At 74.1% G+C, this 57671-nt stretch carries 50 protein-coding genes and 2 tRNA genes (1 of these 52 running past the window's edge); 21 read left to right on the top strand and 31 right to left on the bottom strand.

The genetic code is table 11. The features are described from left to right. Positions 1 to 511 carry the 3' portion of a sensor histidine kinase gene (locus tag OMK64_RS08365; protein WP_272727621.1) on the top strand. Its footprint begins 1478 nt before the window's first position, so only the last 511 of its 1989 coding nucleotides appear in the window; its start codon lies off the left edge, out of view; the stop codon is at positions 509 to 511. Beyond that, a complete protein-coding gene (locus tag OMK64_RS21075) occupies positions 508 to 1155 on the top strand; it encodes a response regulator (RefSeq protein WP_272727620.1) in 648 nt (215 codons plus the stop codon). Before OMK64_RS08365 ends, OMK64_RS21075 begins: the two co-directional genes overlap by 4 nt. 7 nt (positions 1156 to 1162) lie before the next feature. Here the strand turns inward: OMK64_RS21075 and OMK64_RS08355 are convergent, their stop codons facing one another. From OMK64_RS08355 to OMK64_RS08300, 12 genes are all read right to left on the bottom strand, one after another. Then, a complete protein-coding gene (locus tag OMK64_RS08355) occupies positions 1163 to 1678 on the bottom strand; it encodes a phosphoribosyltransferase (RefSeq protein WP_272727619.1) in 516 nt (171 codons plus the stop codon). A 100-nt stretch (positions 1679 to 1778) separates the two neighbouring features. Then, a complete protein-coding gene (locus OMK64_RS08350; protein ID WP_272727618.1) occupies positions 1779 to 3587 on the bottom strand; it encodes an ABC transporter ATP-binding protein in 1809 nt (602 codons plus the stop codon). Beyond that, positions 3584 to 5350: an ABC transporter ATP-binding protein gene (locus OMK64_RS08345; protein WP_272727617.1), complete on the bottom strand. Its 1767-nt coding sequence runs from the start codon at positions 5348 to 5350 to the stop codon at positions 3584 to 3586. Before OMK64_RS08345 ends, OMK64_RS08350 begins: the two co-directional genes overlap by 4 nt. Positions 5351 to 5484: 134 nt before the next feature. Further along, a complete protein-coding gene (locus OMK64_RS08340; protein WP_272727616.1) occupies positions 5485 to 6249 on the bottom strand; it encodes an SDR family oxidoreductase in 765 nt (254 codons plus the stop codon). 58 nt (positions 6250 to 6307) lie between these two features. Further along, complete coding sequence (locus OMK64_RS08335) at positions 6308 to 7645, bottom strand: aspartate aminotransferase family protein (RefSeq protein WP_272727615.1); 1338 nt, start codon at positions 7643 to 7645, stop codon at positions 6308 to 6310. 69 nt (positions 7646 to 7714) lie between these two features. Further along, positions 7715 to 8872: an ABC transporter substrate-binding protein gene (locus OMK64_RS08330; RefSeq protein ID WP_272727614.1), complete on the bottom strand. Its 1158-nt coding sequence runs from the start codon at positions 8870 to 8872 to the stop codon at positions 7715 to 7717. A 107-nt stretch (positions 8873 to 8979) separates the two neighbouring features. Continuing rightward, a complete protein-coding gene (locus tag OMK64_RS08325; RefSeq protein WP_272727613.1) occupies positions 8980 to 9756 on the bottom strand; it encodes an ABC transporter permease in 777 nt (258 codons plus the stop codon). Continuing rightward, positions 9753 to 10640, bottom strand: a complete 888-nt coding sequence (locus OMK64_RS08320; protein WP_272727612.1) for an ABC transporter ATP-binding protein — start codon at positions 10638 to 10640, stop codon at positions 9753 to 9755. Before OMK64_RS08320 ends, OMK64_RS08325 begins: the two co-directional genes overlap by 4 nt. Then, the gene (locus OMK64_RS08315; RefSeq protein ID WP_272727611.1) at positions 10637 to 11515 is read right to left on the bottom strand and encodes an ABC transporter permease; all 879 of its coding nucleotides are present in this window, start codon (positions 11513 to 11515) and stop codon (positions 10637 to 10639) included. The genes OMK64_RS08320 and OMK64_RS08315 overlap by 4 nt, the downstream gene beginning before the upstream one ends. Then, on the bottom strand, positions 11512 to 12543 hold the full coding sequence (locus OMK64_RS08310; protein ID WP_272727610.1) for a TIGR03842 family LLM class F420-dependent oxidoreductase: 1032 nt from the start codon (positions 12541 to 12543) through the stop codon (positions 11512 to 11514). Before OMK64_RS08310 ends, OMK64_RS08315 begins: the two co-directional genes overlap by 4 nt. A 34-nt stretch (positions 12544 to 12577) precedes the next feature. Next, positions 12578 to 14002, bottom strand: a complete 1425-nt coding sequence (hydA, locus tag OMK64_RS08305; protein ID WP_272727609.1) for a dihydropyrimidinase — start codon at positions 14000 to 14002, stop codon at positions 12578 to 12580. A gap of 28 nt (positions 14003 to 14030) precedes the next feature. Next, on the bottom strand, positions 14031 to 14879 hold the full coding sequence (locus OMK64_RS08300) for a nitrilase-related carbon-nitrogen hydrolase (RefSeq protein ID WP_168677799.1): 849 nt from the start codon (positions 14877 to 14879) through the stop codon (positions 14031 to 14033). A 257-nt stretch (positions 14880 to 15136) separates the two neighbouring features. Between OMK64_RS08300 and OMK64_RS08295 the strand changes: the two genes are divergently transcribed. The 7 genes from OMK64_RS08295 to OMK64_RS08265 all read left to right on the top strand — a co-directional run bounded on the left by OMK64_RS08295 (position 15137) and on the right by OMK64_RS08265 (position 21765). Further along, on the top strand, positions 15137 to 16474 hold the full coding sequence (locus tag OMK64_RS08295; RefSeq protein ID WP_272727608.1) for an aminotransferase class I/II-fold pyridoxal phosphate-dependent enzyme: 1338 nt from the start codon (positions 15137 to 15139) through the stop codon (positions 16472 to 16474). Positions 16475 to 16682: 208 nt separating this feature from the next. Beyond that, complete coding sequence (locus OMK64_RS08290; RefSeq protein ID WP_272727607.1) at positions 16683 to 17705, top strand: putative F420-0 ABC transporter substrate-binding protein; 1023 nt, start codon at positions 16683 to 16685, stop codon at positions 17703 to 17705. Further along, complete coding sequence (locus OMK64_RS08285) at positions 17702 to 18781, top strand: putative F420-0 ABC transporter permease subunit (RefSeq protein ID WP_272727606.1); 1080 nt, start codon at positions 17702 to 17704, stop codon at positions 18779 to 18781. Before OMK64_RS08290 ends, OMK64_RS08285 begins: the two co-directional genes overlap by 4 nt. After that, positions 18772 to 19584, top strand: a complete 813-nt coding sequence (locus tag OMK64_RS08280; RefSeq protein WP_272727605.1) for a putative F420-0 ABC transporter ATP-binding protein — start codon at positions 18772 to 18774, stop codon at positions 19582 to 19584. The genes OMK64_RS08285 and OMK64_RS08280 overlap by 10 nt, the downstream gene beginning before the upstream one ends. After that, positions 19581 to 20567, top strand: a complete 987-nt coding sequence (cofD, locus tag OMK64_RS08275; protein WP_272727604.1) for a 2-phospho-L-lactate transferase — start codon at positions 19581 to 19583, stop codon at positions 20565 to 20567. Before OMK64_RS08280 ends, cofD begins: the two co-directional genes overlap by 4 nt. After that, positions 20564 to 21193: a 2-phospho-L-lactate guanylyltransferase gene (cofC, locus tag OMK64_RS08270; protein ID WP_272727603.1), complete on the top strand. Its 630-nt coding sequence runs from the start codon at positions 20564 to 20566 to the stop codon at positions 21191 to 21193. Before cofD ends, cofC begins: the two co-directional genes overlap by 4 nt. Further along, positions 21190 to 21765 carry an HhH-GPD-type base excision DNA repair protein gene (locus OMK64_RS08265; RefSeq protein WP_272727602.1) on the top strand — a complete coding sequence of 192 codons (576 nt, stop codon included), beginning with the start codon at positions 21190 to 21192 and terminating at the stop codon, positions 21763 to 21765. The genes cofC and OMK64_RS08265 overlap by 4 nt, the downstream gene beginning before the upstream one ends. A 158-nt stretch (positions 21766 to 21923) precedes the next feature. Here OMK64_RS08265 and OMK64_RS08260 read toward each other — a convergent pair whose 3' ends face one another. Continuing rightward, positions 21924 to 24026, bottom strand: a complete 2103-nt coding sequence (locus tag OMK64_RS08260) for a carbohydrate-binding module family 20 domain-containing protein (protein ID WP_272727601.1) — start codon at positions 24024 to 24026, stop codon at positions 21924 to 21926. Positions 24027 to 24285: 259 nt separating this feature from the next. Here OMK64_RS08260 and OMK64_RS08255 point away from each other — a divergent pair, with 259 nt between their 5' ends. After that, positions 24286 to 24693: a YbjQ family protein gene (locus OMK64_RS08255; protein WP_272727600.1), complete on the top strand. Its 408-nt coding sequence runs from the start codon at positions 24286 to 24288 to the stop codon at positions 24691 to 24693. Between the two features lie 70 nt (positions 24694 to 24763). Beyond that, the gene (locus OMK64_RS08250; RefSeq protein WP_272727599.1) at positions 24764 to 25561 is read left to right on the top strand and encodes a TspO-related membrane protein; all 798 of its coding nucleotides are present in this window, start codon (positions 24764 to 24766) and stop codon (positions 25559 to 25561) included. 309 nt (positions 25562 to 25870) lie between these two features. Here OMK64_RS08250 and OMK64_RS08245 read toward each other — a convergent pair whose 3' ends face one another. From OMK64_RS08245 to OMK64_RS08220, 6 genes are all read right to left on the bottom strand, one after another. Beyond that, positions 25871 to 26632 (bottom strand): ABC transporter permease, encoded by a 762-nt coding sequence (locus tag OMK64_RS08245; RefSeq protein ID WP_272727598.1) that lies wholly within the window; start codon positions 26630 to 26632, stop codon positions 25871 to 25873. Further along, positions 26629 to 27417, bottom strand: a complete 789-nt coding sequence (locus tag OMK64_RS08240) for an ABC transporter ATP-binding protein (protein ID WP_272727597.1) — start codon at positions 27415 to 27417, stop codon at positions 26629 to 26631. The genes OMK64_RS08245 and OMK64_RS08240 overlap by 4 nt, the downstream gene beginning before the upstream one ends. 38 nt (positions 27418 to 27455) lie before the next feature. Then, complete coding sequence (locus tag OMK64_RS08235; RefSeq protein ID WP_272727596.1) at positions 27456 to 28301, bottom strand: DUF4097 family beta strand repeat-containing protein; 846 nt, start codon at positions 28299 to 28301, stop codon at positions 27456 to 27458. 83 nt (positions 28302 to 28384) lie between these two features. Beyond that, a complete protein-coding gene (locus tag OMK64_RS08230) occupies positions 28385 to 28882 on the bottom strand; it encodes a type II toxin-antitoxin system HicB family antitoxin (RefSeq protein WP_272727595.1) in 498 nt (165 codons plus the stop codon). A gap of 180 nt (positions 28883 to 29062) precedes the next feature. After that, positions 29063 to 29860, bottom strand: a complete 798-nt coding sequence (locus OMK64_RS08225; protein ID WP_272727594.1) for a coenzyme F420-0:L-glutamate ligase — start codon at positions 29858 to 29860, stop codon at positions 29063 to 29065. After that, complete coding sequence (locus OMK64_RS08220) at positions 29857 to 30828, bottom strand: TIGR03557 family F420-dependent LLM class oxidoreductase (RefSeq protein WP_162354191.1); 972 nt, start codon at positions 30826 to 30828, stop codon at positions 29857 to 29859. Before OMK64_RS08220 ends, OMK64_RS08225 begins: the two co-directional genes overlap by 4 nt. A 209-nt stretch (positions 30829 to 31037) precedes the next feature. On the opposite strand from OMK64_RS08220, the gene valS reads away from it, so the two are divergent. Together valS and OMK64_RS08210 are read left to right on the top strand one after the other, a co-directional pair. Next, complete coding sequence (gene valS / locus OMK64_RS08215; RefSeq protein WP_272727592.1) at positions 31038 to 33695, top strand: valine--tRNA ligase; 2658 nt, start codon at positions 31038 to 31040, stop codon at positions 33693 to 33695. Between the two features lie 53 nt (positions 33696 to 33748). After that, complete coding sequence (locus tag OMK64_RS08210; protein WP_272727591.1) at positions 33749 to 35566, top strand: AMP-dependent synthetase/ligase; 1818 nt, start codon at positions 33749 to 33751, stop codon at positions 35564 to 35566. A 63-nt stretch (positions 35567 to 35629) separates the two neighbouring features. On the opposite strand, the gene OMK64_RS08205 is transcribed toward OMK64_RS08210, so the two are convergent. Together OMK64_RS08205 and OMK64_RS08200 are read right to left on the bottom strand one after the other, a co-directional pair. Next, a complete protein-coding gene (locus OMK64_RS08205; protein ID WP_272727590.1) occupies positions 35630 to 36829 on the bottom strand; it encodes a baeRF2 domain-containing protein in 1200 nt (399 codons plus the stop codon). Positions 36830 to 36969: 140 nt separating this feature from the next. Further along, positions 36970 to 37296 (bottom strand): chorismate mutase, encoded by a 327-nt coding sequence (locus tag OMK64_RS08200; protein ID WP_272727589.1) that lies wholly within the window; start codon positions 37294 to 37296, stop codon positions 36970 to 36972. A gap of 356 nt (positions 37297 to 37652) precedes the next feature. On the opposite strand from OMK64_RS08200, the gene OMK64_RS08195 reads away from it, so the two are divergent. Further along, a complete protein-coding gene (locus OMK64_RS08195; protein ID WP_272727588.1) occupies positions 37653 to 38669 on the top strand; it encodes an ABC transporter substrate-binding protein in 1017 nt (338 codons plus the stop codon). 88 nt (positions 38670 to 38757) lie between these two features. Then, on the top strand, positions 38758 to 41472 hold the full coding sequence (locus tag OMK64_RS08190; RefSeq protein ID WP_272727587.1) for a cation-translocating P-type ATPase: 2715 nt from the start codon (positions 38758 to 38760) through the stop codon (positions 41470 to 41472). Between the two features lie 129 nt (positions 41473 to 41601). Here OMK64_RS08190 and clpX read toward each other — a convergent pair whose 3' ends face one another. The 7 genes from clpX to OMK64_RS08155 form a co-directional block, all read right to left on the bottom strand. After that, positions 41602 to 42879 (bottom strand): ATP-dependent Clp protease ATP-binding subunit ClpX, encoded by a 1278-nt coding sequence (gene clpX / locus OMK64_RS08185; RefSeq protein ID WP_272727586.1) that lies wholly within the window; start codon positions 42877 to 42879, stop codon positions 41602 to 41604. Positions 42880 to 43115: 236 nt separating this feature from the next. Next, positions 43116 to 43817, bottom strand: a complete 702-nt coding sequence (locus OMK64_RS08180) for an ATP-dependent Clp protease proteolytic subunit (protein WP_272727585.1) — start codon at positions 43815 to 43817, stop codon at positions 43116 to 43118. Positions 43818 to 43866: 49 nt separating this feature from the next. Then, a complete protein-coding gene (locus OMK64_RS08175; protein ID WP_374694074.1) occupies positions 43867 to 44484 on the bottom strand; it encodes an ATP-dependent Clp protease proteolytic subunit in 618 nt (205 codons plus the stop codon). Between the two features lie 240 nt (positions 44485 to 44724). After that, positions 44725 to 46125, bottom strand: a complete 1401-nt coding sequence (gene tig / locus OMK64_RS08170) for a trigger factor (protein ID WP_272727651.1) — start codon at positions 46123 to 46125, stop codon at positions 44725 to 44727. Between the two features lie 202 nt (positions 46126 to 46327). Continuing rightward, complete coding sequence (locus OMK64_RS08165; protein WP_272727584.1) at positions 46328 to 47665, bottom strand: glycosyltransferase; 1338 nt, start codon at positions 47663 to 47665, stop codon at positions 46328 to 46330. A 137-nt stretch (positions 47666 to 47802) separates the two neighbouring features. Then, complete coding sequence (locus tag OMK64_RS08160) at positions 47803 to 48558, bottom strand: class I SAM-dependent methyltransferase (protein WP_272727583.1); 756 nt, start codon at positions 48556 to 48558, stop codon at positions 47803 to 47805. Positions 48559 to 48625: 67 nt separating this feature from the next. Beyond that, positions 48626 to 48699 (bottom strand) — tRNA-Pro (locus OMK64_RS08155). A 97-nt stretch (positions 48700 to 48796) separates the two neighbouring features. Here OMK64_RS08155 and OMK64_RS08150 point away from each other — a divergent pair. From OMK64_RS08150 to OMK64_RS08140, 3 genes are all read left to right on the top strand, one after another. Further along, positions 48797 to 48867 (top strand) — tRNA-Gly (locus tag OMK64_RS08150). A gap of 143 nt (positions 48868 to 49010) precedes the next feature. Next, positions 49011 to 49799 (top strand): hypothetical protein, encoded by a 789-nt coding sequence (locus OMK64_RS08145; RefSeq protein WP_272727582.1) that lies wholly within the window; start codon positions 49011 to 49013, stop codon positions 49797 to 49799. Between the two features lie 52 nt (positions 49800 to 49851). Further along, positions 49852 to 50988 (top strand): epoxide hydrolase family protein, encoded by a 1137-nt coding sequence (locus OMK64_RS08140; protein ID WP_272727581.1) that lies wholly within the window; start codon positions 49852 to 49854, stop codon positions 50986 to 50988. 7 nt (positions 50989 to 50995) lie between these two features. On the opposite strand, the gene OMK64_RS08135 is transcribed toward OMK64_RS08140, so the two are convergent. Then, positions 50996 to 53311: a glycoside hydrolase family 43 protein gene (locus OMK64_RS08135; protein WP_272727580.1), complete on the bottom strand. Its 2316-nt coding sequence runs from the start codon at positions 53309 to 53311 to the stop codon at positions 50996 to 50998. A gap of 248 nt (positions 53312 to 53559) precedes the next feature. Here OMK64_RS08135 and OMK64_RS08130 point away from each other — a divergent pair, with 248 nt between their 5' ends. Beyond that, positions 53560 to 53976: a CBS domain-containing protein gene (locus OMK64_RS08130; protein WP_272727579.1), complete on the top strand. Its 417-nt coding sequence runs from the start codon at positions 53560 to 53562 to the stop codon at positions 53974 to 53976. Positions 53977 to 54061: 85 nt separating this feature from the next. On the opposite strand, the gene OMK64_RS08125 is transcribed toward OMK64_RS08130, so the two are convergent. Next, on the bottom strand, positions 54062 to 55435 hold the full coding sequence (locus OMK64_RS08125) for a GntT/GntP/DsdX family permease (protein ID WP_272727578.1): 1374 nt from the start codon (positions 55433 to 55435) through the stop codon (positions 54062 to 54064). A gap of 15 nt (positions 55436 to 55450) precedes the next feature. Beyond that, positions 55451 to 55966: a gluconokinase gene (locus OMK64_RS08120; protein WP_272727577.1), complete on the bottom strand. Its 516-nt coding sequence runs from the start codon at positions 55964 to 55966 to the stop codon at positions 55451 to 55453. A 137-nt stretch (positions 55967 to 56103) separates the two neighbouring features. On the opposite strand from OMK64_RS08120, the gene OMK64_RS08115 reads away from it, so the two are divergent. Both OMK64_RS08115 and OMK64_RS08110 read left to right on the top strand, forming a co-directional pair. After that, positions 56104 to 56538, top strand: coding sequence for a YdeI/OmpD-associated family protein (locus OMK64_RS08115; RefSeq protein ID WP_272727576.1), 435 nt, complete (start codon positions 56104 to 56106; stop codon positions 56536 to 56538). Between the two features lie 271 nt (positions 56539 to 56809). Next, a complete protein-coding gene (locus tag OMK64_RS08110) occupies positions 56810 to 57202 on the top strand; it encodes a PASTA domain-containing protein (RefSeq protein ID WP_272727575.1) in 393 nt (130 codons plus the stop codon). Positions 57203 to 57671: the final 469 nt, after the last annotated feature.

The raw sequence follows: 57671 nt of genomic DNA, 5'->3' as shown, positions 1-57671 counted from the left end.
GCTCGACGCGCTGCAGGCCGAGGTCACGCAGCGCGTCGAGGACGTCCGGCTCCTGTCCCGCAGCCTGCTCCCGCCCGTGCTCGACGAGCAGGGGCTCGCCGCGGCCCTCGACGACCTCGCCCGGCGGACCGCCGCGACCGGGTTCACCGTGACGCTCGACGTCGACGCGGACGCGCTCGACGGGCTCGACCCGCGGGTCGCCGCCGCGGCGTACGGCATCGTGAGCGAGGCCGTCACCAACGCGTCCCGGCACAGCGGTGCCGCCGGGTGCGCCGTGACCGCCGCGGTGCACGGGGCGGCGCTCGTGGTGACCTGCGACGACGACGGGCACGGCCTGGACCCCGCCCGCACGCCCGGCGTGGGCACGCGGTCGATGCGCGAACGTGCCGTGGAGCTCGGCGGGACCGTCGAGTGGGCCGACCGTGAGCGCGGCGGGGTGCGCGTGCGGGCTGTCGTGCCCCTCGTGCCGCAGGCGTCCGACGCGTGCGCCGCCCCGGGGGTGCTCGCGTGACCGTCCGCGTCGTCCTCGTCGACGACCACCCCGTCTTCCGGATCGGCATGGCCGCGCTGCTCGACTCGTTGCCCGGCATCGAGGTCACCGCTCAGGCCGCGACCGCCGCCGAGGCACGCGCGCTGTTCGGTGGTGCCGTCGAGGCGGACGTCGTGCTCATGGACCTCGACCTCGGCGACGGCTCGGGCGTCGACCTGACCCGCGACCTCCTGCGCGACCGTCCCGGGCTCGCGGTGCTCGTCGTCACGATGCACGAGGACGACGACGCGGTCGTCGCGTCCGTGCGTGCCGGCGCGCGCGGCTACCTCGTGAAGTCGGCGCCGCCCGACGCCGTCGAGCGGGCCGTCCGTGCCGTCGCCGCCGGGGAGATGATCCTGTCCCCCGCCGTCGCGCAGCGGGCCATGGCGTACGTGCTGGGCGGCCGGACCGCGACGCGCGTGCCGTTCCCGCAGCTCACCGACCGCGAGCGCGAGGTGCTCGACCTCGTCGCCGCCGGGCTCGACAATGCGGTCATCTCGAAGCGCCTGTCGCTCAGCCCGAAGACCGTCCGCAACCACGTCGCGAACGTGCTCACCAAGCTCGCGGTGCCCGACCGGTCCGCGGCGATCGTGCGGGCGCGCGAGGAAGGGCTCGGCGGGGCGTAGTGCGCCGTCAGGTGGTCGCCGCGGTGACCGGCGGCTCCGCCGACCACGGGAACGTGATCCAGCGGTCGGTGCGCCGCCACACGTAGTCGGGGTCGACGACCGACCGGGGCTTCGCGTAGAGGACGGCCGTCCGCGCCTCCGTGCAGTGCCCGGCCACGAGCCGCTGCACGAGCGCGAGCGTCTCCCCCGTGTCGGCGACGTCGTCGACGACGAGCGCGGTCAGGCCGTGCAGCGCGTCGGTGTCGAGCAGCGGGGGCAGCACCTGCGGCTCGTCGAGCCGCTCGTCGACCCCGGTGTAGAACTCGACGTTGAGCGTCCCGACGGACTTCGTGCCGAGCGCGTAGGCGATCGCGCCGCCCGGCGGGAGGCCGCCGCGCGCGACGGACACGACGAGGTCGGGCGTGAAGCCCGAGTCGACGACGGCCTGCGCGAGCTCGCGGACGGCCACGCCGAACAGCGCCCAGTCGAGCACCTCCCGGTCCGCGGGGAGGTCCTGGCCGGGTGCTGCCTCGGTGGTCGCCATGCGGTCAGGGTAGGTCGCCCGCGTTGCGGGGACGTTGCCCGCCGGTCCCAGGTGAAGGACGGTCGGACGGCCCCCCGCGCGCCGACGACGCGGGCGGGTGTCACGCGCGGTCGAGCGAGCGCTGCCAGTCCTCGTGCAGCGCGGCGAAGCGTCCGCCCCCGGCCACCAGGTCCCCGGGCGACCCGTCCTCGACGACGCGCCCGTCCTCGACGACGAGCACGCGGTCGGCGCCCATCACGGTCGACAGCCGGTGCGCGATGACGACGGCCGTGCGATCGGCGAGCAGCGTCCCGAGCCCTTCCTGCACGAGCAGCTCACCGGGCACGTCGAGCGAGCTCGTCGCCTCGTCGAGCACGAGAAGCGCGGGGTCGGCGAGGAACGCGCGCGCGAACGACACGAGCTGCCGCTGCCCGGCGGACAGGCGCACACCGCGCTTGTCGACCTCGGTGTCGTACCCGTCGGGCAGGGACGCGACGAGGTCGTGCACACCCACGGCCCGCGCCGCGGCCTCGACCTCGCCACGCGTGGCGCCGGGCTTCCCGAGCGCGATGTTCGCCGCGACCGAGCCGGAGAACAGGTACGCCTCCTGGGTCACCATGACGACCGCACGTCGCAGGTCCACGGGGTCGAGGCCGCGCACGTCGACCCCGTCGATCGTCACCGCGCCGGTCCGCACGTCGTAGAAGCGCGTGAGCAGCTTCGCGACGGTCGACTTGCCCGCACCGGTCGCCCCGACGAGCGCGACCGTCTGGCCGGCCGGGACGTGCAGGTCGAGCCGCTGCAGGACCGTCGGGCCGTCGCCGTAGCCGAACGTCACGCCGTCGAACCGCACGTCACCGCGCGCGTGCGGCAACCGGACCGGGCGCTCGGGGTCGGGCACCGACGGCTCCTCGGCGAGCAGGTCGGCGACCTTCTCGAGCGCCGCCGTCGCGGACTGGAACGAGTTGTAGAACATGGCCATCTGCTGCAACGGGCTGAAGAACCGCCGCGCGTACAGCACCGCCGCGGCGAGCACGCCGACCGCGAGGTCGCCCTCGAGCGCGCGCAGCCCGCCGACCAGCAGCACCGTCGCGACCGTGACGTTGCCGATGAGGACGAGGCCCGAGTCGAACCAGCCGTTGAGGCGGATCGACCCGGCGCTCGACTCCCGGTACTGCTCGGACAGCTCGTCGTACGCGGCCTGGACCTGCGGCTCACGGCGGAACGCCTGCACCGCGCGGATGCCCGTCATGGTCTCGACGAACCGCACGATGACGCGCGCGGCCGCGGTGCGGTTGCGCCGGTACTGCGCCTGGGAGCGGCGCTGGAACCAGCGGCTCAGCAGGACGCCGGGCACCACCGCGACGAGCAGGACCAGGCCGCTGCGCCAGTCGAGGATCGCGAGCGACACCGCCGTGAGCACCATCGACAGGCCGCCCGCGGCGAGCGTCGTGACGCCCCCGTCGAGCAGCTCGCGCACCGCGTCGAGGTCGGACGTCTGGCGGCTGATGATGCGCCCCGACGTGTACCGCTCGTGGAACTCGAGGCTGAGCCGCTGCGTGTGCCGGAAGACGCGGCGACGCAGGTCGAGCAGGATCGCCTGCGACACGCGCGCCGACGCGCGGACCGTGGCGGCGACGAGGACGCCGCCCAGCACGGCGATCACGAGGTACGCACCTGCCACCGCGAGCACCGGCCCGCCGTCGCCGTCGACGAGCGCGGGCAGCGCGTGGTCGATCCCGTACGCGACGAGCGCCGGCCCCGACACGGCCGCGACCTGCGACCCGACGACGAGCGCCACCGTGAGCCACACCGGCCGCCGCACCGGGTGCAGCAGCGACCGCAGGAGCACGAGCGACCGCCGTCGCGCCTCGCGCGAGCGTGTCCGGGCGTCGTCGACGGCCGGGTGGTCGAGCGTGGTCGCGCTCATCGGGCCGCCTCCACCTCGTCGTCGACCGCCGCGTGCTCGGTCGCCGCGAGCGCGGTCAGCACGAACCGGTAGTGCGGGTGGTGCGCCAGCAGGTCGCGGTGCGTGCCGACGCCCGTGATCCGGCCGTCCTCGAGCACCGCGACGCGGTCGGCGAGCGCGACCGTCGACGAGCGGTGCGCGACGACGAGCGTCGTCGTCCCCGTGAGCTCCGCGCGCAGCCGCCGCGTCACCTCGCCCTCGGTGGTGACGTCGAGCGCCGACAGCGGGTCGTCGAGCAGCAGGACGCGCGGGCGGACGGCGATCGCGCGGGCGAGCGAGATCCGCTGCCGCTGGCCGCCGGACAGGCTCAGGCCCTCCTCGCCGATCACCGTGTCGACGCCGTCGGGCAGGTCGTGCACGAAGCCCGCGCGGGCGACGTCGAGCGCGCGCGCCAGCCGCTCGTCGGTCGCGTCGGCCGGGCCGACGCCGAGCAGGACGTTCTCCCGGACCGTCGTCGAGAAGAGGATCGGGTCCTCGAACGCGACCGCGACGGCCGCACGCAGCTCGGCGCGCGTGAGGTCGCGGACGTCGACGCCGTCGACCGTGACCCGCCCGGCCGTCACGTCGAACAGGCGCGGCACGAGCTGCAGCAGCGTCGTCTTGCCGCTTCCGGTGAGGCCGACGAGCGCGACCGTCTCCCCCGGCTCGACGACCAGGTCGACACCTGCGAGGACGTCGGGACCGTCGCCGTGCCCGAACCGCACGCCGTCCAGCACGAGGCGAGCGCCGTGCGGGCTGGGCGGCGGCAGGTGGGACGGCCGTGCCGGGTCGGTGACCGTCGAGGGGGTGTCGATGACCTGAAGGTAGCGGTCGGTCGCGGCGCGGGCGTCGAGCGTCATCGCGAGCAGCGCGCCCAGGCGCTCGACGGGCTGGTTGACGACGGCCGCGGTGGCGAAGAACGCGACGAGCGCGCCGACGGTGATGTCCCCTCGGGCCGTGAGCGTGACGCCGACCGCGAGCGACACCGCGAGCACCGCCTCCGGGATCGCCCCGAGCGCGAAGGACACGCGCGACAGCGTGCGCGCCTTGTGGATCTCGGTCTCGCGCAGCTCGTCGGCCTGCCGGACGAAGTCGTCGAGCGCGTCGTCGCCCCGGCCGAACGCCTTGAGCACGCGGATGCCGTGCACCGACTCCTCGACGGTCGTCGCGAGGTCGCCCGCCTGGTCGCGGGCGCGCCGCGCGACGTCGCGGTACCCGGTGCGGAACCGGAAGCTCAGCCACACCATCGGGATCGCGCCCGCGAGGTAGACGAGCCCGAGCTGCCAGCTCGTCGCCACCATGAGCACCACGCCGACGACGAGCGTCGTCGCGCTGACGATCAGCATGACCAGCCCGAAGACCATCCAGCGGCGGATCGTGCCGAGGTCCGACATCGCCCGGGACAGCAGCTGCCCACCGGACCACCGGTCGTGGAACGCGACCGGCAGGTCGAGCAGGTGGCGGAACAGCGACGTGCGCATCTCGCGCTCGACGGTCGTGCCGGGCGTGAGGATCAGCGCGCGTCGGCTCCACACGAGCACGGCCTCGAGCACGCCGAGCCCCAGCACGAGCAGCGCGCCGAGCACGACGCCCCGGCGCGACGAGTCCGTCAGCAGCGGCCCGTTGACGATCGCGCGCAGCACCTGCGGGACAGCCAGCGCGAGCATGCTCGCCCCGAGGGCGGTGCAGCCGCCGAGCAGCACCCGCGGGACCGCCGGGCGCGCCCAGGTGAGCAGTCGGAGCAACGCGCGGGGGGTGGCCCGACCAGCGGTGGTCGGCGGGGACGGTGGCACTCGTCCACCCTACGAACCGGCTCCCACCTCCGCCCGGGGCGCCACACCCGTCCTGCATCCCGAGACGGGCAGGGCGGCGACCGTCGTCAGACGCCCGTGCGGGCGGTCTTGGTGTTGTGCGCCTGCGCGCGGGGGCGGACGACGAGGAGGTCGACGTTGACGTGCGGCGGGCGGGTCAGCGCCCACGTGATCGTGTCGGCGATGTCGTCGGCGACGAGCGGCTGGTACCCCTCGTAGACGGCGGCGGCGCGGGCCTCGTCGCCGTCGAACCGCACGAGCGAGAACTCCTCAGTCGCCACGGCGCCGGGCGCGATCTCGATCACGCGGATCGGCTCGCCGACGATCTCCCAGCGCAGCGTCGTCGCGAGCATGCGCTCGGCGTGCTTGGCACCCGTGTACCCGGCGCCGCCCTCGTAGGCGCCGTGCGCGGCGGTCGACGTGACCACGACGACGTCACCCGACTCGCGCTCGCGCAGCAGCGGCAGGAACGCCTGGGTGACGCGGAGCGTGCCGAGGACGTTGAGGTCGTACATCGTGCGCCACTGCTCCAGGTCGGCGGTCTCGACGGGGTCGAGGCCGAGCGCACCGCCGGCGTTGTTGACCAGCGCGTCGACGCCGCCGGTCGCGGCGACGTGCGCGGCGAGGCGGGCGACGTCGTCCTCGGACGTGACGTCGGCGACGAACGCGTCGGCGCCCGTCTCGGCGGCAAGCGCCTCCAGGCGGTCGGCCCGACGTGCCGTCGCGACGACGTCCCAGCCCTCGGCGCGCAGGCGGCGCACGGTCGCGGCGCCGATCCCGGACGAGGCCCCCGTGACGACGGCGCGGCGCGGACGGGCGGGGGCGGTGCTCATGGGGTCTCCCTGGGATGGTTCGCGGTGGTGCGGGTGGCGGTGGGGCTGCCGTCGCGCATCACAGCACGTCGGCGGCGACGGCGTCGAGCACGTCGCCGAGGATCTCGAGACCGTGCGCGGCCTCGTCGGGCGTCACGATGCACGGGGGCACGACGTGCACGCGGTTGTCGGCGGTGAACGGCAGCAGGCCGCGCTCCAGCGCGCCCGCCCGGACCCGGCCCATCACGGACGTGTCGACGGGTTCGCGGGTCGCACGGTCACGGACGAGCTCGACCGCCCAGAAGACGCCGAGCCCCCGGACCTCGCCGACGAGCGGGTTGCGGGCGGCGAGCGCGGCCAGGCCGGGGCCGATCAGGTCGCGCCCGACGGCGGCCGCGTTGTCGACGACGCCCTCGTCGGCCATCGCGTCGAGCGTCGCGACGATCGCCGCCATCGCGAGCGGGTGGCCCGAGTACGTGAGGCCGCCCGGGAAGACGCGCACGTCGAAGGTCCGCGCGATCGGGTCGGAGATCATGACGCCGCCCGCCGGCACGTACCCGGAGTTCACGCCCTTCGCGAAGGTGACGAGGTCGGGCACGACGTCGAAGCCGTCGAGCGCGAGCCACCGCCCCGTCCGGCCGAAGCCGGCCATGACCTCGTCGAGGATCAGCACGATCCCGTACCGGTCGGCGACCTCGCGGACACCCCGCAGGTAGCCGGGCGGCGGCACGAGGACGCCCGCGGTGCCGGGGATCGTCTCGAGCAGGATCGCGGCGACGGACGTCGGCCCCTCCGCCTGGATCACGCGCTCGAGGTGGTGCAGCGCGCGCTCGGCCTCCTGCTCGGGGGTCGTCGACCAGAACTCCGACCGGTACGGGTAGGGCCCGAAGACGTGCACGTGACCGCGCGCGTACTCGTTCGGCACGCGCCGCCAGTCGCCCGTCGCGACGACGGCCGCGCCGGTGTTGCCGTGGTACGAGCGGTAGTGCGACACGACCTTGTCCCGGCCGGTGTGCAGGCGTGCCATGCGGATCGCGTTCTCGTTCGCGTCGGCGCCGCCGTTGGTGAAGAAGACCTTGGAGAAGCCCGCGGGCGCGTGCGCCAGGACCCGCTCGGCCGCCTCGCCACGGACGAGCGCGGCGGTGGACGGCGCGATCGTCGTCAGCGTGGACGCCTGCGCGCGGATCGCCTCGACCACGCGCGGGTGCTGGTGCCCGATGTTTGTGTTGACGAGCTGGCTCGAGAAGTCGAGGTAGCGGCGGCCCGACGCGTCCCACACGTGCGAGCCGGAGCCGCCGGACAGGACGAGCGGGTCGAGGGCCGCCTGCGCGGACCAGGAGTGGAAGACGTGCTCACGGTCGAGCCGCACCGCGGCGGCGTCGTCGGGATGGATGGTCGTGCTGGTCGGGACGCTCACGTCTCCCCCTCGTTCGGTCGTGCGGGCCGTGCGGCGCGGGCAGGGTGCGCTCGCGCCGCACGGTGGACGTCAGTTGCCGCCCGGCTCGAGCGTGACCTCGGCCGCCTGGAAGTCGGCGCCGTCGACGTCGACGCCCTCGGCACGCAGCTCCTCGAGCGCCTTGTCGACGTACTCGTTGGTGTACGCGTCGGCGCTCGGCTCGGCCGTGATGACCGTCGCGCCCTGGTCGTTCTTGGTGTTGAGGGCGATGTCGACGGTCCGCTCCCAGGCCGACTCGTCGATGATCCCGATGCCGCCCGGCGACGGCCAGACGAGCTTGTTGACCTCGTTGACCTGCCAGAGCTGGTGGCTCGCGCCGAGCTGCGAGCCCGCGGCCACGACGAGGTCGCGCGCCTCCTCCGGGTTGTCGCGGACCCAGATCCAGCCCTCGAGGCTCGCCTTGAGGAACTTGACCGTCGTCTCCTGGTACTCCTCGTCGGACGCGAGCCGCTCGGAGTTCGCCCAGATCGCGTCCTGGAGCATCGCCGTGCCCTCGTCGTTCCAGTCGACGACCGTGAAGTCCTCGGGCTGGTAGAGCTCGCCGGTCTCGGGGTTCACGGCCTCGAGCACCTGCGCGTACTCGTTGTACGTCATGGCCTGGGCGGCGTCGATCTCACCCGACAGCAGCGCGTTCATGTCGAACTGCTGCTGCACGAGCGTGACGTCCGTCGCGGGGTCGAGGCCCGCCTCCGTCATGCCCGCGAAGAGCTCGAACTCGTTGCCGAAGCCCCAGTTGCCGACCTTCTTGCCGCGCAGGTCGGCCGCGGACGAGATGCCCGAGTCCGCGAACGCGACCTGGAGCGTGCCCGACCGCTGGAAGATCTGCGCGACGTCGGTGATGCCCGCGCCCTGCTCGCGCGACGCGAGCGCCTTGGGCACCCACGCGATCGCGTAGTCGACGGAGCCGTCCGCCAGCACGGACTGCGGGACGATGTCGACGCCGCCCTCGATGATCTCGACGTCGAGGCCCTCGTCCTCGTAGAAGCCCTGCTCGACGGCCGCGATGTAGCCGGCGAACTGGGCCTGGGTGAACCACTGCAGCTGGAGCGTGACGGGGGTCAGCCCGTCCGAGTCGCCCGACGCCTCGGGCTCGGGGTCGCCGCTGCCGCTGCTGCACGCCGACAGCACGAGCGCGGTGGCGACGCCGACAGCCGTCGCGGTCCACGCGGAACGCCTGGTGGGGGTCATCTCGGGTCCTTCCTGGGGGGCGGCACTGGCGGGGCGCGCTCGCCGGAGGGGGCGAGTCGCGGTCGACCGCACCTGGCGTCGTCGGCAGGCGGGACGGGTGGGCGGCGTCAGGTCCCGTCGGGGACCGTGCCGTTGCGGTGGGCGACGGCACGTTCGAGCGCGGCCGTCGCGAGGTACAGGACGAGACCGAGCAGGATCGCGCCGAGCACGAACGCCCACGCTCGGGCGTACGCGCTGTTCGCGGCTGCGGCCGTGATGCGCGACCCGAGGCCGTTCTGCAGCCCGCCGAAGTACTCCGCGACGACGGCCGCGATGACGCCCGTCGACGACGCGATCCGCAGCCCGGTGAACAGGTACGGCAGCGCACCCGGCACCGTGACCGTGCGCGTGACCTGCCACGACGACGCCGCGTACGCGCGCATCAGGTCGCGGTGCACGGGCTGCACCTGCCGCAGACCGCGCAGCGTGTTGACGAAGACCGGCGCGAAGACGACCACCGCGACGACGAGCCGGCGCGGGGTCGTGGACGTCGTGCCGAACAGCGTGTTGAGCGCGGGCGCGAGCGCGACGATCGGCATCACCGACAGCGCGGCGGCCGTGGGTGACATGAGCCCGTCGACGATCCGGCTGCGCGCCGCGACGACCGCCGCGAGCACCGCCGTCACCGCACCGACCAGGAGCCCCACCAGCACGTTCGCGCCGGTCGCGAGCGCCGCCGACCACACGAGCGGCACCACCTGGCGGAGCTGCTCGACGATCGCCGTCGGGCTCGGCAGCAGGTACGGCGGCAGGTCCGCCGTCACGACGACGACCTGCCACACGACGAGCGCGAGGACGCCGACGAGCACGGGTGCGACCCACCGGGTCACCCGGGTGGCGCTCATCGGACGTCCACGCCGCGCGTCGGGACGTCCGCGCCGTGACCGCCGTGCAGCGCCTCCCGCACCGCGGTGACCGCCGCGAAGAACGCCGTGTCCTCCCGCAGGTCGTCGGTGCGCTCGTCGGCCCGGGCGAGGTCCACGGGCACGATCTGCGCGATCCGGCCGGGGCGCGGCGACATGACGACGACCCGCTGGGACAGGAACACCGCCTCGGGGATCGAGTGCGTGACGAACACGACGGCCGCCCCGGACTCGGCGCACAGCCGCACGAGCTCGGTCTGCATGCGTTCGCGCGTCATCTCGTCGAGCGCGCCGAACGGCTCGTCCATGAGGAGCAGGCTCGGGCTCTCGGCGAGCGACCGGGCGATCGCGACGCGCTGCTGCATGCCGCCCGAGAGCTGGTGCGGGAAGTGCCCGGCGAACTCGGTGAGCCCGACGAGCGCCAGCAGCTCGGCGGCGCGCGCGGCCCGCTCGCGCCGGCCGACGCCGTGCAGCTCGAGCGGCAGCTCGACGTTGGCCGTCACCGTGCGCCACGGCAGGAGGCCCGCCTGCTGGAACGCGATGCCGTAGTACTGCGCCTCGCGGGCGACGCGCGGCGAGCGCCCGAACACCTCGAGCTCGCCCGACGTGGGCTGGTCGAGGTCCGCGATCAGCCGCAGCAGCGTCGACTTGCCGCAGCCTGACGGGCCGATGAGCGAGACGAACTCGCCCGCGGCGACGGTCAGGTGGATGTCGTCGAGCGCGGTGACCGTGCCGGCCTTCGTGGTGAACACCTTGGACACGCCGCGCACGTCGACGGCGGTCGCGGGTCCGGCAGGCGTGGGCCCGGCCGACACGGCGGACGGCGACGAGCCGGTGGCGTCCGGGGCGGTGGTGACGTCGCTCATGAGACCTCCGCGTGGCGGTAGCGGCCCAGGCCGAGCCCGAGCAGGGTGACGAGGCCGGCGGCGACGAGGCCGAGCACGGCGGCGGCGAGGATGGCCGCCCACGGCTTGGCGGGGTCCCCGCTCGCGGCCTGGGCGTAGGCGATGACGAGCCGGCCGATGCCGCCCTTGGTGCCGGTCGACACCTCGGCGACGATCGCGCCGACGACGGCCGTGGCCGCGGCGAGCCGCAGCGCGGGCAGCAGGTACGGGACGGACGCGGGCAGCCGCAGCGAGACCAGCGTCCGGCTCCACGACGCGGCCTGCGCCCGGAACAGCTCGACCTGCGCGGTCGTGGGCGACTGCAGGCCGCGCAGCATGCCGACCGCGACGGGGAAGAACGCGAGGTAGGACGCGATGAGCGCGACCGACATCCACTTCTGCCACTCGAGCGCGCCGAGTTGGATGCGTCCGCCCCACCCCACGACGAGCGGCGCCAGCGCGACGAGCGGCACGGTCTGCGACAGCACGACCCACGGCAGCAGCGCCGACTCCGCGATCCGCGAGCGCTGCATGACGACCGCGACCGCCACGCCGCCGACGACGCCCAGCACCCACCCCGCGGCCGCGACGCGCAGCGTGAACCAGCACGCCTGCAGCATCGCGACGAGCACGGTCGGCGCACCGGTCGCGGACGTCTCGGGCTCACCGATCCGGGTGACGATCTCCCACACGTGCGGCATCGCGACGTCGTCGGTGCGCGGCAGGACGCTCGCCTCGCCGACGTGCCACCCGGTGTCGGGGACGACGACCTTGACGACCTCCCACAGCACCACGAGCAGCACGAGCGCCGCGGCGCCCCAGAGCGCCGACCGCGCGGCGCGCCGGCCCGTCGTCATGCGGTCGCCACGACGGTGTCCGCGAGCGCGGGGATGACCCGCTCGCCGTAGAGCCGCATCGTCTCCTCCTTGTTGTCGTGCTGGAGGTAGGCGGCGAACTGCGTCACGCCGAGGTCGCGCAGCGCCTCGAGCTTCTCGACGTGCTCGCGCGGGCTGCCGAGCAGGCAGAACCGCTCGACGATCTCGTCGGGCACGAAGGACGTGTGCGAGTTCCCGGCGCGGCCGTGCTCGTTGTAGTCGTAGCCCTCGCGCGCCTTGATGTAGTCGGTGAGCGCCTTCGGCACGGTGCTGTCGGTGCCGTAGCGCGCGACGATGTCGGCCACGTGGTTGCCGACCATGCCGCCGAACCAGCGGCACTGCTCGCGCATGTGCGCGCGGGCGGCGGGCGAGTCGCCGTCGCCGACGTACGCGGGTGCGGCGACGCAGAACTGGATCGCGTCGGGGTCGCGCCCGGCGGCCTCGGCGGCGTCGCGGACGACCTTGATCGTCCAGGCGGCGATGTCGGGGTCGGCGAGCTGGAGGATGAAGCCGTCGCCGACCTCGCCCGTGAGCTTGAGCGCGAGCGGCCCGTACGCGGCGACCCAGACGTCGAGCGCGGAGCCCTTGGCCCACGGGAATCGAACGGTCCGGCCGTTGACCTCGACGGCCCGGTCGTTCGCGAGCTCGCGGATCACGTGGATCGACTCGCGCAGCGTCGCGAGGTTCGACGGTCGGCCGTTGAGCGTGCGGACCGCGGAGTCGCCGCGGCCGATGCCGCACACCGTCCGGTTGCCGAACATCTCGTTGAGCGTCGCGAAGAGCGACGCCGTGACGGTCCAGTCCCGGGTCGCGGGGTTGGTGACCATCGGCCCGACGATCACCTTGCGCGTCGCGGCGAGGATCGCCGAGTACACGACGAACGGCTCCTGCCACAGCAGGTGCGAGTCGAACGTCCACACGTAGTCGAAGCCGTGCGTCTCGGCCTGGCGGGCGAGCTCGACGGTCCGCCAGGCGGGCGGGTTGGTCTGCAGGACGACACCGAAGTCCACGGGCGGTCCTCCTTCCGGGGCGTGGGGACGCGGGTCAGACGAGGTACTGCGACAGGTCGCGCTTGAGGTAGCGCCCGTGGCCGGCCCGGCCGTGGTACCCCGCGTCGTCGACGACCACCGACCCGCGGGACAGGACGACGTCGACGTGCCCGTCGACCTCGAAGCCCTCCCACGCGGAGTGGTCCATGTTCATGTGGTGGGTCCTGCCCTCGCCGACGCCGATGGACGTGTGGCCCGCGGGGTCGTAGACGACGACGTCCGCGTCGGCCCCGGGCGCGATGACGCCCTTGCGGCCGTACAGCCCGAACATCCGCGCGGGCGTCGTCGACGTGAGCTCGACCCACCGCTCGAGCGTGATCTCGCCCGTGACGACGCCCTGGTACATGAGGTCCATGCGGTGCTCGACGGACCCGATGCCGTTAGGGATCGCCCGGAAGTCGCTCAGCCCGAGCTCCTTCTGTCCCTTCATGCAGAACGGGCAGTGGTCGGTCGAGACCATCTGCAGGTCGTTGGTGCGCAGCGCCTGCCACATGTGGTCCTGGTGCCCCTCGGCGCGTGAGCGCAGGGGCGTCGAGCACACCCACTTCGCACCCTCGAACCCGGGCGCCCCGAGCTGCTCCTCGAGCGAGAGGTAGAGGTACTGCGGGCACGTCTCGCCGAACACGTTCTTGCCGTTGTCGCGGGCCCACGCGAGCTGCTGGACGGCCTGCTTGGCGCTCACGTGCACGACGTACAGCGGCGCGTTCGTGAGGTCGGCGAGCATGATCGCGCGGTGCGTCGCCTCCTCCTCGAGCTGCCAGGCGCGCGCGATCCCGTGGAAGTAGGGGCCGGTCCTGCCCTGCTCGACGAGCTGTGCCGCGAGGACGTCGATCGCCGGCCCGTTCTCCGCGTGCATCATCGTGAGCAGCCCGAGGTCGGCGGCCTTCTGCATGGCCCGCACGATCTGCGCGTCGTCGGCGTAGAAGACGCCCGGGTACGCCATGAAGAGCTTGTAGCTCGTGACGCCCTCCGCGACGAGGCCCTCCATGGCCTTGAGGCTGTCGTCGTCGACGCCGCCGACGATCTGGTGGAACGCGTAGTCGACCGCGCACCGCCCGGCCGCCTTCTCGTGCCAGGCCGCGAGGCCGTCCATGACCCGCTCCCCCGCGCGCTGCACCGCGAAGTCGACGATCGTCGTCGTGCCGCCCCACGCCGCGGCGCGCGTGCCCGTCTCGAACGTGTCGGACGCCGCGGTGCCGCCGAACGGCAGCTCCATGTGCGTGTGCGCGTCGACGCCGCCGGGGATGACGTACTTGCCGGTCGCGTCGATCACGCGGTCGACGTGCGCCGCGAGGTCGAAGCCGAGCAGCGTCGAGCCGGGTGCGAGCACCGCGGCGATGGTCTCGCCGTCGACGAGCACGTCGGCCGGGGTGCGGCCCGTCGCGCTGACGACGGTCCCGCCGGTGATGAGGGTCTTCACTCGGACGTCCTCTCCGCTGGGTGCCGGGTCAGGGGGCGACGATCGCGCCGTAGGCGTCGGGCCGGCGGTCGCGGAAGAACTGCCAGCGCTCGCGGACCTGCCGGATCTGGTCGAGGTCGAGGTCGCGGATCAGCAGCTGGTCCTCGGTGCTCGACCCGACCTCGCCGACGTAGTTGCCGTCGGGCCCGACCGCGTACGACGAGCCGTAGAACGCGACCGCCTCGTCGCCGTACTCGTTGTCCTCGAGCCCGACCCGGTTGTTCGCGACGACGAAGTAGCCGTTCGCGACCGCGGCCGCGGGCTGCTCGATCTCCCAGAGCTTGTTGGAGATGCCGGGCGCGGTCGCGTTCGGGTTGAAGACGATCTCGGCGCCGTTGAGCGCGAGCACGCGCCAGCCCTCGGGGAAGTGCCGGTCGTAGCAGATGTTGACGCCGATCTTCCCGACGGCCGTCTCGAACACCGGGTACCCGAGGTTGCCGGGGCGGAAGTAGAACTTCTCCCAGAACTTGGGCAGGTGCGGGATGTGGTGCTTGCGGTACTTGCCGAGGTAGGAGCCGTCCGCGTCGATCACCGCGGCCGTGTTGTAGAGCACGCCCGGCTGGTCCTCCTCGTACACCGGCAGGACGATCACGATGCCCAGCTCGGCCGCGAGCGCCGCGAACCGCTCCGTCGTCGGGCCTGGGACGGACTCCGCGTAGTCGTAGTAGGCGGTGTCCTGCGTGATGCCGAAGTACGGCCCGTAGAACAGCTCCTGGAAGCAGATCACCTGCGCACCGGCCGACGCGGCCTCGCGCGTCCACGCCTCGTGCAGCGCGATCATCGACTCCTTGTCGCCCGTCCAGGTGGCCTGGGTGAATGCGACGCGTACGACGGTCATGGGGTCCTCCGGTCCTCGGTCGGCCGGCGGCGGGTCCCGGCCGCGGTGCCGCGGTCCCACGTCGTGCGACGGGTCCTGCCTGCCGGGCCGGGCCCCGTCGCCTGGAATGTGACTGTCGGCGTTGAACATTTCTGCGGGGTTACCCCTCGTTTCCGCCGCGCGAACAACGACGGGCCGCGTGTAAACACCTGCGACCGGCGTCCGGATCGTCCGGTGCTTCGCCGGGTCGGCGTCGTCGCCCCGGGCATGCTGCGGCCATGGACCTGGCCACCCACGTCGACGACCGGTCGCCGCGCGGCATCGCGGCCGCGGTGGCCCGGCTGGTGCACGGCGGCGAGCTCGTCCCCGGCGACCGGCTGCCGACCGTCCGGGCGCTCGCCGTCGACCTGGGCGTGAGCCCCGCGACGGTGAGCGGCGCGTTCCAGGCCCTCGCGACCGTCGGGCTCGTCGCGTCGCGCGGGCGTGCCGGCACGTTCGTCCTCCCGCCGCCCGCGGCCTGGCTCCCGCCGCGCTACCGCGACCTCGCGGAGGGCGCACCGGCCCGGCTCGACCTGTCGACCGGCACGCCCGACCCCGACCTGCTCCCCTCGCTCGGTCCCGCGCTCGCGCGCGTCGCCGCCCGCACACCCGCGGCCGAGGCCGGCACCTACCTGTCGGCGCCGCTCGTGCCCGAGCTCGAGTCCCTGCTGCGCGAGTCGTGGCCGTTCGTGCCGCAGCGGCTCACGGTCGTCGACGGCGCGGTCGACGCGATCAGCCGCACGCTCGAGCAGGTCGCGTCGTTCGGCGACCGGGTGGCCGTCGAGGACCCCGGCTTCCCGCCGCTGTTCGACCTGCTCGACCAGCTCGGCCTCCAGCGCGTGCCCGTCGCGCTCGACCGCAACGGCATGCGCCCCGACTCCCTGGCCCGTGCGCTGGCGGCCGGCGCGAGCGTCGTCGTGCTGCAGCCGCGCGCGCAGAACCCGACGGGGGTGTCGCTGACCCCGACGCGTGCCCGTGAGCTCGCCGCCGTCGTCCGCCGCGTGCCCGCGGCGACCGCCGTGACCGTGATCGAGGACGACCACTGCGGGCAGATCTCGTCCGCGCGCGACGTCTCGCTCGGGACCTGGCTGCCCGACGCGACCGTGCACGTCCGCTCGTACTCGAAGTCGCACGGACCCGACCTGCGGCTCGCGGCCGTCGGCGGGCCCGCCCGCGTGCTCGACGCGCTCGTCGCACGCCGCATGCTCGGCCCCGGCTGGACCAGCCGCCTGCTGCAGCACGTGCTCGTCGACCTGCTCACCGACCCCGCCGCGATCGACGCCGTCGCGCACGCCCGCCGCGTCTACTTCGCACGCCGCCGCGCGCTCACGACCGCGCTCGCGACGCTCGACGTGCACGTCGACGGCGGCGACGGCATCAACCTGTGGCTGCCGGTGCACGACGAGCGCACCGCGCTCCTGCGGCTCGAGGCCGCGGGGATCCGCGCGGCGCCCGGCACGCCGTTCGTCGCGAACGGCGCCGACGACCAGGCCCCGCACCTGCGCGTCACGGTCGGACTGCTGTCCGACGACGTCGCCGAGGTCGCCCAGGCCCTCGCGCTCGCCGCCCGCCCGTGACGCCGCAGGTCGCACCGCGGACGCCAGGTTGCGGAACCGGTGCCGCAGCGGCCTAGGGTGGGAGACGGAACCCGGTCCTGCTGACCGGGTCGAGCCGCCCGGCACTCGGCGGCCCTCCGGGGTGCGACGTGCACCCGTCCCGTCGTGCGCAGCGCAGCGCACCCCCGCCCGAGCAGGGGTCGCCCCTGCGTCCAGTCCCGGAGTGTCGATGCCCCGCCCCACCCGCCGTCCCCTCGTGCCCCTCGTCGCCGCTGCCGCGCTCGCCCTCGGGCTGTCGGCGTGCGCGTCCGACGCGTCGGGCACCTCGTCGCCGACCGCTGCCGCGTCGCAGCCCGGCGGCTTCACGCCCGTCGACCTCGACAACTGCGGCACGCCCGTGACCGTCGACGCCCCGCCCGAGCGCGTCGTGACCGTCAAGTCGACGTCGACCGAGATGCTGCTCGCGCTCGGCCTCGAGGACCGTGTCGTCGGCACCGCGTTCGCCGACGGACCGGTGCCGGAGCAGTGGGCCGACGCGTACGACGCGATCCCTGTCGTGTCCGACAAGGTGCCCGGCCAGGAGGCGCTGCTCGCGCTCGAGCCGGACTTCGTCTACGCGGGGTGGGAGTCGAACTTCTCCGCGGACGGCGCGGGCGACCGCGCCGGGCTGGCCGCGCTGGGGATCGGCACCTACGTCTCCCCCGCCGCGTGCAAGGAGGAGGGCTACCAGCCCGACCCGCTGACGTTCGACGTCGTCGAGGACGAGATCCGTGAGGTCGCGTCGCTGTTCGGCGTGCAGGACCGCGCCGAGGAGCTCATCGCGGCGCAGCGCGAGACGCTCGCGGACGTCGAGCAGCCCGCCGGGCCGACGACCGCGCTCTGGTACTCGTCGGGCACCGACAGCCCGTACGTCGGCGCAGGCATCGGCGCGCCGCAGATGATCCTCGACGCCGCCGGGCTGACCAACGTCTTCGGCGACGTGCACGACACGTGGACGTCGGTCGGGTGGGAGCAGGTCGTCGCAGCCGACCCCGACGTGATCGTGCTCGTCGACGCGTCGTGGAACACCGCCGACAGCAAGATCGCGCTGCTCGAGTCCAACCCGGCGACGTCGCAGCTCACCGCGGTGCGCGAGAAGCGCTACGTCACCGTGCCGTTCGCGGCGACCGAGGCCGGTGTGCGCAACGCCGAGGCCGTCGCGTCGATCGCCGAGCAGGTCGCCGCGCTGGACGACGCGCCGGCCGAGGGGTGACGACGACGACCGCCACCGTCCCCCGCACCACCGCGCCGCCCGCCCCGCCGACGGCGGCGCCCGCGCGCACCCGGCTCGCGCTCCTCGTCGCCGTCGGCCTCGTGGCGCTCGTCGGCACGGTCCTCGTCACCGTGACGATCGGGCCGGCCGACCTGAGCGTCGGCGAGGTCGCGCGCAGCATCGCCGGGCACCTCGGGCTCGACGTCGCACCCGTCGCGCCCCTGCACGACGCGATCGTCTGGGAGCTGCGCCTGCCCCGCGTGCTCACGGCAGCCGCGGTGGGCGCGGGACTGGCGCTCGCCGGTGCCGTCATGCAGAGCCTCACGCGCAACCCGCTCGCCGACCCCTACCTCCTGGGGCTGTCGTCGGGCGCGTCGCTCGGGGCCGTCGCGGTGCTCGTCGTCGGCGTCACCGTTCTGCTGCCGGTCGCCGCGTTCGTCGGGGCGATGGCGGCGCTGGTGGCGACGCTCGCGCTGGCCCGCTCGGGTGGCACGCTGACGCCGGGCCGCACGGTGCTCGCCGGGCTGGCCGTGTCGCAGCTGTGCGCCGCGGGCACGTCGTTCGTCATCTTCTGGACCGCGACCGGCGACTCCTACCGCGAGATCCTGTCCTGGCTGCTCGGCTCGCTCGCGGGCGCCACGTGGTCGTCGGTCGCGATCGCCGGCGGCGCGGTGCTGGTCGTCGGGACGCTCGTCGTGCTCGCCGGCGTACGGCTCGACGCGTTCGCGTTCGGCGACACGGCCGCCGCCGCGCTCGGCGTCGGCGTCGACCGCACGCGGTGGACGCTCATGACGCTCGTCGCGCTGCTCACGGGCGCGATGGTCGCGGTGAGCGGCGCGATCGGCTTCGTCGGGCTCGTGCTGCCGCACGCCGTCGGGTCGCTCACCGGCCCCGCGCACCGCCGCCTGCTGCCCGTCGCGGCGCTCGCCGGCGCGGTGTTCCTCGTCTGGGCGGACACGCTCGCGCGCACGCTCTTCGACCCGCGCGAGCTGCCCGTCGGGATCGTGACGGCACTCATCGGCGTGCCGGTGTTCGCGGTGCTGCTGCGCCGGGGCCGGGGGTCGGCGTGGACCTGACGATCAGCGGTGTCGGCACGCGCCTCGGCGGCCGGTGGGTCGTCGACGGCGTCGACGCGACCCCGCCGCCCGGACGTCTGACCGGCCTGCTCGGCCCCAACGGCGCCGGCAAGACGACGCTGCTGCGCCTCGTCGCGGGGCTGCTCACGCCCGAGCGCGGCGCGGTGCTCGTGGGCACGGGCGGGTCGGCGACGCCGGTCGCGGAGATGGGGCGTCGCGAGCGCGCCCGCCAGATCGCGCTGCTCGAGCAGGAGTCCTCGAGCAGTGTCCCGCTCACGGTCCGCGAGGTCGTCGCGCTCGGCCGCATCCCCTACCGCTCGCTGTGGGGCGCGGACCCGGACGACGACGCGGTCGACCGCGCCCTGCACGCCGCCGACGCCGCCCACCTCGCCGGTCGTGCGTGGTCCTCCCTGTCGGGCGGCGAACGGCAGCGCGTGCACGTCGCTCGCGCGCTCGCGCAGGAGCCCGAGCTGCTGCTGCTCGACGAGCCGACCAACCACCTCGACGTCAGCGCGCAGCTCGCGCTGCTCGCGTTCGTGCGCGACCTCGGCACCACGACCGTCGCGGCGCTGCACGACCTCAACCTCGCGGCCGCGTTCTGCGAGCACGTCGTCGTGCTGTCCGGCGGACGCCTCGCGGCGGCCGGTCACCCGCGCGAGGTGCTGCGGCCCGCGCTGCTGCGCGAGGTCTACGGAGTCGACGCCGACGTCCTCGAGCACCCGCGCACGGGGCGGCCCGTCATCGCGTTCCACGAGCCCGCGCCCCGCCCGGCACCCGCTCCCGTCACCGCAGGAGAAGCATGAGGATCACCGTCCTGTCCGGCGGCGTCGGCGGCGCGCGCTTCACGCGCGGGCTGCTCGCGCTGCTGCGCGACCGGCTGCCCGACGGCTCCGGCGGCACGACCGCGCAGGTCACGGTCGTGGCCAACACCGGCGACGACCTCTGGCTGCACGGCGTGCGCGTCTGCCCCGACCTCGACACCCTCATGTACACGCTCGGCGGCGTGGTGCACGAGGAGCAGGGCTGGGGCCGCCGTGACGAGAGCCGCCGCGTGTCCGACGACCTCGCCGCCTACGGGCTCGGCTGGGAGTGGTTCACGCTCGGCGACCTCGACCTCGCGACCCACCTGGCCCGCACCGAGCTGCTGCTGTCCGGCATCCCACTGTCCACCGTGACCGCCCGGCTCGCCGAGCGGTGGAAGCCGGGCGTGACGCTGCTGCCGATGACGGACAGCGAGGTCGAGACGTCGGTCGAGACCGTCGACGGCCGCACGATGCACTTCGAGGAGTGGTGGGTGCTGCACCGCGCCTCGATCCCCGCGCGCGCCTTCCACCAGGCCGACGTGGCCGTCGCCGAGCCGGCCCCCGGCGTGCTCGACGCGCTCGCCGACGCGGACGTCGTCATGGTGCCGCCGTCGAACCCCGTCGTGTCCGTCGGCACGATCCTCGGCGTGCCCGGCATCCGCGACGCGCTGCGCGCCACGCCCGCCCCGGTCGTCGGCGTCAGCCCGGTGATCGGCGGCGCACCCGTGCGCGGCATGGCCGACGCGTGCCTCACGGCGATCGGCGTCGAGACCGCGGCCGACGCGGTCGCACGTCACTACGGCCGCCGGGCCGACGGCGGCGTGCTCGACGCGTGGCTCGTCGACGACACCGACGCGGCGGTCGTCGAGCCGCTGCGGTCCGAGGGATGGCGCGTCGAGTCCGCCCCGACCCTCATGACGGACGTCCCCGCGACCGCCGCGATCGCCGCGCGGGCGCTCTCCCTCGTGGACCGGGCGCCGTGACCGGATGGTGGGTCGTCGTCCCCGTCAAGGACGCCGACCGGGGCAAGTCCCGCCTCGCCGACGTCCTCGCACCGGGCGAGCGCGGCCGGTTCGTCCGCTCGATGGCCCTCGACACGCTCGCCGCGGCGTCGGCCGCCTCCGAGGTCGAGGGTGTGGTGCTCGTGACGCCCGACCGGGTGCTCGCGTCGTGGGCGCAGCGCGGCGGCGCGGTCGTCGTCGACGAGCCGCCGGGCGGCGGGCTCGACGCGGCAGTCCTGGCGGGCGAGGCGGTCGTGCGCGCCCGCACCCCGGACGCACCGGTCGCCGCACTGCTCGGTGACCTTCCCCGGCTGCGTCCCGCCGACCTCGACGAGGCGTTGCGTCGGGCCGCCGCCCACCCCCGCACGCACGTCCCCGACGCGGCCGGCACGGGCACGACGCTGCTCACCGCCGCCCCCGGATCCGCCCTGCGACCCGCCTTCGGCACCGGCTCGTCCGCGCGCCACACCGCCGCCGGGCACGTCGCGCTCGAGCTGCCGGTCGACTCCACGCTGCGGCACGACGTCGACGAGCCCGCCGACCTCGACACGCTCGTCGACGCGCCGGGTGCCCACGCGCCGGGCGCGCAGGCCAGGATGGGCGCATGACGCTCTGGCTGACCGGCGACTACGCCGCGGACCGACTGCTCTCCGAGGACCCGTTCGCGCTCCTGATCGGGATGCTGCTCGACCAGCAGGTGACGATGGAGAGCGCGTTCGCCGGGCCGGCGAAGATCGCTGAGCGCATGGGCGGGCTCGACGTGCACCAGGTCGCGGACGCCGACCCCGACGAGTTCGTCGCGCTGTGCTCGACCCCGCCGGCGGTGCACCGCTACCCCGGCTCGATGGCGGGCCGCATCCAGGCGGTCGCGCGCGAGATCGTCGAGACCTACCACGGCGACGTCGCCCGCATCTGGACGACGGGCGACCCGGACGGCGCGACGGTGCTCAAGCGCCTCAAGGCGCTGCCCGGGTTCGGCGACCAGAAGGCGCGGATCTTCCTCGCGCTGCTCGGGAAGCAGTACGGCGTGGAGCCCGAGGGCTGGCGCGAGGCGTCCGGCGCTTACGGCGAGGTCGACGCGCGCCGGTCGATCGCCGACGTGACCGACCCGACGTCGCTCGCCGAGGTCCGCGCGACGAAGCAGGCGGCGAAGGCGGCCGCCAAGGCCGCGAAGGGCTGACGCGACAGCGGTCGTCGTCCCCGCGCTGCGGCTGTCGGCCCGGTCGGACGGCGGTGCGCCCCCGGTGGCGCGGACCGCTGCGACGCCGACGCGACACGGCACCGATCCTCGGCGAGCACGCGGCCCGTCCGTGGTCGGAGGACGGGCCGCGTGCGGTCTCAGCGCCAGGCGTCGTCGAGCGTGAGCGTCCCCGACGACGGCACGGTCACCGTGCGGTTCGCCCCGCTCTCCCACGTCACGGCACCCGCGGCATCCTTCCGGACGTACTTGTACTGCACCGTCGCGCCCGCGGGCAGCGTGACCGACGCGCGCCACACGGGGTAGGCGGCCGACGAGAGCGGGACGGCGCGCGCCGGGTCCCAGCCGCCGAGCACGCCGGCGTCGCCGACCACGAAGACGTTCTGGCCCCACGCCGTCGTGGCCTGCACGCCGAACGAGACGACAGCAGTCGACGAGGTCGGGGTGGGCGTCGGCGTCGGGGTGGGCGTCGGTGTGGACCCGCAGGGGCTGCCGGGCGTGACGACGCCGCCGTCGACGCGCACGGCCGCGCCGGTGAGCGTGTAGTCGCGGCCGCCGTTGTTGTCCCACGTCCCGGTGCCGTTGGTGAACGCGGCGGTCACGGTTGCTCCGCCGGTCGCGATCTCGCGCGACACCCAGCCGGTGCACGCGGGCGCCATCTCGACGCCGGGGACGGCCGTCCACGCGCCGGAGCCGACGCGGTGGTGGATCCGGTAGGCGGACCAGCCGGGCGTCGTCGCGTAGTAGACGGTCGTGCTCGCGGTCGGCTGCCCGCCGGGACGGCCGACGTGGATCGCGACGGCGCCGTGCGCGGGGACGGTCGCGGTGAAGGTGCCCGACGACGACACGGTCACGGTCGACGCGCAGGTCGCGGACGCGACGACGTCGCAGTAGGAGCCCGCGGGCATCGACGTCTGGAAGGTGCGCGTGACGGGCTGGTCGTGGTCGTTGAGCGCGACGTACCCGCGGTCGCCGCGCCCGAACCCGATGAGCTGCGAGCCGTCGTCGGTCCACTGCACGAGCGGCGCGCTGCCGACGGTGTTGTGGAAGCCGACCATGCCCTGCACCTCGGTCCACCGCTGCGTGCAGACCCACCGGCTGTCGGCGCACGACGCGTCGGGCACGCTCGTCGCCGAGGCACCGGGCGCGCCGGCGTCCTTGTCGTCCCGGGTGTAGCCGCTGTAGACGGACGGCGCGCCGTAGGGGTGCGCGAGCAGGAACACGTTCGCGAGCCGGTACTCGGCGCCGCGCTTGTAGCTGAGCGTCTCGCCGTTGCGCTCGGTGTCGTGGTTGTCGACGAACGTCCCCGCCGACGACGACGGCAGCAGCCCGTCGGCGATCGTGCGCAGGTCGGCGAGGTTGCCGTCGAAGGCCGCCTTGAGCCGGCGGCCGTAGAAGAACTCGTGCGAGTCGCCGCTGCCGAGGTACTCGGACGGCTGGACGGGCTCACCGCTCGCGCCGATGACCTCGTGCACCCAGAACACGTCCGGGTTCGTGAGCCGGCTCTTGATCGCGGCGAGGTCGGCGGCGGGGATGTGCTTGGCGGCGTCGATGCGGAAGCCCGCGACGCCGAGGCTCAGCAGGTCGTTCAGGTACCCGGCGAGCCGGTCCCGGACGTACGACGAACCGGTGCGCAGGTCCTGCAGCGACACCAGCCGGCAGTTCTGCACCTGGTAGCGGTCGCCGTAGCTCGCGATGTTGGACCGGCAGTCGTTGAAGTCGGCCGCACCGTAGATCCCCGGGAACGAGTCGACACCGAACGACGACCCGGCGACGCCGGTGCCGCTCCCCCGGTCCGCGCCCGTCATGTGGTTGAGGACGGCGTCGGCGATGACCCCGACACCCGCGGCGCGGCACGTCGAGACCATCGCGCGGAACTCCTCGCGCGTGCCGAGCTTCGACTCGATGCGGTAGCTCACCGGCTGGTAGGACGTCCACCACTGCCCGCCGGTGACGTGCTCCTGCGGGGGCGACACCTGCACGTACCCGAACCCGGCGGGGCCGATCGTCGAGGTGCACTCGCTCGCGACGGCGTCCCAGGTCCACTGGAAGAGGTTGAGGATGACGTCGCCGCGGCCGTTCGCGGACGGCACGACGGGTTGCGGCACGGGCGGCGCCGCTCCGGTCGGCGCGACGGAGGCGGTCAGGCCGGCGGCGGCGACGAGCAGGGCGGCGAGCGCGGCGACCGCACGTCGCACGCGTGGTCGGGCGGCACGCGCGGGCGTGCGGGGGGTGGCGGTCACGGAGAGGCTCCGATCGGGCTCGGCGCACGTCGTCGTGCGCGGCTGGGCGTGAGCGGGCGGTCCGGACGTCGAGCTGCGCTGCTCGCCGGATGGGCGTGGCGTCGGACCGGTTCCGGGTCTCGGAACGGCAGCAACTACTTGCTGCAACTTGCAGCACCGCGTTGCGAGCGAACGTACCACCGGGTCGTGGCTGCGGACAGGGGATGAATCCGCACCGTCGTCCTGCCCCGCTGCCGCGGCCGCGTGACACGATGCGCGCGTGATCGTGGTGACGACGAACGAGATCCCCGGCTACCGCGTGCAGGCCGTGCTCGGCGAGGTCATGGGCCTGACGGTCCGCTCGACGAACATCGGCGGCAGCCTCACCGCGAGCCTGCGCTCGATCGGCGGCGGGGAGATCCCCGAGTACACGACGATCATGTACGAGAGCCGGCACGAGGTGATGCGGCGCATGGTCGACGAGGCCGTGCAGCGCGGCGCCAACGCGATCGTCGCGATGCGGTTCGACACCGGCTCCGTCGGGCAGTTCAGCGAGGTCTGCGTCTACGGCACGGCCGTCGTCGCCGAGCCCATCCCTGCGGGCGAGCCCGGTGCGACCGGCCAGTCCGCGCACGTCGCGTCAGGCACGGCCGCACGATCCGACGCCTCGACCGCAGACGGCCGCTGAGCACCAGGTGTACGTCCGTCATGGACGTCGTACCGTCCGTCCTGTGGCACCCGAGAGCCGAGCCCGTCCGATGAGCGCCTTGCCGGTCGCCTCGCGCGACGGGTGGCTGTCGCCGCGGGCGGGGCGATGGGTTCTGCTGGTGACCGCGGTCGCGCAGCTCGCCGCCCCTCCGCTCGCAGGTTTCGACCAGGGCAGCACCGAGGATCCCGTCGTCGTCCCGCCCGGCCCTTTCTTCGCCGTGTGGGGCGTCGTGCTGCTGGGCTGCCTGACGATCGCGGTGCGCGGGCTCCCGGAACGACGGGCGACCTCGCCCGCGTACCGCCGGCTGCACGTGCCGTTGAGCCTGACCCAGGTCGGGTTCGTCGCGTGGCTGTGGGCGGCGGCCGCCGCACCGGTCGCGACCGTCCCGATCTTCGCGGGCATGCTCGGCGCCCTCGCCGTGGCGCTCCGTCGGGCACCGCTGACGGAGCGCCCCGTCGCCGGGAGCGTGCGCGGCGGGGACGCGTGGGTGGAGGCGGTTCTCGGGGTGTACGCGGGGTGGGCTGCCGCAGCCGTGTGGATCAACGCCGCCACGCTCGTGGACCGCCCCTCGAGCCGCGCCCTGGCGGCCCTGCTCGTCGGCGCGGTCGCCACGGCGGTGGTGCTCGTCGTCGTCGTCGCGCGCAGCGTCGTCGCGCGATGCGCTGCCGGTGCGACGAGCGCCTGGGCCCTGTGCGGGGTGGTGCTGTCCACCGGCGCCGCCGACGCGGACGCCCTGCTCGCCGTGGCCTGGGCCGGTCTCGTCGGGGTGGTCGCAGCGACTCTGATCGCTGCTCGGGGTGCTCGCCGTGCCGCGCGACCGGGGGCGCATCGCCCGGCGCCCTCGTGAGCGAGCTCCGGCCGCGTGCGGCGCGCCTGTGGGCGCCCCAGGCGGTCGCCCACGGTCACCGCGCCCGAGCCCGCGGAGCACGGCGAGCAGCGAGGTGTTGGTCGACGGCACGGCGTCCGTCGCCGAGCCGATCCCGGATCGCGAGCCCGGTGCGACCGGCCGGCCCGCGCACGTCGCCGCGACCATGCCCGCCCGCAGCGGAGGCCTGAGGGCCCCCGAGGGCTGACACGCCACGATCCCCGACCGGCGTGCGGTCGAGGATCCTGGCGCCTCAGTCCGGCTTCCGGACGAGGGACGAGCGGTGCGGCATCAGCCGATCCGGCGCCGGTAGGCGGCCATGGCGCCGAGGTAGGCGACGACGAGGATGCCGACGCACCACCCGAGCGCGACCCACAGGTCGCTGCCGACGGGCTCACCCGCGAACAGGTGCTGGATGCTGTCGACGATCGACGTGACCGGCTGGTTCTCGGCGAACCACCGCACCGGCCCCGGCATGGTCTCCGTCGGGACGAACGCCGAGCTGATGAACGGCAGGAAGATCAGCGGGTAGGAGAACCCCGCGGCACCGTCGACCGACTTCGCGGTGAGACCGGCGATGACGGCGAGCCACGTGAGCGCGAGCGTGAACAGCGCGAGGATGCCCGCCACCGCGAGCCACGCCCCGACGCCCGCCGAGGTCCGGAAGCCCATGAGGAGCCCGACGAGCACGATGATCACCACCGTGATCCCGTTCGCGACGAGCGACGTCAGCACGTGCGCCCACAGCACCGACGACCGGGCGATCGGCATCGAGTGGAAGCGCTCGAAGATGCCGCTCTGCATGTCGGTGAACAGCCGGACGGCGGTGTACGCGATGCCCGACGCGATCGCGATGAGCAGGATCCCCGGCAGCAGGTAGTTGACGTAGCTCTCGCCGCCCGCCTCGATCGCCCCGCCGAAGACGTAGACGAACAGCAGCAGCAGCGCGATCGGCGTGAGCGCCGTCGTGATGATCGTGTCGGCGCTGCGGCTGATGTGCCGCAGCGAGCGCCCGGTGAGGGCGGCGGTGTCGGCGTAGACGTGCGTGCTCATGACTGGTCCTTCCCGGACTCCGTGGTGGTGGGGGTCCCGACGAGCGCGAGGAAGATCTCCTCGAGCGTCGGCTGCTTCTCGACGTACTCGACGGTCGCGGGCGGCAGCAGCGCCTTGAGCTCGGCGAGCGTGCCGTTCGCGATGATGCGGCCCTGGTGGAGGATCGCGATGCGGTCCGCGAGCTGCTCGGCCTCCTCCAGGTACTGCGTGGTGAGCAGAACGGTCGTGCCCTGCCGTGCCAGCCCCTGGACGACCCGCCAGACCTCCTGCCGCGCCTCGGGGTCGAGGCCCGTCGTCGGCTCGTCGAGGAACAGCACGCTCGGGTGCCCGACGAGGCTCATCGCGATGTCGAGCCGCCGCCGCATGCCGCCCGAGTAGGTCGACACGCGCCGGGAGCCCGCCTCGGTGAGGTCGAAGCGCGCGAGCAGGTCGTCGGCGATGCGGCCGGGGTCGTCGAGGTGCCGCAGCCGCGCGACCAGGACGAGGTTCTCACGGCCGGACAGGATCTCGTCGACCGCCGCGAACTGGCCGGTCAGGCTGATCGACTCGCGGACGTCGCGCGGCGCGGTGGTGACGTCGAACCCGTTGACGACGGCCGTTCCCGCGTCGGGCTTCAGCAGCGTGGACAGGATCCGCACCATGGTCGTCTTGCCGGCGCCGTTCGAACCGAGCAGGGCGAAGATGCTGCCCGGCGCGACGTCGAGGTCGACGCCGCGCAGGACGTGGAGGTCCCCGAAGGACTTCTCGGCGCCGCGCACGCGGATGGCGGATGAGGTGGCGTTCATGAGGTGTCGCGTCCCCTTCTCGTGGTGGTGGTGCCCGCTCAGCGGGCGTGCTGGACGGTGATGTCGCCCGAGCGCGTGCGCGCCCGGACCGCGACGGTGCGCTCGCCCTCGGCGGGGGCGGCCTGGCCGTCGAGCTGGTTGCGGACGCGCCCGTCCTTCGACGACAGGTCGAGCCACGCGGCGACCCCACGCCGGACGCCGACTGCCACCTGGCCGTAGCCGCTCTCGACCTGGACCGACCCGCTCGACACCTCGGCGACGCGGACGCTGCCGTAGGCCGTCTTCGCGGTGACCGAGCCGAGGGCCCGGTCGACGTCCAGGTCGCCGTACGAGAGCTTCGCCTCGAGGTCGCCGCCCGACTCCTCGACCTGCACGGCCCCGTGCGACGCCTTGATGACGGCGTCGCCGTGCACCGTGCCGATCCGGACGCGTCCGTGGTCGGCGGTGATCTCCGCCGTGCCCTCGACGCGCTCCACGTCGACCACCCCGTGCATGGCCCGGACCCACAGGTCGCCGGTGGTGTCGAGCTGGACGGAGGAGCTCTTGGCCCGGGTCGCTCCGAGCCGGCCCACGGTCTGGACGTTGCCGACGGACAGCTCGGCCGTGACACGCGAGCCCGCGGGCAGCTCGACGACGACGTCGACCGAGTCGTTCGGGCCGGGGCCGATCCAGGAGAGCCGCGGCCGCGGCCCGAGGACGGTGAGGCGCCGGCCGTCGAAGTCGACCTTCGTCTCCTCGACGGCGCGGCGGTCGTCCGCCTTCGCCGGGTTGGAGGGCGCGACGGTCACGACGGTGTCGGCGCGGTCGCTCGCGATGACGCGCAGGTCACCGACGGGGACGTGGACCGCGAGGTCGATGGGCTGGGGTGTGCTGTACGTGGGCATGCTGACGCCTCCCGTGCTGAGGGTGTGCTTGTCCGGCCCCGCGGGTTCGCGGGGCTGGTGGTGCTCGGAGGTGCGGTGCCGGGCTAGCGCGCCCAGCCGGCGAAGCTGTCGCCGGTGCGCAGCGCGCGCTGCGCGGATCGTCGTTGCTTCGGCTGCAGGGCCGCCGCGATCGCGCGGACGAGCCAGGCGTTGACGGACAGGCCGTCCGCGGTGGCCGCCTCGTCGACGCGCGCCTTGAGCGCGTCGGGCAGGCGGAGCGTGGTGCGTGAGGTGCTGACGTCGTCGAGGTCCACGGGCGCGGTGGTCACCGTGCTCGCCTCCTCGGCGTCCGCCTCGGACGGGGGCTGCGTGACGACGAACTCGACCTCGCGTCCGCGCAGCCGCACGTCGACCGAGCCGGGTGCGAGGTCACGCGTGATCTCGCCGGCGGCGGCCGACAGCGCGTCGAGCAGCACGAGGCGGGTGGCCGCGTCGAGGCCCGCGGCGAGCCGCTCGGCGACGGCGCGGGTGTCGTCCCCGCCGTGCTCGGCGGCGTCCATGAGCTGACGCTGGAGGTCGCTGACGTACTGCCCGAGTTCCATGACACCTAGCATGACACCACCGTGGTGTCACCGCAAGCCTTTGTGGTGTCAGATCGGCGTCACATGGTGTCAGGCCGGATGCACAGTGGTGTCACGGCCGGTCGCCCGGCCGGCGACCGGCCGTGCTTCCACGCCCGGCCCGCGATGTGCGCCCCTTCGCGGGGCCGCGCGCCCGGCTCCTCACGCCCGCTCGACGGCGTCCTTCCAGCCCTGCGCGTACGCCTCCGCGCTCCCCTGCCGGAACATGTCGTCGTCGCCGGTCCGCACCAGCACGCGCGCACCCGGGCCGTCGTCCACGGTGACGACGTGGCCGAGGCCGCGGACCACCGCGAGCGGCCGCCCGGCCGCCTTGCCCTTGACCAGCTCGGCCGCCGCGGCGATCTCGTCCGCCACGGCGGTCACGGTCATCGTCAGCGGTCGCCCGAACGAGTCGACCTGACCGCGCAGGTCGTCGAGGACCGCGACGCCCGCGGCGCCGATCGCCAGGTCGGCGACCCCCTGCCGCCACGGCCGCCCGGCGGTGTCGGACACGACGACGCCGACCCGCACCCCGAACGCCCGGGCGACGGCCGCGCGCACGGCTCGTGCGGAGGCGTCGGGGTCGACCGGCAGCAGCAGGACCGTGCCCTCGGGCGTGTTGCTCGCGTCGACACCGGCCGCCGCCATGACGAGCCCGAGCCGGTTCTCGACGATCCGCGTGACGCCCGCGGCGTGCTCGCGCGTCGCGACGACGCGCACGGTCTCGTCCGTGATCGCCTGCTCGCGGTCGGCGGCGGCGACGACCCTTCCCTCGGCCTTCGACACGACCTTGCTGGTGAGCACCAGCACGTCGCCGTGAGCGAGCGCGCGATCGGGCCGGGCCTCCGCGTCGGCGCGCAGCAGGTCGACGAGCAGCGCCGGCAGGTCATCGCCCGGTCGGACCTCGCCGAGCCCGTCGGGCGCCCAGACCCGCAGCTCGTCCGTCGGGCCGGTCGTCATCGCGACAGCTTCGGCAGCACGTCGGCGCCGAAGACCTCGATCCACTCGCGCTGGTTGCGGCCGACGTTGTGCAGGTAGATCCGGTCGAAGCCGAGGTCGACGTACTTCTGGATCTCGGCGCGGTGGACGTCGGGGTCCGACGAGATGACCATGCGGCCCTCGAAGTCCTCGGGGCGCACGAGCCGGGCCATCTGCTCGAAGTCGAACGGCGAGCGGATGTCAGCCTTGGGAAACTTCATGCCGCCGTTGGGCCACTCGCGCATCGCGTTGGCCAGCGCCTCCTCGTCGGTCGGCGCCCACGACATGTGCAGCTGGAGCACCTTCGGCATCGCGTCGGCGTCCCGCCCGGCCTCGCGCGCCCCCTCGTGGAACTTGCCGAACAGGCCGCTGATCTTCTCGAGCGGCGCACCGACCGTGATGAGCCCGTCGGCGTGCTTGCCCGCACGCTTGGCGGTGACGGGACCGGCGGTCGCGACGAGGATCTCGGGCGCCTCCTCGGGCATGGTCCACAGCCGCGTCGACTCGAGCTTGTAGAACTGCCCGGCGTGCTTGACGTCGCGACCCGCGAGCGACGCCGTGAAGAGCTTCTTGATGATGTCGATGGCCTCGAACATGCGGTTGATCCGCTCGGGGGCCTCGGGCCAGTACTCGGCGATGATGTGCTCGTTGAGCGCCTCGCCCGAGCCGAGGCCCAGCCAGTGCCGACCCGGGTACATCGCCGCGAGCGTCGCCGACGCCTGCGCGACCATCGCCGGGTGCCAGCGGAACGTCGGCGCGGTCACGCCGGGCCCGAAGTCGCCGCGCGTCCGCTCACCGACCGCCGTCAGCACGTTCCACACGAACGAGGACTGCCCCTGCGCGGGCACCCACGGCTGGAAGTGGTCGGCCGCCATCACGCCGGAGAAGCCGTGCTCCTCGGCGTACGCCGAGAGGTCCACCGCCTCGGTGGGGTGGAACTGCTCCAGCATCGCCGCGTACCCGACCGTCAGACCGTTCGCCGTCACACCGCTCACCCGCGTCGCTCTCCCTCGTCGTGCCGGGCCGCCCGCCTCGTGCGGGTGGCCCTCCGGCGACACTAACCCGGCCGTGTGTCGCGTGTGTTCCCTCGCGCACAGGGCCGGTCCGCCTGGGGAAACCCGCGCGGGTGGTCGTCGCGGATCTGGGAGGATGTGTGCCCATGAGCGACCTGAACCCGACCGCCCCCTCGACGACCCCTGGCACCACGGGCACGCGGGCGGTACCGGACAAGGTCTCGCTCGACGGCCTGGAGGACCGCTGGGACGCCGCGTGGACGGCCCAGGGCCTCTACGCGTTCGACCGCTCGCGCACGCGTGAGGAGATCTACTCGATCGACACCCCGCCCCCGACGGTCTCGGGCTCGCTGCACGTGGGGCACGTCTTCTCGTACACGCACACCGACGTCGTCGCGCGCTTCCGACGCATGCGCGGCAGCGAGGTGTTCTACCCGATGGGCTGGGACGACAACGGCCTGCCGACCGAGCGCCGCGTGCAGAACTACTACGGCGTGCGCTGCGACCCGTCGCTCCCCTACGTCGAGGGCTTCGTGCCGCCGCACGAAGGGACGGACGGCAAGCCCGTGAAGCCCGCGGACCAGGTGCCGGTGAGCCGCCGCAACTTCGTCGAGCTCTGCGAGCGCCTCACGGCCGACGACGAGCGCCAGTTCGAGGCGCTGTGGCGCCACCTGGGCCTGTCGGTCGACTGGTCGATGACGTACCAGACGGTGTCCGCCGAGGCGCGCGCGGTCGCCCAGCAGGCGTTCCTGCGCAACCTCGCGCGCGGCGAGGCGTACCAGGCCGAGGCTCCGGGCCTGTGGGACGTGACGTTCCAGACGGCGGTCGCGCAGGCCGAGCTCGAGGCGCGCGACTACCCGGGCGCGTTCCACCGCGTGGCCTTCCACCGGGACGGGAGCGAGCCCGTCTACATCGAGACGACGCGACCCGAGCTGCTGCCCGCGTGCGTGGCCCTCATCGCGCACCCCGACGACGAGCGCTACCAGCACCTGTTCGGCACGACGGTGACGTCGCCGCTGTTCGGCGTCGAGCTGCCCGTCCTCGCGCACCCGGCCGCCGAGCCCGACAAGGGCGCGGGCATCGCGATGTGCTGCACCTTCGGCGACCTCACCGACGTGCAGTGGTGGCGCGAGCTCCAGCTCCCGACCCGCTCGGTGGTCGGCCGCGACGGTCGCATCGTCCGCGAGACGCCCGAGTGGCTCACGACGGACGCGGGTCGTGCCGCCTTCGAAGAGCTCGCGGGCAAGACGACGTTCTCGGCGCGTGAGGCCGTCGTCGCCGGGCTCCGCGCGTCGGGCGACCTCGACGGCGAGCCGCAGGCGACGCAGCGCAAGGCGAACTTCTACGAGAAGGGCGACAAGCCCCTCGAGATCGTCACGAGCCGCCAGTGGTACATCCGCAACGGCGGCCGCGACGCCGACCTGCGCGAGGGCCTGCTCGCGCGCGGCGCCGAGCTCGACTTCCACCCCGACTTCATGCGCGTGCGCTACGAGAACTGGGTCGGCGGCCTCAACGGCGACTGGCTCATCTCGCGCCAGCGGTTCTTCGGCGTGCCGTTCCCGGTCTGGTACCGGCTCGACGAGAACGGCGACCCCGACTACGACGCGCCGCTGCTGCCGACCGAGGACCAGCTCCCGATCGACCCGTCGTCCGACGTGCCCGCCGGGTACACGGCCGAGCAGCGCGGCGTGCCGGGCGGGTTCGTGGGCGACCCCGACGTCATGGACACCTGGGCGACGAGCTCGCTGACGCCGCAGATCGTCGGCGGCTGGCGCACCGACCCCGACCTGTTCGCGCGCGTCTTCCCGATGGACCTGCGCCCGCAGGGCCAGGACATCATCCGGACCTGGCTGTTCTCGACCGTGGTCCGCTCGCACCTCGAGCACGGCACGCTGCCGTGGACCGACGCGGCGATCAGCGGCTGGATCCTCGACCCCGACCGCAAGAAGATGTCGAAGTCGAAGGGCAACGTCGTCACGCCGATGGGCCTGCTCGAGGAGCACGGCTCCGACGCGGTGCGCTACTGGGCGGCCTCGGCCCGCCTGGGCACGGACGCCGCGTTCGAGGTCGGCCAGATGAAGATCGGCCGCCGCCTCGCGATCAAGATCCTCAACGCGTCGAAGTTCGCGCTGTCGTTCGGCACCGCGGAGCTCGACCCGGCGCTCGTGACCGTGACGCTCGACCGCGCGATGCTCGCCGGCCTGGCGGACGTCGTCGCGAAGGCGACCGAGGCGCTCGAGTCGTACGACCACACGCGCGCGCTCGAGCTGTCGGAGACGTTCTTCTGGACGTTCTGCGACGACTACCTCGAGCTCGTGAAGGACCGCGCGTACGGTGCGGGCGCCGAGCAGGTGTCGGCCGAGACCGCGTCCGCGCGCGCCGCGCTCGGCATCGCGCTCGACACGATGCTGCGGCTGTTCGCACCCGTGCTGCCGTTCGCGACCGAGGAGGTCTGGTCGTGGTGGCGCGACGGCTCGGTGCACCGCGCGCCGTGGCCGGACGCCGCCCCGCTGCGGTCCGCCGCGGGCGACGCCGACCCGGGCGTGGTCGCCGCGGCCGGTGCGGCGCTCGCCGCGCTGCGCAAGGTCAAGTCGGAGGCCAAGGTGTCAATGCGCACCGAGATCACCGCGGTGACGCTGGCCGTGCCTGCGGCGCTGCGCGCGGGTGTCGACGTCGCGCTCGACGACGTGCGGGCCGCCGGGCGTGCGGTCGGCGCGCTCGACCTCGTCGAGCAGGACGGTGAGCAGGTCGTCGCGCGCGACGCGGTGCTCGCCGAGCCGCAGCCGAAGGCCGCGCAGGCCTGACCGCCGCGGGACAGCCGAGCAGACACCCAGCGACCAGCGACAGGAGCGCGGCAGTGCGCGAGTTCTCCTCCCCCAGCCCGGTCGAGCTCGACCCGCGCGCGAACATCCCCGGGCTGCTCGCGCAGCGGCTCGCCCGGGACCCGGACGGCGTGCTGATCGAGCGGTCCACCGGCCTCGGTGGCACATGGACGCCGGTGACGGTCACGGCCTTCGCCGCCGAGGTGCGGGCCGTCGCCAAGGGGCTCGTCGCGCGCGGGCTCGAGCCCGGCGACCGCGTCGCGCTGATGTCGCGCACGCGGTACGAGTGGACGCTGCTCGACTTCGCGATCTGGGCCGCGGGCGGCGTCGGCGTGCCGGTGTACGAGACGTCGTCGCCCGAGCAGGTGCGGTGGATCGCCGCCGACACGGGCGCACGGATCGCGCTCGTCGAGACCGCCGCGCACGCCAGCGTGGTCGCGCAGGTCCGCGACGACCTGCCGGGCCTCGCGCACGTGCTCGTCATCGACGAGGGTGCGGTCGACGGGCTGATCAGCGAGGGCACCGACGTGCCCGACGCCGAGATCGAGCGGCGCTCGGCGCTGGCGGGTGCGGACGACCTGGCCACGGTCATCTACACGTCCGGCACGACCGGCCGCCCGAAGGGTGTCGAGCTCACGCACGGCAACTTCGTGTTCCACACGCTCAACGGCGTCGACGGGCTCGGCGAGGTCTGTGCGCAGCCGCACTCGCGCACGCTGCTGTTCATGCCGCTCGCGCACGTGTTCGCGCGGTACATCGAGGTGCTGTGCATCCCGTCGGGCGCGGTGCTCGGCCACACGCCCGACACGCGCAACCTGCTGCCCGACCTCGCGGCGTTCCAGCCCACGTTCGTGCTGGCCGTGCCGCGCGTGTTCGAGAAGGTCTACAACTCGGCCGAGCAGAAGGCGGGCGGCGGGACGAAGCTGCGACTGTTCCGCTGGGCGGCGAAGGTCGCGATCGCGTTCTCGCGCGCGCAGGACACGCCCGCCGGCCCGTCGGCCGCGCTCAAGGCCCAGCACCGCCTGGCCGGCGCGCTGGTGCACAGCAAGCTGCGCGCCGCGCTGGGCGGCAGGGCGGAGTGGGCGATCTCGGGCGGTGCGCCGCTCGGCGAGCGGCTCGGGCACTTCTACCGCGGGATCGGCGTGCGCGTGCTCGAGGGCTACGGCCTGACGGAGACGACCGCACCGACCACGGTCAACCGCCCGGGCCTCACCAAGGTCGGCTCGGTCGGCCCCGCGTTCCCGGGCACGTCGGTGCGCGTCGACGACGAGGGCGGCATCTGGATCGCCGGCCCGCACGTGTTCCGCGGCTACCGGCACAACGCCGAGGCGACCGCGGAAGCGCTGGTCGACGGCTGGTTCCGCACGGGCGACCTCGGCACGCTCGACGACGACGGCTACCTGCGCATCACGGGCCGCACCAAGGAGATCATCGTCACCGCGGGCGGCAAGAACGTCGCGCCTGCCGTCCTCGAGGACCGGCTGCGCGGTCACCCCATCGTCAGCCAGGTCGTCGTCGTCGGCGACCAGCGGCCGTTCATCGGCGCGCTCGTCACGCTCGACGCCGAGATGTTGCCCGGCTGGCTGTCGAACCACGGCCTGCCGCCCATGGACGTCGTCACCGCCGGGTCCGACCCGCGCGTGCTCGAGGCACTCGACCGCGCCGTGGAGCGCGCGAACGAGGCCGTCTCGCGCGCCGAGTCGATCCGCAAGATCCGGGTCCTGCCGACGGATCTCACCGAGGCGAACGGCTACCTCACGCCGTCGCTCAAGGTGAAGCGCGCGCTCGTGCTCAAGGACTTCGCCGCGGACGTCGACGCGCTCTACGTCGACACGCGCGAGCACCACGGCTGACCGGCGCTGACCGGCGCGGAGGAGGAACCCGACCCCTCCGCGCCGACCGGCCCGGTGGTGGCGTCAGACGACGTTGCGCAGGCGTCGCTGGTCGGCCGACTGCGTCGGCACGGACTCGCTCGGCGTCGACCCGTCCGACCAGCGCAGGACGGCACCGACCCCGTCGACGAGCTCGACGCTGCCGTCCTCCGCGAACGTGACGCCGGCGTCCTGACCGAGCGCGGCCCGCACGAGCGCGACGCCCGCGGGGAGCTTGCGGCGTGCGTCCGCGGACACGCCGAGCGCGTCGAGGTCACCGCTGCCCGTGCCGAGCTGGAGCGGCTCCGGCCCGACCCACAGCTCCTTGTCCGTCAACGCACCGCTGAGCGTCGACTCGTGCAGGACGAGCTCGTCGACCTGTCCGCGGCGCAGCACCTCGATGACGTCGTCGAGCGCGGTGACCGCGCCGTCGCCGCGGCCCAGGGCCTCGCGGAAGCGTGCGAGCACGGACTCGCGCCGCCGGTTCCGGAACGAGTCGAGCGCGTCGGCGACCTTGGCGGCGAACGCGTCCCGCTTGACGCCCTCCCCACGCGCGCCGCCGGGCACCTCGACGAGGATCGACCGCACGTGCTGGTCCACCTCGTCGCGCACGAGCGCGACGGCGCGCACGTCCCCGGTGAGCACCACGAGGTCGGGCGACCGCTCCGCGACCCGCTTGCCGAGCACCGCTGCGACCGCTTCCGCGTTCCGCTCCCAGGAGTCCTCCGCGCGCGTCTGGTTCCGCCGCGACAGCGCCCCCTCCTTGACCTTGTGCACGTCGTCGTGCCCGCCGTCGACGTGCTCGACCTCGGACGCGTCGCCGGTCCGTGCGCCGTCGCCGGTGTGCCACGTGAGGTCCGCGCCGTTGCGGTCCACCTCGACGAGGACGTGGTGCACGTTCTCCTCGGCCGCGCGCACGGCCGGCAGCAGCGCGGGGGCCGGCCCGAACACCGCGCTGGACTGCGCGGGGGGCTCCGACAGCACGCGGTCGACGCGCACGCCCTCGGCGTCGGCGACGATGACGCGACCGTGCGGGCCCTTGACGCCGGTCGGCACGGCGAACCGCTCGCCGATCTCGTCCAGCACGGCGGCGGGCGCGCCGTCGCGCTCGAGCGTCCGGCGGACGGCCCGCCAGCGGTCGGCCGCCTCGGCCTCCCCCGCGACGTCGGCGCGCGTCACGTCCAGGTAGACGGTCGTGAACGGGGCCGGGCGCCCGAGGAGGGGCTTCAGCCAGTGCAGGTCCATGCAGCACCTCGTGAGTGGTCGACGGTCCTCGGCGACCGCGGGCGCAGCGGACCCGCGCGTCCTGCCGGGGCTGACGTTCCCACCTTCGTCCGGATGCGCGCGGCGCGCCACCCCTGGACGACCCGCGAGCGGGCGCGCCGTCAGGTCTGCTGCGCCCGCTGTCCGGCGTGATCCTGAGCGATCTCCTCGTGGTGGCGGATGACCTCCTCGACGATAAACGCGAGGAACTTCTCCGCGAACACGGGGTCGAGGTCCGCCTGGTGCGCGAGCTCGCGCAGGCGCGCGACCTGCTGCTCCTCGCGGCCGGGGTCCGACGGCGGGAGGCCGCGCTCGGCCTTGAGGACGCCGACCTGCTGGGTCGCCTTGAACCGCTCGGCGAGCAGGTAGACGAGCGCCGCGTCGATGTTGTCGATGCTGTGGCGCAGCCGCGCCAGCTCGGTCGGGATCGGTGCCGGCAGGTCGCTCACGACCGCGATCCTAGGCGCACCCCTCCGGCACCGGCCGGACGGTCCGCCGCTGACCAGCACATGGGACGACTCGTCCCATTCGTCCGGTTCACCGCTACGGTCGCGCGACCGACCGGAGCAGGGGGAACGCGACGGAGGGGCGGCGACGGGGCGCGGGAGCGCCCTCGGCCGCGGGGTCGCGTGGTCGAGATGCGCGCAGCCCGCGCGAGCGACCGGTGCGCGGTCGCGAGCCGGCGCCCGCTCTCGTCGCGGCCGTCGACGCTCCCCCCTGCGGTCGAGCACCGAACCGTCGCCGTCGCACACCCGCGGACGGCCCCGCCGCCGGCCTGGCCGGCGCTCGCCCGAAGGAGCACGCCGTGACCCGACGTCGTACCGCCCTCTCCGCCACCGCGATCGCGGCGACGTGCCTGCTGGCCGCGTGCGCCGCGGACGGCGCGTCGGCCGGCGGGTCGACCGCCGACGAGGCCACCGGGACCACCGTCCGCGTGGCCGACGTCTCCTCGGCCAACCACCTCACGCTCGGCCGCTCGTCGGGCATCGTCGACGAGGCGCTCGACGAGGCGCTCGACGAGGCCGGGTTCGAGGCACGCTGGCTCGGCCCCTACACGGTGCCCACGGTGGCGTACGACGCGCTCCTCACGGGCCAGGCGGACGTGACCACGACCGACGCCTCGCAGCTGCTCACGTGGGCGGCCGAGGAGCGGGACGTCGTCGCGTTCGCGCTGGAGACGACGCCGGGCGACGACCAGGGCGTCGTCGTCGGCGCGGGCGTCCCGGTCACCGGCGTCGAGGACCTGCGCGGCCTCACCGTCGCGGTGGGGCCGACGCCCGGGGGTGCCGGCGACTACGTGCTGGCGAAGGCGCTCGCGGCGGTCGGCCTCACGAGCGACGACGTGCAGCGGGTCTACCTGAGCGAGGCGGACGCGACGGCGGAGTTCGTCGCCGGGACGGTGGACGCGTGGGCGACCACCGACCAGCACTTCGCGACGGCGCAGAGCATCCCCGGTGCGGTCGTCGTCGCGCGTGGCGACCACGTCGGCTCGCACGACGCCACCGTCCACGTCGTCTCGCGGACGTTCGCGCACGAGCACCCGGACGTGGTCCGCGCGCTGTACGACGGTCTGGTGACCCAGGCCGTCGAGGCGCGGCAGAGGCCGTCCGCCGTCACCGACCTGTACGCCCGGGCCGGAGCGCCCGGCGACGCGGTCGCGATCATCGGCACCTTCGACGTGCCGCAGATCGAGCCGCTCGACGACGCGGGGGTGGAGCGCCTCCGCTCGTTCGCGGACGACCTCGTCGAGCTCGGGTTCCTCGCCGTCGAGCCGCACATGGCGCACGTCGCGGTCGACGCCACGGCGACGTCGCGCACGTGACCGACGGCGCCTGAGCAGGCCGGGCTGCCGCGCCCGGCGGTGTCGTGCCACGATGCGAGGCAACGGCTGCCACACCCGAGGTGAGGACATGAGCCTTGCGTCCACCGTGCCCGACCTGCGCCCGTACGCCCAACCGCCGGACGAGGTCCTCGCGTCGCTGGGCGCGGACGCGGGTGGTCTGACCGCGAGCGACGCCGCGCGACGGCTCGCCGAGACAGGGCCGAACCGCCTGCCGGAGCCGGCGAAGGCGCACCCCGTCGTGCGCTTCCTCCAGCACTTCGACGACGTCCTCATCTACATCCTGCTGGCCGCGGCCGTCCTCAAGGCGTTCCTGGGCGACTGGGTCGACTTCACCGTCATCCTCGTCGTGGCCGTCGCGAACGCGGTCGTCGGCTTCCTGCAGGAGGGGCAGGCGGAGCGAGCGCTCGACGGGATCCGCACGATGCTGTCGCTCGACGCGACCGCGCTGCGCGACGGCCACTGGACGACGGTCGCCGCCGAGACCCTGGTGCCCGGTGACGTGGTGCGCGTGCGGTCGGGCGACAAGGTGCCGGCGGACGCGCGCCTGCTCGACGAGACGAACCTCCAGGTGGACGAGTCGGCGCTGACGGGCGAGTCGGTGCCGGCGGTCAAGGACGTCGGACCCGTGGGCGCCGACGCCGGCGTGGGCGACCGGTCGAGCATGCTGTTCAGCGGGACGATCGTCGCGGCCGGCACGGCGACGGCGGTCGTCACGGCGACGGCTGGCGGTACCGAGATCGGCCGCATCCAGGCGCTGGTCGCGGACGTCGACCACCTCGACACGCCGCTCAAGCAGCAGCTCAACCGGCTCGGCACGCTCCTGTCGCGCGGCATCCTCGTGATGGCGGCGCTCATGCTCGTCATCGGGCGCGTCATCCACGACTGGGACCCGCCCGAGCTCATCTCCGCCGCGATCGGCTTCGCGGTCGCCGCCGTGCCGGAGGGGCTGCCGGCGCTCGTCACGATCACGCTCGCGCTCGGCGTGCAGCAGATGGCGCGCCGCCACGCGATCACGCGCAAGCTGCCCGCCGTCGAGGTGCTGGGGTCCGTCACGACGATCTGCTCGGACAAGACCGGGACGCTCACGAAGAACGAGATGACCGCCCGCACGGTCGTCACCGCGCAGCACACGTACGACGTCGAGGGCCTCGGCTACGAGCCGACGGGGCGCGTCACGCGTGCGGGCGCGACCGCGACGCTCGACGAGCACCCCGACCTGCGTGCGCTCGTCGAGGCGGCGGGCCTGTGCAACGACGCCCGCGTGGTCGCGGACGACGCGGGCCGCTGGCGCGTCGTCGGGCAGCCCACCGAGGGGGCGTTGCGGACGCTCGTGCTCAAGGCGGGAGGCGAGGTGACCGGGGCGTCGCGCGTCGCCGAGGTGCCGTTCGAGTCCGCCAACAAGCTCTCGGCGACGCTCGACCGGCTCCCGGGCGACGGACCGGGCGACGACGTGCTGCGCGTGCACGTGCTGGGCGCGCCGGACCGGCTGCTCGACCGGTCGACCGCGCAGCGCGGCGCCGACGGGCGGCCCGAGCCGCTCGACCACGCCCGGTGGGAGGCGACGATCGACGAGCTCGGCGGGCAGGGGCTGCGCGTGCTCGCCGCGGCGTACCGGCCCGCCGACCCCGGCGCCTCGGGGCTGGAGCTCGACGACCTGCACGACCTCGTCCTGCTCGGCGTCGTCGGCATCGTCGACCCGCCCCGTCCCGAGGCGGTCGCAGCGATCGCCGACTGCCACCGCGCGGGCATCGGCGTGAAGATGATCACGGGCGACCACGCGGGCACCGCCGTCGCGATCGCGCGCGAGCTCGGCATCGTCCGTCCCGGCGAGGAGGCGCGGGCGCTGACGGGTGCCGAGCTGGAGGCGATGAGCCAGGAGGAGCTCCGCGTCCACGTCGAGGAGGTCGACGTCTACGCGCGCACGAGCCCCGAGCACAAGATCCGCATCGTGCGCGCCCTGCAGTCGCACCGTGAGGTCGTCGCGATGACCGGCGACGGCGTGAACGACGCGCCCGCCCTGACGCGGGCCGACGTCGGCATCGCCATGGGGATCAAGGGCACCGAGGCGACGAAGGAGGCCGCGGAGATCGTCCTCGCGGACGACAACTTCGCGACGATCGAGCGGGCCGTCGAGGAGGGACGGCGGATCTACGACAACATCCGCAAGTCCGTCGTCTTCCTGCTGCCGACCAACGGCGCGCAGTCGCTCGTCATCCTCGTCGCGGTGCTGTTCGGCCTCGCGCTCCCGCTGTCGCCCGTGCAGATCCTCTGGGTCAACCTCGTCACCGCCGTGACGCTGTCGCTCGCGCTCGCCTACGAGCCCGCCGAGGCGGGTGTCATGGACCGCCCGCCGCGCTCACCGTCGGAGTCCGTCCTGTCCGGGCGCTCGCTCGTGCTGGTGGTGTGCGCGTCACTGCTCATCGGCGGCGCGACGCTCGCCGTCTACCTCGTCGAGAAGGACCTGGGCGCGACCGACGGCGTCGCGCAGACCAGCGCGGTCACGATGCTCGCGCTCGGGCAGGTCGCGTTCCTGTTCTCCTGCCGGTTCCTGCACGCGTCGAGCCTGACGCCGCGCGTGCTCGTGGGGAACCGCGTCGTGTGGATCGCCGTCGGGACGCTGCTCGCGCTACAGGTGGTGTTCGTCTACGCGCCGTTCATGCACGACTGGTTCGAGTCGGCACCCATCGCGCCGCGCGACTGGGCGCTGACCGCGGCGATCGCGGTCGTCGTGCTCCTGCTGGTCGAGGCCGTCAAGGCGCTCAGCCGCCGCCCCGGTCGCTGACCCGCCGCGGCATCCCGACCGCGCAGGCCCGCCCGCCAGCCCGTCGACACGTGGCTGCGGCCCGGGGACGACCGAGCCCCCGACGGCGACCGTCGGGGGCTCGGGTGCTGCTGGGTCGCGGGACGCGGCTCAGGCGCTCTTCTCGCGCGGCGTCCGCTTGTCGCGCGGCGTCTCCCGCGGCACGAGCGTCGGGTTCACGTTCTCCAGCACGACGTCCTGCGTGATGACGACCCGGGCGACGTCGTCCCGGCTCGGCACCTCGAACATCACCTGCTGGAGGACCTCCTCCATGATCGCCCGCAGACCGCGCGCGCCGGTGCCGCGCATGAGTGCCTGGTCGGCGATCGCCGCGACGGCCTCGTCCTCGAACTCGAGCTCGACGCCGTCGATCTCGAACATCCGCTGGTACTGCTTGACGAGCGCGTTGCGCGGCTCGGACAGGATCCGCACGAGCGCGCTCTGGTCGAGCCGCGAGACGGCCGCGACGACGGGCAGACGCCCGATGAACTCGGGGATGAGGCCGTACTTCTGCAGGTCCTCCGGCCGGACCTCGGCGAACAGGTCGCCCTCGTCGTGCGACTCGAGCAGCGGGGCGCCGAAGCCGACGACACGCTTGCGGGCGCGCGCGGCGATGATGTCGTCGAGCCCGGAGAACGCGCCCGCCACGATGAACAGCACGTTCGTCGTGTCGATCTGGATGAACTCCTGGTGCGGGTGCTTGCGGCCGCCCTGCGGCGGCACCGAGGCGGTCGTGCCCTCGATGATCTTCAGGAGGGCCTGCTGCACGCCCTCGCCGGAGACGTCGCGCGTGATCGACGGGTTCTCGCTCTTGCGGGCGATCTTGTCGATCTCGTCGATGTAGATGATCCCCTGCTCGGCCTTCTTGACGTCGTAGTCGGCGGCCTGGATGAGCTTGAGGAGGATGTTCTCGACGTCCTCGCCGACGTAGCCGGCCTCCGTCAGCGCGGTCGCGTCGGCGATCGCGAACGGGACGTTGAGCATGCGGGCGAGCGTCTGCGCGAGGTACGTCTTGCCGGTGCCCGTGGGGCCGACCAGCAGGATGTTCGACTTCGCGATCTCGACGTGGTCGTCGGAGCTGCGGCCGATCTCACCGGCCTGGACGCGCTTGTAGTGGTTGTACACGGAGACCGACAGCGCCCGCTTCGCGGACTCCTGGCCGATGATGTACTGCTCGAGGAAGTCGAAGATCTCCTTCGGCTTCGGCAGCTCGACCATGCCGACCTCGGTGGCCTCGGCGAGCTCCTCCTCGATGATCTCGTTGCAGAGCTCGATGCACTCGTCGCAGATGTACACGCCGGGGCCTGCGATGAGCTTCTTGACCTGCTTCTGGGACTTCCCGCAGAACGAGCACTTGAGGAGATCGGCTCCGTCCCCGATTCGAGCCACGCGTGTCCCCTTCCTCCGTGTCCGCCCTCCGCCCGTCGGGCGGTGCGTCGTCCCCGTCGCACCCGCGGGTGCGACGTCCTCCCATTGCACACCACCGGGGGCCCGATGTCAGCCGAACCCCGCCGTGGCGCGCGGCGTGTCCCTCGGACGGTCGTCCGGATTGTCCGACCGTCGGGACCTGCGTCCTGCGCCCGGACGCCGCCGGACCGGGTGGACCGGCGGCGTCCGTCGAGGCGTCAGGACGGCTGGACCACCGTCGGGTGCGCGCCCTTGCGGCTCGCGAGCACCTGGTCGACGATCCCGTACTCCAGCGCCTGCTGGGCCGTGAGGATCTTGTCGCGCTCGATGTCCTTGCGCACGAGGTCGATGTCGCGGCCGGTGTGGTGCGCGATCGTCTCCTCGAGCCACTCGCGCATGCGGATGAGCTCGTTGGCGTGGATCTCGATGTCGGACGCCTGCGCGTAGCCGCCACCCTCCATCGCGGGCTGGTGGATCAGCACGCGCGCGTTGGGCAGCGCCAGACGCTTGTTGGGCGAGCCGGCGGCGAGCAGCACGGCCGCCGCGGAGGCCGCCTGCCCGAGGCAGACGGTCACGAGCTGCGGCTTGATGTACTGCATCGTGTCGTAGATCGCCGTCAGCGCCGTGAACGAGCCGCCGGGCGAGTTGATGTACAGCGTGATGTCGCGGTCCGGGTCCGTGCTCTCGAGCACGAGCAGCTGGGCCATGACGTCGTCCGCCGACGCGTCGTCCACCTGCACGCCGAGGAAGATGATCCGGTCCTCGAACAGCTTGGTGTAGGGGTCCTGGCGCTTGAAGCCGTAGGCCGTGCGCTCCTCGAACTGCGGCAGCACGTAGCGGCCGACGGGGCCCTGCGGGGCCTGGCCGCCCGGACCGGCGAGCCGGCCCGCACGGGCGATGAACTGGGACTCGATGCTCACGAGGGTCTCCTCAGAAGGTCGCGGATGGGTCGTCGGGCCGAGGCGCCGCTCAGGCGGTGCCGCCGCCGCCCGCGACGGACCCCGCCGTCTCGACGACGTGGTCGATGAAGCCGTACTCGAGGGCCTCGGGCGCCGTGAACCAGCGGTCGCGGTCGGCGTCGGCGTTGATCTGCTCGACGCTCTTGCCCGTCTGCGCGGCCGTCAGCTCCGCGAGGACCGTCTTCATGTGGAGGATGAGCTGCGCGTTGATGCGCACGTCCGTCGCGGTGCCGCCGATGCCGCCCGAGGGCTGGTGCATCATGACGCGCGCGTGCGGCGTGGCGTAGCGCTTGCCCTTCGCGCCGGACGAGAGCAGGAACTGCCCCATCGACGCGGCCATGCCCATCGCGATCGTCGCGACGTCCGGCTGGATGTACTGCATGGTGTCGTAGATCGCCATGCCCGCGGTGATCGAGCCACCGGGCGAGTTGATGTACAGCCAGATGTCCTTGTCGGGGTCCTCGGCGGCCAGGAGCATCATCTGCGCGCAGATGGCGTTGGCGTTCTCGTCGCGCACCTCGGAGCCGAGCCAGATGATCCGCTCGCGCAGCAGGCGGTTGTAGATGTGGTCGTTGAGGCCGAGACCCGGGGAGTCTGCCCGGGCCATCGCCGGCACCTGCACGTTCACGAAGGCTCCTTCGTCTGGCGTTCGCGTCCTTCGACGCACTGTCCTGCGGGTGGTGCTGCGCCGGTCCGGTGGGACGTCCCCTGGCGGCCGTGCGCTGCAGCGACCCTAACGCGCCCCAGGCGCCGGTCAGGGCCCCGCGCCCGGGGGTTTCGCTGTCGGCGCAGCCGCGACGGCGAGGGCCCCGCACCGACCTGCGGTGCGGGGCCCTCGACGGGTGCGTCCGGTCGCCCGGACGGCGGATCAGGCCTTGGCGTCCTCGACCTCGACCGGGGCGTCGGCCAGGCCGGAGATGTCGGTCGCGGCGTCGGAGGTCGCGCCCGACGCGGCCTGCTCGGCGGCGTCGGCGGCGGCGTCCTCCTCGTCCGTGCCGATGAACTCCGACAGGTCGACGGCCGTGCCGGCGTTGTCCGTCACGGCGACGCGGCGCAGCGCGACGGCGAGCGCCTTGGAGCGCGCGACCTCGGCGACCATCGCCGGGATCTGGCCCTGCTGGTCGACGGTCTGGATGAACGTGTTCGGGTCCATGCCGTACTGGCGCGACGCGCTCACGAGGTAGTCGAGCAGCTCCTGCTGGCTGATCTTGATCTCGAGCTGCTCGGCGAGCGTGTCGAGGAGGATCTGGTTGCGCAGCGCGGTCGTCGCCTGCTCGCCGACCTCGGCACGGTGCTCGTCGTCCTCGAGACGACCCTCGCCCTCGAGGTGGCGGTGCACCTCGGCGTCGACGACGCCCTGCGGGACGGGGATCTCGGTGCCCTCGAGGAGCTTCTCGAGCAGCAGGTCACGCGCCTGGACGGCCTGGTTCGAGGCCTTGATGCGCGACGCCTGCTCGCGCAGGTCGGCCGTGAGCTCCTCGAGCGTGTCGAACTCGGACGCGAGCTGCGCGAAGTCGTCGTCGGCGTCGGGGAGCTGGCGCTCCTTGACGTTGGTCGCGGTGACGGAGACCTGCGCCTCCTCGCCCGCGTGCTCGCCGCCGGCGAGCTGCGTGACGAACGTCGTCGTCTCGCCCGCCGACAGGCCCGTGAGCGCCTCGTCGAGACCCTCGAGCATGTTGCCCGAGCCGATCTGGTAGCTGACGCCGGAGACCGAGTCGACCTCGTCGCCGTTGATCGTGGCGGTCAGGTCGATGACGACGAAGTCGCCCTCGGCGGCCGGGCGGTCGATGCCGACCAGCGTGCCGAAGCGCTCGCGCAGCGCGTCGAGGCGACCCTGGACGTCCTCGTCGGAGACCTCGACGTCGTCGACGGTCAGCGTCAGGCCGTCGAGCGCCGGGACCGTGATCTCGGGACGGACCTCGACCTCGGCCGTGAAGTGCAGCTCGCCCTCGTCCTCGCCGGCGACCAGGCCGGGGACCTTCGTGACCTCGACCTCGGGCTGACCGAGCGGGCGCAGCTTGTTCTCGCGGACGGCCTCGGCGTAGAAGCCGGACAGGCCCTCGTTGACGGCGTGCTCGATGACGGCCGGACGACCGACGCGCTGGTCGATGATGCGCGGGGGCACCTTGCCCTTGCGGAAGCCCGGCACGTTGACCTGCTCGGCGATGTGCTTGTACGCGTGCTCGATGCTCGGCTTGAGCTCGTCGTACGTCACCTCGACGGTCAGCTTGACCTTGGTGGGCTCCAGGGTCTCGACGGCGCTCTTCACTTCGATGGTCTCCAACTGATTCGGGTGGGTACCGGCGAGTGCGGCGCCGGACGGTTCGGGCGGCGCTGCCTCCCGGCACGCGCACGCGACCCTCGATGGTACGCCACCGCGACGAGCCGCCGCCAAAGCCGCCCGTGCGCGACGAGCCCCCGGCGCGACCGCACCGGGGGCTCGTCGTCCGCGCTCCGGGCGCCCGTCGCGGTCAGGCCGCGGCGCGCTCCCCGCCGACGACCCGCTGCCCCGCGAGGTCCTCGACGACCTCGACGACGCGTGCGACCGCGTCGTACCGCGCGTACTCGTCCGCGAGCTCGCCCGCCCGCCGCGCGAACGACGGGTCGCCGAGAACCCGACGGACGCCGTCGGCGACCGCCCGCGTCGTCGTCGCGTCGGTGGTGCGGTCGGTGGGCAGCGCGACGCCGACCCCGGCCCACGCGACGCGCGCACCGACCTCCGCCTTGTCCTCCGTGCGTCCCGCGACGACGAGCGGCACGCCGGCCGCGAGCGCCTGCTGCACCCCGCCGAACCCGCCGTTGGTCACCATGACGTCGACGAGGGGCAGCAGCTGCTCGAACGGCACGAACCGCGCGGCGCGCACGTTGGCGGGCAGGTGCCGCGGGAGGACGTCCTCCGGCTCGGCCGTGCCGGTCGTGACGACGACGAGCGCGCGCGACCCGCCCAGGGCCTCGATCGCGGGGAACAGCAGGCGCGACGGGTCCGTCGCGACTGTGCCCTGCGTGACGAGCACGACGGGTCGACCGTCGGCCTTCGCGGCGACGACGTCGCCCCACCACGCAGGCGGCTCGAACAGGTCGACGCCGCGCGGCAGCACCGCGCCGACGGTCTCGACGTTCGCGGGCAGGTCGCTGCGCGGGTACTCCAGCGACGGCACCGACAGGTGCAGCACCCGCGTGGCGAACGTCGGCATCCAGTCGAGGAAGAACGCCTCGGGGCGCTCGACGCCCGCGTCGTCGACGAGCGCGAGCGCGGCGCGCTGGGCGTCCTTGAACACGACCCGCTTGATGAACGAGTCGAGCAGCCGGTACCGCAGCGCCTGCAGGCCCGTGCGCGGCGGCTGCAGACCTGTGCCGAAGGGCGCGGTGTCGCGGCTCGACACCGGCAGCGGCGTGACGGTGAGCTGGACCGACGGGAGGCCGTGGCGCCGCGCCAGCAGCGCGCCCGCGATGCCGGTCGTGTCGGTGACGACGACGTCCGGACGCCACCCGTCGACGACCGCCTCGAGGTCGGCCAGGTCGCCGGGCACGGGACCGAGGAAGTGGTGCAGGACGTCCCACTGCAGCCGCTTCACGCCGGGCTCGGGCGCACCGTGCGCCGCGGACCAGGCGTCGAGCTCGGCGTCGTCGAGGTCGCGTCCGTGCACCACGGGCGCGACGGTCGCGCCGGTCGCGGCGACCGCGGAGGCGAACTTGGTGCCGGTGTGGACGACCACGTCGTGGCCCGCGCCGACGAGCGCGCGCACGACGGGCAGCGCGGGGCGGACGTGGCCGGTGATGGGCGTGAGGGAGAACAGGATCCTGCTCATGCGGGGTGCTCCGGGGGTGCGTCGACGGCCGGTGTCTCCGGCCTGCCGACTCAGGGGCCGCCGCGACCGTTCCTGATACGCACGGTCCTCGACATCTGTCGGCCGAGCGGTTCCCGGCGGGCAGACGTCCGGGACCGTCAGGCGCGCCCCCGCACGCACCACGCCGTCGCGTCGACCGTGAACGGAGGCGGCCCGAGCTCGAGTGCGCACAGGTCCCGCAGCCGGGAACGCGTCGCGTCGTCGACGAGACGCACGTGCCGGCCGGCCGGACCGACTCCCAGCGTGAACGGCTCCCACCAGTCCTCGAACGACGCGAACGTCAGCGACACCGTGAGCTCGCCCTCCTCGACCCCTGCGACGCCCGCGTCCCGCATCAGCGACGCCAGGTGGCCGCGCCGCACGCCGGCGAGGTCGGACTCGCCGCGGACCCGCGGGTCGAGCGCCCGCGCCGCGCGCCAGAACGCCGTGAGCGGCCCGCGCTCCTCCTGGTCCCAGACGGACGCCGCCACGGTGCCGCCGGGACGCGTCACGCGGCGCATCTCCCCCAGGCCCGCGACCGGGTCCGCCATGAAGTGGACGACGAGCTGCGCCAGGGCGGCGTCGAACGTGTCGTCCTCGAACGGGAGCGCCTCCGCGGGCGCGCGCCGCACGTCCACCCCCGGCAGCCGCTCGCGTACGGCGGCCACGAACGCCTCGGTCGGGTCGACCGCCGTCACGTGCTCGGCCCCGGCGCGCTCCACGAGCCGCGACGTGAGGGCGCCCGGCCCCGAGCCGACGTCGAGGACGCGCTCGCCCGCACCGACGCCGAGCGCGTCCGCGAAGAGGGCGGCCAGCGGCTGCGAGAACCGGCCCATGAAGCGGTCGTAAGCGTCCGCACCGACGTCGAAGAGCACCAGCCGACGGTACGAGCGCGCCGCCGGCGGCACCTCCCGGGAGCCGTCGGCCCGCGGGTGAACCCGGTCGGGATGGCGGGATTCGAACCCACGACCTTCCGCTCCCAAAGCGGACGCGCTACCAACCTGCGCCACATCCCGTGCGCACCCCGGTACGGCCGGGCGGCCGGGAGGGGTGCACGATCCGCTCCTGCGCACCCGGTACCCTGGGTGCCGCGGTCCGGCCTGCCGGACCTGTGCGGACGTAGCTCAATGGTAGAGCCCCAGTCTTCCAAACTGGCTACGCGGGTTCGATTCCCGTCGTCCGCTCCGCTCCACACCGCGACGGTCCCGCTCGCCGTGCTCGTCCACGGCCCACGAGTGGACGGCGTCGATCGCGTCCCGTCGTCGGCGGCGCTCTCCGGGCGAGGTCTGAGATGATCGACCCGACACCGGGTGCTCGAGGAGGGCTCATGTCGCGGCTGACTCTCGGCAACGTCGTCAAGGTGACGGCCGTCCTCGTCTTCCTGCCCCTGCTCGCCTACCTGGTGCTCGTCATCGGTGCGGTGCGCAAGCACCTCCGGACGACGCTCGAGGGCCTGCTCTACGCCGGTGCCTTCTCGCTCGCGGTGTTCGTGCTCGACGGCCCGTGGGGGCCGCGCGTCCTGCTCGCGCTCGCGGCCACGGTGGCCTCGGGCGTCCGCGCCTGGCATCTGCGGGACCTGTGGTTGCCGGCACGCCGCGCGTGGTGGAAGCGCCGGCCGGTCGCCGCGTCCACGGTGGTCGAGGTGACCCGCCCGCGTGCCACGACGGCCCTCGACGGGTCGCTGTCCTTGCCCGCCGCGGTCGCCTCGGTCCGGGTGCTCGCCGACCGGAACCGCCAGCGCCTGCCCGGAGACGCGCACCGGACCGTCCTGCGGATCTGCCAGGTGCTCGACGGCGTGGTCGCGTCCGAGCAGCGTGCGCCCTCGGGAGACCCGCGGTTCGAGTACGAGCTGGACGCCATGGTCCGGCAGTACCTGCCCGACGTGCTCACGTCCTACCTGGCGATCTCGCCGAGCAAGGTGCACGAGCGTCAGGCCGACGGCCGCACCCCCGACGGGGAGCTGGCCGAGCAGCTGCGGATCCTGTCGGCCCAGGCGGACGCCCTCGACGCGGGCCGTCAGCGTCGCCTGACCGCCGAGCTGAGCACCAGCGGCAACTTCCTGCGCGACAAGTACGGGCAGCGGCAGGCGGACGCGTTCGACTTCCGTGTCCAGTAGGCCACCGGTCGACCGCGCGGTGAGCGGGGCGCCGTCGCCGCAGCGGCACGACGTGACCACCTCCCTCGAGGCGTGGGACGACCTGCGCACGCGCCTGCGCGCGACGCGCTGGCCCGCGGCGCCGAGCGGGGCGGGCTGGTCGCTCGGCACCGACCAGGAGTACCTGCGGCACCTGGTCGCCTACTGGGCGGACGGCTTCGACTGGCCGGCACGGGAGGCCGAGCAGGCGCGCGTGCCGCGCTTCCGCGCGCGGGTGCGCGGCGTCGACGTCAGCTTCGTGCACGTGCGCGCGGTCCGGCCGCCCGGGGCGCCGGCCGCGCTGCCGCTCGTGCTCACGCACGGCTGGCCGGACTCGTCGTGGCGCTACTCCAAGGTCGTGGGGCCGCTCACGGACCCCGGCGCCCACGGTGCGGACCCGGACGACGCGTTCGACGTGATCGTCCCCGACATGCCCGGGTTCGGTCACTCGGTGCTCCCGCCGGACGTCAGCCTCGACTCGGTCGCCGTCGCCGGGGTGTGGGCGGACCTGATGGACGTGCTCGGATACGACCGGTACGGGGCCGCAGGCGGCGACATCGGCAGCGCCGTGACGCGCTTCCTCGCGCTCGACCACCCCGAGCGCCTCGTGGGCGTCCACCGCATGGACGCCGGGCTGCCGGTCGTCACCGGGGACGTCGCCGACCTGTCGCCCGCGGAGCGCGACTGGTTCGCCGAGGTGGACCGGTGGCGTGCGGCCGAGGGCGCCTACGGCGCGGTCCACCGCACGAAGCCGCTGACGCAGGCCGTGGCCCTCACCGACTCGCCCGCGGGGCTGGCGGCCTGGGTCGTCGAGAAGCTGCACGCCTGGAGCGACCCCCGCACCGGCATCGCCGCGTTCACCGACGACGAGGTGCTCACGCTGCTCAGCACCACCTGGTTCACCGGCACCGCCGGCTCGTCGATGCGCATGTACCACGCGAACGCCGCCATCCCGCCCGCGCAGCACGCCCGCCGCGTCGAGGTGCCGTCGGGGTTCTCCCTCTTCCGGGGCGACATCCTGCGGCCGCCCCGGGCGTGGCTCGACCGCGTCGCGCACGTCGTCTCCGTGACAGAGCCGCCGGAGGGCGGTCACTTCGCGCCGTTCGAGACGCCCGGACGCTACGCGCAGGAGCTGCGCGACTTCTTCCGCCCCCTGCGCGCGGGGTCCTGACCCCGCGTCACCCGCGCGCGAGGCGGGACACCCGCAGGTAGTCGAACTGGTTCGCCGCACCCGCCCCGCCGTGCGACACGAGCCCGACCTGGAGGTCCGACCCGGCAGGGAACGTCCAGACGCCGCCCGCGACCCACGTCCGCCCGTCGGTGCTCGTGAACGCCTGCACGTCGTGCTCGCCCGTCCGGTCGGTGCGGTGGACGAGCCGCAACCACGTCGTCTCCGCGGGCGGGCCGACGATCGTCCCGCCGTAGGAGAGGCGTCCCGCGTACGGGCGCTCCGTGCCGTACTCGGTCTGGCGCGTGTTCCAGATCGCCACGTGCGAGAGCCGCGCCCAGAGGTCGTCGTCGACGTACGCGATCAGGCCGCCCTGCTGGTAGTTCCGGACGGTGCCCGTGCCGAGGTCGGTCGTCAGGCGCGTCTCGGCGACCCAGTCGGTCTCGGGCACGTCGCGCAGCAGGACGCCGGCGTCGTTCGTCGTCCCGACGAGGTCGGCCGCCTCGGTGGGCCACGTCAGCACGCCGTCGGCGACCGTGACCTGCGGGTCGCGGAGGGTGACCCACCCCGCGCCCAGGCTCGTGCCGTCGAACTCGTCGCTCAGGCCGCGCAGCGGCGCCCCCGGCTGCGGCACCGGGACGGTCCGCGTCGCCGGGCGTGCGGCGGGCAGCGCGCTCAGGTTGTCGACGTGGACCCCCGGACCCGACGCGACCACACCGCCGCGCGCGCTCGGCACCGCGTGGTGCCGGACGTCGAGGGCGGCCGTCGCGAGCGGGTCGCCGAGCCGCGCGTGGGTGAGCTCGGCCCGGGCGACTCCGCCCCGCACCGTGAGCGCCGTCGCGTGCCACGTCGTGAGGTCCACCGACGACGGCACGGGCGCCGACGCGCGGTCCACGGTCCGGCCGCGCTGCGTGCGCTCGACGACGAGCGTGCGGGTCACAGGGTCGAGCGTCGCGCGCACCGCGCCGGCGCGGGCGGTGAGGACCAGGGACGTCGAGGCCGTCGCACCCGCGTCGAGCCGGACGTCGGCCTCGACCCGCGCGTCCTTGCCCACCGCGGAGCGCGTGACGACGGCCGCGCGACCGTCCGACCGCACGTGCCGCCCCGCGTCGGGCTCGCTGGTGTCGGCCCACGTCCCCGTCGTGGACCACGCGCGCGGGAGACCGTCGGCGAAGGTCGTCGCCGTGCGGCCGTCGGTGACCGGCGCGCGCTCCTCGTCGTCCGACGCCCACGCGCCGCCGCGCACCGTCGGCCAGCCGTCCACCCAGTCGAGCCGGTCGAGGAGCATCGGGCGCTCGTTGATGCCGTCGGTGCCGTCGAGGTACGGGTCGGCCCGGTCGATCGCGTGGTACGCCAGCCAGTCCTGCCCGGCCAGGTCGGTGACGACCGCGTTGTGACCGGTCCCGACCCACCGGTTCCCGTTCGGCGCGACGACGGGCGTCCCGCCGGCGCGCGACTGCAGGAGCGGGACCCCCTCGCGGTCGACGTACGGCCCCGCGAGGTCGCGCGACCGCCCGACGTGGACGCTGTAGCCGGTCGTCGGCCCGGCACAGCAGTTGGCGGACGACGCGAACAGGTACCACCAGCCGTCGCGCTGCACGACGTAGGCACCCTCGTACTTGTTGTCGATCGCGACCTGGACCGGGTCGCCGACCGCCGCGGTCCCGTCGGCCGACAGCGGCACCGTCCAGATCCCGCCGTAGTACGAGCCGTAGAACAGGTGCTCCGTCCCGTCCGGCGCGACGACGTGCGACGGGTCGAACGTCCACAGGAAGTCGCCCGCTCCCCCGGTCCCGTGCCGCGGCGCGACCACCGGCGCGGCCACCGGTGTCCACGGGCCGGCCGGGGTCGGCGCGGTCGCGACGCCGATCGCGCTGTCGTTCGGCTCCTCGGTCACCGTCGTCTCCGTCACGACGTAGTACATGCGGTACTGCCCGTCGACGTACCGGACGTCGGGCGCCCACAGCGCGGCACCCCGGCGCGCGTCCGCCCACGCCGGCTGCGTCCCCTCGGTGAACGCGTCGCCCACGTACTCCCACGACACCAGGTCGGCCGAGCGCGCGGTCGGGATGAGGTGCCGCGCGCCCTCACCCTCGCGCAACGGGTCCGTCGTGCCGTAGGCGTACCACCAGCCGTCCTTGCCGCGGAGCACCGCGGGGTCGGCGAACGTGTCCGCGAACCCCGCGCTGACCGGGTTCACGTACGTCGACGCGCGGCCGCGCGCGCCGTCGTGGTCGGCGGACTCCGCCGTGCTCGGTGCCGCCGCTCCGGCGGCCAGCACGAGCGCGACGGCGGCGGTCGCGGTGAGCGAGGCGGAGGGGCGCACAGGGTCCTGCCGATCGTCGTCGATGGGCTGGGCATCCGTTCTACCCCGGCCCGCGCCGCTCGGCGACCGGGAGCGGCACCGCCGTTCGACGGCCGGCAGCGCACGACGTCGCCCGGGTGCCTCGAGTCGCCCGGGTGCCTCGAGATGCGCGGCAGGCCGACCTGGCCGACGGTAGGACCGCGGTGCAGACCCCGCCGCGCTCCCGGGCGCGGCGTGCGTCCGGGTCGTCCACCGACGAGGAGGAACCCATGGCTCGCACGGTCTCCGAATTCATGACGGCACACCCGACGGTCGTCGAGGTGACCGACACGCTGCAGGCGGTCGCGCAGACGATGGCGACGCAGGACGTCGGCTCGCTCGTCGTCGCGGAGGACGGCGCGGTCGTCGGCATCGTCACGGACCGCGACCTCGTGGTCCGCGGCCTCGCGCAGGGCATCGGCCTCGACGCGCCCGTCGGACAGCTCGCCACGGGCGACCTCGTCACCGTCGGCCCCGACGACGACGTCGACGAGGTCGTCCGCATCATGCGCGAGCGCGCCGTCCGTCGCGTGCCGGTCGTGTCGGGCGACGAGGCCGTCGGCATCGTGAGCATCGGCGACCTGGCGGTCGACCTCGACCCCGACTCCGCCCTGGCCGACATCTCGGAGGCCCCGCCGAACGACTGAGCGACGCCTTCGGCCGCGGCGCGCGGACGGGACGAGACCGCGGGCGCCGGCCTGCGCGACCGTCCCGACCGCGCGCCGTCGTCGTCTACAGCACGAGGCTCAGCAGCAGGACGAGGACCAGGCCCGTCACGGACAGCACGGTCTCCATGAGCGACCACGTCTTGAACGTCTGGCCGACGGTCATCCGGAAGTACTCCTTGACCAGCCAGAACCCGGCGTCGTTGACGTGGCTGAGGAAGACGGACCCGGCCCCGATCGCGAGCACGAGCAGCGCGACGTGCGTGGGCGTGAGGTCGGCCGCGAGCGGCGCGACGATGCCCGCGGCGGTGATGGTCGCGACGGTCGCGGACCCGGTGGCGAGGCGGATGAGGACCGCGACGAGCCAGCCGGCGAGCAGCGGTGAGATGGGCGCGTCGGCGAGCGCGTCCGCGATGACGTCGCCCACGCCGGAGTCGACGAGCGTCGCCTTGAAGCCGCCGCCCGCGGCGACGATGAGCAGGATCGACGCGATGGGCGCGAACGACTTGTCGACGAGGGTGCTGACCTGCTGCCGGGTGCGGCCGAGCGCGGTTCCCAGCACGACGAGCGCGACGAGCGACGTGACGAGCAGCGCGACCAGCGGGGTCCCGAGGAACGCGAGCGCACGCCCGGCGCCGCTCTCCTCGGCACCTGCCGCCTCGACGACGGTGCGCGCGAGCATGAGGACGACGGGCAGCAGCACGACGGTGAGCGCGGTCGCGAACGCGGGACGGCGGTGCTCGTCGTCGCGCTCGGCCTCGCCGAGGAAGCGCTCGGGCGCCTCGATCGGGACCCACCGCGCCATGGGGCGCGCGAGCAGCGGACCGCTGACGATCACGGTCGGGACGGCCACGAGCAGCCCGAGCCCGAGCGTCAGCCCGAGGTCCGCGCCGAGTGCGTCGATCGCGATGAGCGGCCCGGGGTGCGGCGGGACGAGGCCGTGCAGCGCGGACAGGCCCGCGAGCGCGGGGATGCCGACGAGGATGAGCGGCACGCGGGAGCGTCGCGCGACGAGCATGACGACGGGGATGAGCAGGACGACGCCGACCTCGAAGAACAGCGGGATCCCGATGACGAACGCGATGAGCGCCATCGCCCACGGCAGCCGGGCGGCGGGCGTGCGCGCGAGGATCGTGTCGACGATCTCGTCGGCACCGCCGCTGTCCACGAGGAGCTTGCCGATGATCGCGCCGAGCGCGATGAGCAGCCCGACGCCCGCGACCGTCTCCCCCACACCCTTGATGAAGCTCGTGAACGCGTCGGGGTAGGCGATGCCCGCGACGACGGCGAGGACGCCCGAGCCGATGGTGAGCGAGAGGAACGGGTGCAGCTTCGCCCAGACGATGAGCACGACGATGACGGCGATGCCGACGACCGCGGCGACGACGAGCCGGACGTCGCTGACGCCCTCCGGCGCCGCCGTGACGAGCGTGTGGACCACGATGCCTCCCTGCGGTCAGGCGGGATCGGCCGGGTGGAGCGCGTGCAGCGCGCGCTCGACGACCTCGGCGGGCGGGACGTCGACGACGACGGTGACGCCGTCCTCGGCGTCGGTGAGCGGCTCGAGCGTCGCGAGCTGCGACGGGAGCAGCGAGGTCGGCATGAAGTGGCCCGCCCGGTGGGCCATGCGGTCGGCGATGAGCTCGCCCGGCCCGGACAGGTGCAGGAAGCGGACCCGACCCTCGGCGTCGCGCAGGACGTCCCGGTAGGCGACCTTGAGCGCGGAGCAGGTGACGACGGTGTCCTGGCCGTCGCGGGCCCGGGCGGTGAGCCAGTCGCGGATCGCGGCAAGCCAGGGCGCGCGGTCGTCGTCGGTCAGCGGCGTGCCGGCGGCCATCTTGGCGACGTTCTCGGGCGGGTGGAACTCGTCGGCCTCGGCGTAGGGGCGGGCGAGCCGCTGCGCGAGCAGCCGGCCGACGGTCGTCTTGCCCGACCCGGCGACGCCCATGACGACGACGTGCTCGACCGGCATCGCTGCCCCCTCGCGACGGCCCGGCGCCGCCGCTGCGCTCGACGGTCCCCGTCGAGCCTGGCACGCCGTGGCCCTGCTCGCAGCGCCAGACGGCCGGGACGCGTGCCCTGCGCGCCCGGGTGTGCCACGGTGTCGCCGTGACCACCTTCCGCACCGTCCTGATCCGCTCCGGCGCCAACAACGTGGGCATCGAGGTGCCCGAGGAGGTCGTGCTCGGGCTCGGCGGCGGCAGGCGGCCGCCGGTGGTCGTGACGCTCAACGGTCACACGTACCGCTCGACGGTCGCGCCGATGGGCGGCCGGTTCCTGGTGCCCGTGTCGGCCGCGGTGCGCGCCGCGGCCGGGGTCGCGGGCGACGAGGAGCACGAGGTCACGCTCGTGCTCGACGACCAGCCGCGCACGGTCGAGGTGCCGGAGGACCTCGCGGCCGCGCTGGAGGCCGCGGGTGTGCGCGCGGCGTTCGACGCGCTCGCGCCCTCGCACCGCAAGGAGCACGTGCGCAGCGTCGTCGAGGCCAAGCAGCAGGCGACGCGCGAGCGACGGGTCGCCAAGGTGGTCGACGCGCTGAGCTGAGCCGCACGCCGGGCGCCCGCCGCCCTCGTCGGCGCGGCGACGTCGCAGGTGACGGCGTCGGGGTGTGGCCGAACGCACACCTCGTCGTCCGGGGCATTCGTCCTGCGTCGCCCGTTATGCACGAGACGCGTGTCGGTGGTCGGGCCTACGGTCGTGAAGGACTCGCGAGCCGCCGCTGCGGCCCGCACTCGTGGGGGGATACCACGACGAGGGGTCTCGTCGTCGTGCCCTCACGCCGGTTGTTCCTGCGACACACCCAGGGGATGGACCCATGAAGCTGCACGCCACCCGCACCCGTCTCGTCGTCGGCGCCGCGACGGCCGCGCTCGCCGCGACCGCGTTCCTCGCCGGCTGCTCGGACTCCGGCGCGGACGACGACGCGACGCCGACCGGCACGAGCGCCGAGGTGACCTCCGGCGCGGACGAGGAGGCGTCGGGCACGGTCGAGGTCATCGACCAGACGCACCTGCTCCTCGCGACCGCGCAGGACACGCTCGAGGCGCGCGGCCTCACCGTCGAGACCGTCGACTCCACCGGCCAGGGCCGCACGGTCGACGACCCGACGCTGTGGGTCGTCGTCGCGCAGGACCCGCTGTCGGGCGAGGTCGAGGCCGGCACCGTCGTGACGCTCGACGTGCGCCGCACGGACGACCCGGCGTCCTGACGCAGCACCCTAGAGGGCGGCTCCCGCGACACGCGGTGGGCCGCCCTCGGCGTTCCCCGGCTCCGCCTGCCGCCGGGGTGCCCGACCGTGACGACGGCGCTCCCCACGGCGGCGGGCCCGGACCGGTGACGGGCGTCCGCCCGGCGCGGACGGTCGCGGGCGGTGCCTGACCAGGGGTGTGGCCCGGGTCCGATGGGCGGAGGGTCGTTGCACGCGCCTGGGCTTGGGGATAACGTCAGCGCGACTGCGGTCGCCCGTCGGCGGCCCCGCGCGCTCGACCGAGACGACGCGGCGAGCAGTCCGCGACCGGAGGAGAGCGATGAGCGTGCAGAGCCGCACCGCCACCTCCGTCGCCCCCGCGCAGGCCGCGCGCTGCTGTCGCTGTCGGTAGAGCGCTGGCGACCCTCGCGCGCGAGGATCACCTGATCGGGGCGTGCGCCCCGCCCCGCCAGTGCTCGCCCCGCCGCAC

It is taken from the genome of Cellulomonas fimi (assembly GCF_028527925.1).
Lineage (GTDB): Bacteria > Actinomycetota > Actinomycetes > Actinomycetales > Cellulomonadaceae > Cellulomonas > Cellulomonas fimi_C.
Note: the sequence above shows the minus strand (reverse complement) of the source record. Positions and strands in the feature narration are given on the sequence as shown.

Bases quoted from the DNA above. Each gene is read 5' to 3' on its own strand.
- OMK64_RS08190 (WP_272727587.1), top strand. From the start codon at position 38,758: ATGAGCCTTGCGTCCACCGTGCCCGACCTGCGCCCGTACGCCCAACCG.
- valS (WP_272727592.1), top strand. From the start codon at position 31,038: ATGAGCGACCTGAACCCGACCGCCCCCTCGACGACCCCTGGCACCACG.
- OMK64_RS08340 (WP_272727616.1), bottom strand. From the start codon at position 6,249: ATGAGCACCGCCCCCGCCCGTCCGCGCCGCGCCGTCGTCACGGGGGCC.
- OMK64_RS08325 (WP_272727613.1), bottom strand. From the start codon at position 9,756: ATGAGCGCCACCCGGGTGACCCGGTGGGTCGCACCCGTGCTCGTCGGC.
- OMK64_RS08330 (WP_272727614.1), bottom strand. From the start codon at position 8,872: ATGACCCCCACCAGGCGTTCCGCGTGGACCGCGACGGCTGTCGGCGTC.
- OMK64_RS08240 (WP_272727597.1), bottom strand. From the start codon at position 27,417: ATGAACGCCACCTCATCCGCCATCCGCGTGCGCGGCGCCGAGAAGTCC.
- OMK64_RS08265 (WP_272727602.1), top strand. From the start codon at position 21,190: ATGACGCTCTGGCTGACCGGCGACTACGCCGCGGACCGACTGCTCTCC.
- OMK64_RS08165 (WP_272727584.1), bottom strand. From the start codon at position 47,665: ATGAGCAGGATCCTGTTCTCCCTCACGCCCATCACCGGCCACGTCCGC.
- OMK64_RS08120 (WP_272727577.1), bottom strand. From the start codon at position 55,966: ATGCCGGTCGAGCACGTCGTCGTCATGGGCGTCGCCGGGTCGGGCAAG.
- OMK64_RS08145 (WP_272727582.1), top strand. From the start codon at position 49,011: ATGTCGCGGCTGACTCTCGGCAACGTCGTCAAGGTGACGGCCGTCCTC.
- OMK64_RS08300 (WP_168677799.1), bottom strand. From the start codon at position 14,879: ATGACCGTCGTACGCGTCGCATTCACCCAGGCCACCTGGACGGGCGAC.
- OMK64_RS08205 (WP_272727590.1), bottom strand. From the start codon at position 36,829: ATGGACCTGCACTGGCTGAAGCCCCTCCTCGGGCGCCCGGCCCCGTTC.
- OMK64_RS08355 (WP_272727619.1), bottom strand. From the start codon at position 1,678: ATGGCGACCACCGAGGCAGCACCCGGCCAGGACCTCCCCGCGGACCGG.
- OMK64_RS08315 (WP_272727611.1), bottom strand. From the start codon at position 11,515: ATGACGACGGGCCGGCGCGCCGCGCGGTCGGCGCTCTGGGGCGCCGCG.
- OMK64_RS08350 (WP_272727618.1), bottom strand. From the start codon at position 3,587: ATGAGCGCGACCACGCTCGACCACCCGGCCGTCGACGACGCCCGGACA.
- OMK64_RS08290 (WP_272727607.1), top strand. From the start codon at position 16,683: ATGCCCCGCCCCACCCGCCGTCCCCTCGTGCCCCTCGTCGCCGCTGCC.
- OMK64_RS08245 (WP_272727598.1), bottom strand. From the start codon at position 26,632: ATGAGCACGCACGTCTACGCCGACACCGCCGCCCTCACCGGGCGCTCG.
- OMK64_RS08130 (WP_272727579.1), top strand. From the start codon at position 53,560: ATGGCTCGCACGGTCTCCGAATTCATGACGGCACACCCGACGGTCGTC.
- OMK64_RS08220 (WP_162354191.1), bottom strand. From the start codon at position 30,828: ATGCTGGAGCAGTTCCACCCCACCGAGGCGGTGGACCTCTCGGCGTAC.
- OMK64_RS08235 (WP_272727596.1), bottom strand. From the start codon at position 28,301: ATGCCCACGTACAGCACACCCCAGCCCATCGACCTCGCGGTCCACGTC.
- cofD (WP_272727604.1), top strand. From the start codon at position 19,581: ATGAGGATCACCGTCCTGTCCGGCGGCGTCGGCGGCGCGCGCTTCACG.
- OMK64_RS08225 (WP_272727594.1), bottom strand. From the start codon at position 29,860: ATGACGACCGGCCCGACGGACGAGCTGCGGGTCTGGGCGCCCGACGGG.
- OMK64_RS08230 (WP_272727595.1), bottom strand. From the start codon at position 28,882: ATGGAACTCGGGCAGTACGTCAGCGACCTCCAGCGTCAGCTCATGGAC.
- OMK64_RS08320 (WP_272727612.1), bottom strand. From the start codon at position 10,640: ATGAGCGACGTCACCACCGCCCCGGACGCCACCGGCTCGTCGCCGTCC.
- OMK64_RS08250 (WP_272727599.1), top strand. From the start codon at position 24,764: ATGAGCGCCTTGCCGGTCGCCTCGCGCGACGGGTGGCTGTCGCCGCGG.
- OMK64_RS08295 (WP_272727608.1), top strand. From the start codon at position 15,137: ATGGACCTGGCCACCCACGTCGACGACCGGTCGCCGCGCGGCATCGCG.
- OMK64_RS08110 (WP_272727575.1), top strand. From the start codon at position 56,810: ATGAAGCTGCACGCCACCCGCACCCGTCTCGTCGTCGGCGCCGCGACG.